This window comes from Lacihabitans lacunae, assembly GCF_042649125.1.
Classification (GTDB): domain Bacteria; phylum Bacteroidota; class Bacteroidia; order Cytophagales; family Spirosomataceae; genus Leadbetterella; species Leadbetterella lacunae.
In genome coordinates, this window is the sequence record NZ_JBHRYQ010000001.1 from 4843351 (window position 1) to 4901021 (window position 57671).

Below are 57671 nucleotides of genomic sequence, written 5' to 3' on the forward strand. Positions count from 1 at the left end.
TAGATACGCATGCCAAAGCACTCGCTGGTGCTAATATAAACGCAACCGCCCCGACTGGTTACACGCCAATAGTATTTGACCCAACTGCAAACGACGATTATTACATAGAAATATATAGAAGTTCAAACGCAGGAGCTACTTCCTCAAACGGAAACTTCAATATTCCATTTTTTGACTTTCAAGTTGCTACCGCCGCTGGTTCCAGAATTAACGGTAGAGTATATGCAGAAAAATGGAGTTTTAGAGCCACTTCACCTACCACAAACTGGAGAGGTGATTTTACCGATTACATTGACCCTACTTTATATACATTTACAGCTGATCAGACCGTAGTAAAAGTTCAATTTACAGATTTTCAGCCATTGGCATTTGTTCCGGCTTTTAACAGCTATGGCGTTAATTCAGACGAAACAGATTGGTTTATTGGAAGAAGGTCAGTTACATCTGGTGCCTCTTCTCCCACACTAGTAGGTGGTTTCAAAACTTTTTTAAACCAACCAGACGGTACTCAATATCCGCCTGCGGCATTAGCAACCGCTCCAACTATTAACGGTAAAATCACTGGATGCCCGGGAGGATATCTAATTCCATATTTTTCTAATGTAAATGGAGACGTAAGGTTTCTTTTAGATTTAAATGGTGTTGCTGGATTTCAGGCAGGAACTGCCGACGTTATTTTAGAACAAAAAGACGTAGTTGCTGGAAATAATTTTATGCCTTGGGATGGAAAAAATGGATTGGGAGTAGCTTTAGCTGCAAACTCAACCATGAACTCTACAATCTCGATGCTAAGAGGTAGAATAAATATGCCCGTTTATGATGCTGAAGTAAATTCAAAAGGTTTTCAAATTTCTGCGGTTTCACCTGCATCAGTTTCGGTTGTGAAAATGTATTGGGACGACAGTCACTTGACAAATATTACAGGAAACGGTACCAATTTAAATAACACCACAGGACCAGGTATAGACAATAGTATAAATGGACAGGCTTCTCCGGGTCATGCTTGGAATGGAGCATATGGTACTACATTAATTACACCGCCTGCTACCGCCACTACAGATGGCAATGCCACCACAGACGCGAGTGATGACTTCGGTAACTTGAGAACAATAAATACTTGGTTTTGGGGATTAGAAGAGCAATCAGGAAGCCTAAATATTAGATTGCCTTATTGTTTATCTATATCAGGTACAGTTTATCAAGATGGCAATGCCCTTAAAGACAATCTCATAAATGGAGTAGGAAGTAATGCTGGCGGTTTGTATGCATATTTAGTAGACAGTACAAACAAAGTAGTGGCCATTGATACAGTAACTGTAGATGGTTTTTATGGATTTAATAAATTTGATTCTGGAAATTATAAAGTTAGAATCAGCAATCTACCTGGTCAAATTGGCAATACTCCTCCTGCTACCGTACTCCCTGCAGGTTTTAACCTTACTGGCGAAGGCATCGCAAGCGGAGGTGATGGAGTAATTGACGGTGAAACAGCAGTTAAATTGGTCGCTTCAGACATAAGTGGGGTTTTGTTTGGAATAAATAAAGCACCAGAGTCAAATCCAGCTTCTGTCACTTTGCCAAACCCATTTGGTACTAATCAGGTAACGGTACCGACTGTTTCAGGATCAGACTCCGAAGATGGTGCTCTTGGTGCTAATAATCGCATCACGATTAAAGTGTTACCTGTCAATGCAATCTTGTATTATGACGGCGTGGCGGTTATAGAAAAAGATACTATTTTTAATTATGACCCTGCTTTATTGACTTTGGACCCTTCGTTTGAAAACGCTGGAACGGTTACTTTTCAGTATGCTTTTGTAGACAATGCCATTGTGGAAGATCCAACACCTGCTACCGTAACTGTAAACTTTGTGGCTAGTCCACCAGTAGCAACAGACGACGAAAAACTAAATAATATTGGAGGTTCTACTGTAACGTTGAATATTATAGGCAATGATAAAATAGCAGATGCGAAAGCACCTTTGGCCTCAGAAGTGAAAGTAGATTTAAATAGTACGCTTACAGGAGTTCAAGATAGTTTAGTGGTGTCTGGTGAGGGGGTTTGGGTATATGATAGCCTTACTGGAAATGTTACATTTAAACCTGCTGTAGAAATAACAAATAACCCAACGGATATTTCATATATTATTATTGAAAAACTAACTGGACTAAGCGATACCGCAAAAATTAATATTGAATACATTCCGCCAGTAGCAAATAACGATGAGCAGTTGGCCATTTTACCTGGAGACACGGTTAGTGTTAATATTCTAGCAAATGATAAGCTTTCTGACAATTCTACTGCAACGCCAAGTGCAGTAATAGTAGATTTAAATCCGTCTCTATCTGGAGTTCAAGATACGCTTAAAGTTGTGGGCGAAGGAGTTTGGACATACAATTCAGCTACAGGTGTACTTACATTTACGCCAGAACCCGGCTTTACAACAGACCCAACAGATATTACGTATCAAATAACAGAGAAGTTAACGGGTTTAAAAGATTTGGGTGTATTGAATATAGAGTATCAGAGATTTCCTCCTATAGCTATAAAAGACGAAAACCTAGGCAACGCTCCTGGCAATAAAGCTACACTTAATATTTTGAACAATGATATGCTTTCAGATAGCAGTGCGGCGATATTGAGCAAAGTTCGTGTAGATGTAAATATTGCTTTAGCGGGTGAGCAAACGACATATTCGGTTCCTAACCAAGGGGTTTGGGCATATGATAGCTTAAGTGGAAAATTAACGTTTACGCCTGAAATTGGTTTTACTACCGATCCAAGTGATATTATTTATAGTTTAGTTGAAAAATCAACAGGACTAAGCGATACCACAATCGTTAGAGTAGGGTATAACGAAGTGAATCCTTATGCTAAATACGACCAAAGTTTAGCAAATACTCCTGGAAAAACTGTAGAGTTAAATTTGCTTACAAACGATTTGCTTTCTGACAGTAGTGCAGTTTTACCTGCCAAAGTCCGCGTAGACTTAAATGAGAATATTGCAGGCGTTCAAACCACTTTGATAGTACCTAATGAGGGGGTTTGGAAATATGACAGCTTAAGTGGAAATGTAACATTTACACCTGAAGCAGGATTTACTACTGATCCTACCATTATTTCGTATACGCTAATGGAAAAACTAACGGGATTAAGCGATAATGCCTTAATTACAATTCAATATTTAGAAAGACCTCCATATGCAAAAAATGACGAAAGCCTAGGAAATACTTCAGGTGATTTAGTTGTTCTAAATTTACTAACAAACGATAAGTTATCTGATAGTACTGCGGCTCAAGCCAGTAAAGTTATGGTAGACTTAAATCCTAGTATTGCGGGTGTTCAAATCACTTATGTGGTAGCGGGTCAGGGCATTTGGTCGTACGACAGTGTTACTGGAAATGCATCATTTATGCCTGAGGTTACTTTTACTCTAAACCCAACAGACATACCGTATGTGTTAATAGAAAAATTAACAGGGCTGAACGATACTGCAATGATTAATGTAGAATATATGCCTCCTGCTGCTAATAATGACCAAAACTTGGGTAATACCCCAGGGCAAGCAGTAAGTGTAAATATTTTGGCAAATGATAAATTATCTGATAATTCGCCTGTTTCGCCAAGTACTGTTACAGTAGATTTAAACCCAGCACTTCCGGGTGTGCAAGACACTTTGATAGTGAGTGGAGAAGGTATATGGACCTATGTAGACACCACAGGTGTCCTTACTTTTACTCCATATCCAGGCTTTACTGCCAATCCTACAGATATTACATACGTTTTGACGGATAAATCTAACGGGCTTAGCGATGAAGGGTTGCTAAATGTAGAGTACCTACAGTATCCCCCAATTGCCATAAAAGATGAAAACCTAGGAAATACGCCAGGTAAGAAAGTTTCATTGAATGTTTTGGCAAACGATATGCTTTCTGATAGCAGTGTGGCCACTCCAAGCAAAGTTCAGGTAGATTTAAACCTTACAATGGCAGGAACTCAAAATTCTTTGACAGTAATTAATCAAGGAGTTTGGGGGTATGACAGCTTAAGCGGAATATTATTATTTACTCCCGAAGCTGGCTTTACTACAGACCCGAGTGTTATCATTTATAACCTAATTGCCAAGTCCAATGGCTTGAGCGATACCACCATTGTAAAAGTAACTTATAATGAAATTCCTCCTTTTGCAAAAAATGACGAGAGTTTAGCCAATAAGCCAGGCAAAACGGTGGTTCTAAATATTGTCTCAAATGACAAATTATCTGACAGTACCGTTGCAGTAGCCTCAAAAGTTAGAGTGGATTTAAATCCTAGTTTGGCGGGTGTGCAAACTGTACTCTCAGTAACAAACCAAGGTGTTTGGTCGTACGATAGCTTAAGTGGTAACGTTACTTTTGCTCCTGAGACCGGTTTCACTACAGACCCTACAGATATTTCTTATGCTTTAATAGAAAAAATTACAGGCTTTAGCAGTTCTGCTTTAATAAATGCAGAATACACAGAATTGCCACCGTATGCTAAAAACGGCGAAAGTTTAAGCAATAAGCCCGGCGATACGGTGATTTTGAATATCATTTCAAATGATAAACTTTCTGACAGTTCGGCTATCGTTTTAAGTAAAATAAAAATAGATCTAAACCCAAGCCTTTCGGGTATTCAGAATAGTTTGACTGTAGCAAATGAAGGTATCTGGACTTACGACAGTCTAAGCGGAAATGTATCGTTTATTCCTTCAATCGGTTTTACCACTGACCCAACGGATATTCCGTATCTTTTAATAGAAAAAATAACGGGACTTTCGGCTCAAGCATTAATTAACGTAGAATACACGGAAGTGCCGCCAAAGGCTAAAAACGACGAAAGCTTGGCAAATAAGCCAGGTAATACAGTAGTGTTAAATATACTAACAAATGATAAATTATCGGATAGTACTGCTGCATTGCCAAGTAGAGTACGTGTAGATTTAAATACTAGTATGGCCGGTGTTCAAACCATGCTAACTTTAGCAAATCAAGGCGTATGGTCATACGACAGTTTAAGTGGAAATGTTTCATTCATGCCTGCGGCTGGTTTTACAACTGACCCAACGGATATCACGTATAATTTAATCGAGAAATCGACTGGGTTGAGTTCTTCGGCACGAATCAATGTAGAATATACCGAAGTGGCACCAAAGGCCTTTAATGATTCTAAACTTGCAAACGCTGTGGGTACTGTCGCAACATTAAATATCCTGACAAACGACAAGCTTTCAGACAGTACGGCTGTTGTGGCTAGTAAAGTTAGGGTAGATTTAAATACTACTTTAAGTGGCGTTCAGACTTCACTAGCTGTTGCCAATCAAGGTGTGTGGGCGTATGATAGTTTAACGGGTAACGTTTCATTTACGCCAGCCATTAATTTCACCACTGACCCAACGGATATTACGTATAGTTTAATTGAAAAATTAACGGGACTTAGTTCAAATGCAATTATTCATGTTGACTATTTTGAAAAAGCTCCAATAGCAAATAATGATTCAAAGTTAGATAATGACAAAGGTACTACGGTAACCCTTTCAATACTTGCAAATGATACCTTGAGCAATAAACAAGTAGCATCTAGAAATATTGTAACTGTAGATCTAAATCCAACTTTAGCAGGAAATCAAAATACGCTAACCGTAAATAACCAAGGAGTATATAGCTATAGCACCAGCACAGGTTTGGTTACATTTACGCCAAGTACTAGTTTGGCAGGAAATCCAACGCCAATCAAATATGTTTTGATTGAAAACTCAAACATGCTATCTGATACGGCCTTAATTACGGTTACTTACAAATTACAAATGATTGCGAATGAAGACCAAAGTAATTCAAATACTCCAGGGCAATCCGCTCAGTTAAATATTGTGTCAAACGATACCCTGAGCAATGGCGTAAAGGCGACTCCAGGTGATGTAATAATAGATTTAGATCCAAACACAGTAGGAGTAGAGGATACACTAAAAGTACCTTATCAAGGAACTTGGATTTATAATCCAGTAACAGGAGTTCTAACATTTAAACCTGAAAATGGATTTTCGGGCAATCCGGATCCAATCCAATATTTGATAACTGAAATAGGAACGGGAGCTAATTCTCAAGCATCGGTTACGGTATTGTACATTCCGGTTCCGCCTGTGGCAGTAAATGATGCCAAATTAGGTAATTTGCCTCAAACGCCGGTTTCATTAAATATTGTTAAAAACGATGTTTTGGCAGATGGCACTTTGGCAAATGAGACCCTAGTTTATGTAGATTTAGATTTAACAAAAGCAGGAAACCAAGATTCGTTTAAAGTAAATAAAGTAGGGGTCTATTTGTATAACTCAAATACAGGCATGGTTACTTTTAAACCAGATACTGCTTTGAAAACAAATCCAGCTCCTATTCAATATATTTTAATCGAAAAAAGTACATTCTTAACTGATACGGCTACCATCACACTTACGTTTGCTGAGCCTGTAGTAGCTACTAATGACCAATCTGTAGGAAACACTTTAGGTACACCTGTCTCAATCAATATCATTCAAAATGATTCGCTTTCAAACGATTCAAAAGCTACTCCTAGTAGTGTTATCATTGACTTGAACCCAAATACGCCTGCAGTAGAAGATACCCTAAAGGTACCGGGTCAAGGTACATGGGTTTATGTTCCTGCCTCAGGAGTTTTAACATTCACTCCTGAAGTTGGTTTCACGAGCGACCCAACACCTATAACGTATTTAATCACGGATAAAACAACGTTTGCCCAAGGCACAGCCACCATTACGGTTGATTATGTACAAGCAAATCCAGTTGCAAACTCAGACCAAAGTCTTAATAATTTACCTATGACAAATGTCATTTTGGATATTTTATTAAATGACAAACTAAGTGATAATTCGCAAGCGGTATTTGGCAAAGTAGATGTAGACCTTAACCTTGCAAGTGCAGGAGTGCAGCATAGTCTTACTGTAATTGGAGAGGGAACGTACATTTATAATCCGGCAAACGGAAGAGTGACGTTTTCGCCAACAAGTGGTTATTACAAACAACCGTCAGACAAAATTTACAGCTTGATAGAAACAGGAACGGGACAAAGTGATACTGCTAAAATAAAAATTACCTATACGTACACAAGCTTACTTGAATTAACCAAAACTGCGGTTTTATTCGGAAAAGGATATGTAGGCGATACCATAGAATATACATTTTCGGTAGTGAATAAAGGAAATGTGCCAGTGTCAAACCTAAGTATTACGGACACTTTGGTAGCTAAAACTCCATTGGTGCTTACGCCTTCTGTATTACAACCTGCAGGAATAGGCACAGCAAAAGCACTTTATATTTTAAAACTACAAGATGTACTAAGAGGCACAGTAACCAATACGGCCACTGTAAACGGCCAAGATCCAAACAGTTTAGTAGTGAGCGACGTTTCAGACAATGGAAATGTTTCGCAGCCAGGCAATAGTGACCCTACTATTTTATATCTGCCGCAAAGCTATGAAGTTGACTTGAAGTTAACGCAAAACGTGGATGGCAATTGCAAAAGACAAATAGGAGATACTATCACTTATACTTTGGTAGTGCAAAGAGAAGATACCTTGAACTTACAGGTTACGGCTACAATAAAAGATAGTTTGGGAGTTAACCTAAGGTTTATTTCGGCAAACGCCACTAGCGGTACTTATAATTCTACCACTAAAATGTGGAGTGGTTTGTCACTTGGCAAGAATGGCAAAGACACCTTGGTTATCAAAGCTTTAGTGCTGACAAGTATCGGCGGTACTAACTGCAACGTGGCTTGGGTGCAGTCGTCTAATTACAACGATGTAGACTCTACACCTGGAGATCAAGACCCTACCGAAGACGATTACTCGAAAGCGTGTATAAGTGTTCCGATTCAAATTTGTGCCGAGAGAAACGAATCAGCCCTTTTAGCTGCCGAAACTGGTCACACGAGTTACCAGTGGTACAAAGACGGTCAAATAATTCAAGGAGCCACAAGTGTTACGTACAGTGCCATTGCGGCGGGGCAATACACAATTACTGTAGACGGCAATACGTGTAATGGAAATAACTGTTGCCCTATTTATGTGGAGGAGAATTGTGTTTGTCCACCAAAAATATGTATTCCTATCACCATCAAAAAGATTCAAAAATAATTATTAAATACATACATTTAGACTAGTTCCTTATTGGGCTAGTCTTTTTTTTGTTTAGGCAAAAAACAAATGCAGTTTTAGCGGTATAGAAATTCAATTTTCTTTCCATTTACTGGACATCCTTTTTCTCTTTTGGAAAAAAAAGTGTGGTCTGATTTCTTATAATTTTATTTAAGGAAAAAATAAACGATAATTTCTTGATTTTTTTAGTGTAGTATCCAAACTTGGAAAAACTGATTTATTTCCTATTTTTGTTTCCCAAAAAGTAAAAAATAACAACAATTAAGCCCTAACGCCCCTGTGCCAAAGTTTAAATTTGATTTTTAACTCAAAAATAATAGGCTAATCAACGTAAAAGACAGAAAATCTATTAAAAGAGGTAGTTTTGTTATAAGATATTATATATCAGAAAGTTAATAAAATGAGCCTTTGCAGATTCTGAAGTTTTCGAAAAAATAGTTGGTTCTAAATATTTTTTGAAAAAAAATACAAAATTATTTTTTCCCACCTTGGCATTTTATTTGAGGCTTTTGTTTTAAACAAAACAAAATATGATGCATCAAACCCGAGTATTTGTTCCTGCTGAATATATAGAGCAAGTAATGGAAGTAAGTAAAGGCGTATTTAATAACGAAGAGGAAGTAGGATTTTTAAAGTCGTGTCTTTATTATCTTAAAGAGGGTTTAAATGCCGACCAAGCTATTGATATGGCAATGATAGATTATCTGATTGACCTTTAAGTTTCAATCAGATAATCTTCTTTTTTTATCTTACAATAAATTCTTTCTTCTTAAGATCGATTCCAAAAGCTTTTGGTCATTCTCAGAGGTAAATACATTGTTAGCAAAATGTAAAAACTGACCTCTGCCGATATGTAAAAAATATCCCGTCTCGTCTTTCTCTGCAGACAATATAGTATCCCATTTAACTATTCCGCCCTCTTTGGCGTTTATTTTCACTAATATTTGTCTACTGTCAATCTCATAAGCAAACTTGTCAAACATCTGTTTGTTTTGCTCCATTTGTGTGGCAGCATAAAATTGAATATACCAAAACGCAACAAATAAGCCACCCCCAATTACAGCAGTGATCAGAATCCACCAGTTTTTGTAGGTACCTGTAAAGTGTAACACAAGACCCAATATAGCCACTGCCGCAGGTATAAGTAACCATTTCCAGCTAGTTTTCATTTGGTTTTTAAAGGCCTTATTGATATATAATTTTTTATCTAGGGCAAACTTTTTTGTTTTTACAATCATCAACTTATTTTTTTGTGGTGCAAAAATAAAAAAAAAGGCTCGGATGATATCCGAACCTCTTAAAAATATCTAAAAAAATAAAGATTATCCTTTCTTTAGCTGTAAAGTGTTAATCAAATATTGGTTGTTTTTGGTTTTTTTGATCAACATGTACACATAGTAGTCGCTGTTTTTGCTTCTATAGTTACCAATACTATATTTAAGCTCTGAGCTACTATTACCTTGATACACGTAGCTAAACGATAGTGGAGGGTTTTTTCTGAAAAATGAATTCAAAATGTTTTTTGCTTGATTGCTTGGCAATTTTTGAAATTCTATTTTTTCTCCATCTATTATAAGTTCTATTTCACTATCTAAACAGCTGCTAAGTAAATCAGAGTTGCCACCTTTAAATGAGGTGCTTATTATTTTTGAGACCTCCGTTAATCCTAATTTCTCCGTATTGTTATTTTTATAGGTAGCACTACTAAATGTTAAAAATAAAACAATGCTAATTAAATGTTTCATAATTCTGATTGTATCCGTTTTGTTATATATTTGTTCCTGACATGGTCAATAATGTAAATACAGAAACTATGCCAACTCTGTGATTGACAAAAATCAATTTTATAAATTTAAGAATGACAGCAGATAGAACTCAGCATTTGGACGAAACCAAAACCAATCAGAAAATAAAAAGGCTCGCATATCAGATATATGAGAATAATTTCGAAGAAAAAGAAATCATATTGGCAGGGATAGACGGTCAAGGCTATGTTTTTGCCACACTATTAGAAAAATATTTAAATGAAATATCTGAAATAAAAATAAGTATCGCCAAGCTCAAATTTGATAAAATGTCAAATTTCCAACCCGATATAGAAGTGATAAGCGAGGTGGATACTTTTAAAAATAAAACGGTGATATTAATAGACGATGTATTGAATACCGGAAAAACACTTGCTTTCTGTTTAAGACCTTTTTTGAGTATTCCATTACAGAAACTTCAGGTAGCGGTGCTGGTCGACAGGAGCCATCCAAAATATCCGATATCGGCAGATTATGTAGGGTATAGTCTCTCTACTACTTTGACTGAGCATGTGCAGGTGGTGTTATCTGGAGATGAGCCCAAAGGCGTATATTTATTCTAAGAAATTTGGAGTTAAAATATTTCAAATGCCCTAGAATTAATTTTTTACGCCCTATATTTACATAATTTCAATTTATTAGCGTGGAACAGGTTATTTCATTTTTTAATTATATCATGAATTCGCAGGAAATCATCCAAACTGGTGGTTTGCTGGCTATTATCCTGATAGTATACATCGAAAATGGACTGTTCTTTGGTTTCTTTCTTCCTGGTGACTACTTACTGTTTCTTTCCGGCGTATTTTGTTCTACTAAACTTTTAGACGTCAGTTTAGTTAGCCTTTTCTCTGGTATTTTTTTAGCAGCGGTCTTAGGAACCTATACGGGTTATATTTCCGGAAGATTTTTCGGAGATAAAATTGAAAACAAAAAAGACTCCCTGTTTTTTAAACAAAAATACATTTCTAAAACCCAGAAGTATTTTGAAAAATACGGAAGCAGAACACTCATAATTGCCCGTTTTTTGCCAATAGTCAGGACTTTCGCTCCAATAATGGCAGGCCTAGTAAAGATGAACTTCTTTAGATTTTCGCTCTATAATTTTATTGGAGGCTTCATTTGGGTATTTGTATTAGTTGGTGGAGGTTATATTTTAGGAATCAACTACCCTGGACTTATTCACTACGTACACTACATAATCTTCTTCTTTTTGGCAGTAACCACCTTTACTGTTTTGAGAGGTTACTTTTCTGCCAAAAAAGAGATGGAGGAGGTTTAAGATTTAACCTTAAAGTCTCCTCTCGAAAAATATTTTTCTATAAAGCAATACATCAAGATAAAGAAATATCTACTACCCATTTCTTTAATTTTCAATTTCGATTCCCCGTACTTTCTATTTGTCCACGAGTTTGGTACCACTGTGTAGCTAAAGCCCCTTATGATGGCCTTTAATGGCAATTCGATGGTAAGATTAAAATGAGGAGCTAAAATAGGTTGTACGCCTTTTATGACTTCTTTTTTATAAAGTTTAAATGCATTGGTGGTATCATTGTAGCTAATATTCATCACAAAACGAATGATTCTGTTTGCTACACGGTTTATCACTTTTTTCATGGGTGGGTAGTCAATTACCTGACCGCCTTTTGCCCAACGACTACCAAATACACAATCTACCTTTTCGGTTAGCATGGTGTTGTAGTACTTAATTAAATCTTCAGGAGAATCAGACAAGTCGGCCATCATAACGGCTACGCAGTCGCCCGTAAATCTATCCAAACCGTATCTTATGGCATAACCAAAGCCATTTGGGCCAGGGTTTGTAACATAGGTTAAGTGAGGGTTATCTTTTTTTAATTCGATTAATCGCTGCTCTGTTTTATCTTTTGAATTATCATTTACTACCAACAATTCATAAGGGATATCTGTTTTTGACAAAGCTTCGGTTAGGGTACTCACAGTTTCTCCAATAGATTCCTCCTCGTTGTAGGCAGGCATTACAATACTTAGTTTCATGCTAATTAGCTTAATAGTTTTTTTACGCTTTCTTCATTATTTTTAAGCCATTCAAACACATCAGATAATATCTCTTTCGGACCTATTTGAGGTTTCCAACCGCAGTGGTTCGTTATTTTGGTGTTGTCAGTTATATATATCGGAATATCCGCCGACCTGTTTTCTGCTACTTGGCTGATTTCTATTTTATTACCCGTGACTTCTTCACAAATAGCGGTAAGTTCTTGTAGCGAAACGGAGATTTCTTTTCCGCCCCCTACATTAAATATTTGACCTGAAAAGTGGTCGATGTCAAGTAGTTCTAGTTTTATAAGTTCGTAGAGGTCCGTAATGTGCAAAATATCTCGTACTTGTTTGCCTTCACCTCCAAATCCTATGTAGCTAAGGTTGTTTTTCCAATAATGTTTTGCAAGCCAAAGCACTACTACGCCTTGGTCTATTTTCCCCATTTGCCAAGGTCCGGTGATAACCCCACAACGGTTTATTACAGCCTTCAAGCCATAAAACTCAACATATTCTTGTATCAAAAGCTCTGAAGCAAGTTTGCTGGTTCCATAAAAAGACCGAGCCCCGTTAAGGTCAAAGTTTTCGGCTATGCCGTTAGGTCCTACACCCGGAAGTGTCTGGGTTTCGTCTATTTCAAAACGAGTTGCACTTTCGGTGTAGCTTATTTTGTTGAGATTATGAATCGGGTAGATTCTACTTGTAGATAAAAATATAAACTTGGCTTTGTTTTTTAGAGCAAAGTTTAAGCAGTTTATAGTTCCAACGAGGTTTGAGTTTAGGACATAGTCAGGCGTAGAGTTTATTCCTGCAAGCACAGAAGGTTCTGCTGCTGCTTCTAACAAAATGTCAATTTCGCCAACTTCGTCAAAGTCCTCTTTGTTTCTGATGTCACCATGCACAAAGGCTATCCCTAGTTCTTTTAGTCTTGGCAAATTTAACTCAGAGCCTCTTCTTTTGAGGTTATCTAAAACAACTATTTCTAATGCAGGATAATCAGTTTTTAGCTTTATAGCTAGGTTTGAGCCTACAAAACCACATCCACCTGTTACTAATACTCTTCCGTTCATGTGTTTTTATTATCGATTAATCTAAAGTTTTCACCATCAAATTCTCCATAAGAATAAAATCTTATCCAGTCTCCAAGGTTATAATATTTACTATTTTCAGTTACATTAAAATCAAATTTCTGATGCCTGTGGCCAAATACATAAAAGTCGAAATGACTTTCTTTTTCTTTCTCTTTGCAAAAAGAAAGCAGTATTTCCTTTTCTTCTGATACAAAGGCGTTTCCGTCTTCTTCTTTGTCGTTTTGTTTCCATGAGTGGCTCGCCCATTTGTTACCAAGCCACATACCAAGGTTAGAGTGAAGCACCCTCCCAAACATAAATCTGCAGATTGGATTTTTGAAAACAACTTTCAAAAACTTGTAACTGTAATCTCCAGGCCCAAGTCCATCCCCATGACCAATAAAAAAACGTTTGTTGTTTATATCAAATTGTTGAGGTTCATGATATGTCTCAGTTCCTATTTCATTGTTAAAATAGTCCTCCATCCACATGTCGTGGTTTCCCGAGAAAATTATAATTCTAATGCCTGAATCGCTTAGTTCAGCAAGTTTACCCAGAAAACGCACATAGCCTTTGGGAACCGTTTGCTTGTATTCATGCCAAAAATCAAATAGATCTCCCACCAAAAACAGAATCTGTGCATCTGCCTTGATTTGGTCAAGCCATTTGCATATTCTTTTTTCTCTTTCTAGGCTTTTCTTGTGCGTAGGTGCACCTAAATGAAAATCAGAAGCGAAGTATATTTTCTTATTGGGTTTTAAATTGATTTTCTCCAAACGTCAATTTTTTTATCAAAATTAATATTCATTTCTGTCATATTGCCCATTTTTATGTTTTTTAATCTTTTTTTACGAATTCAATGCTGTTTTTTTTCAAAGATTAGTGTTTTAAAGTATATTTACACTTTAACATTTTTAAAAGTATTTCCTCATGCCAACACCCAATAGAGTTTTAATAGCTGAAGATAGTTCCGTTATTCAGAATCTTGTAAAGAAGATTTTAGAATTCCAAAATTTCGAAATTACTGCCGTTAAAAACGGGGAGCAAGTAATTCAGTTGTTAAATAAAGAAGACTTTGATATTATTTTATTAGATATCAATATGCCTATCATGGATGGCATGGAGTGCGTTAAAGCCATTCGTGAGCTTGACGACACCGCTAAAGCCAAAGTGCCTGTAGTAGCCATTACAGGAAATGCCCGCAACTACTCAGAAGAAGAGTTTAAGGATGCAGGTTTTAATGATGTTTTGATGAAGCCTTTGAATTTTGACAAATTGGTAATTGTGGTTAAAGCCCTTACCGAAAAATAAAATGAAAATCACATTTTTAGGCACGGGTACTTCTTCGGGAGTACCTGTTCTTACCTGTAAGTGTGCTGTATGTTCTTCACTCGACTTTAGAGACAAGAGACTTCGAGTGTCTATTTTACTACAAGAAGGAAATAAGAATATTATTTTCGACACCGGGCCTGACTTCCGTCAGCAAGCCCTTAGAGAAAGTATTTCTCACCTAGACGCTGTTATTTTTACGCATGAACACAAAGATCACACCGGTGGTCTTGATGACATTCGGCCATATAATTATCTAAGTGGTCTGAAAAATCTACCGATTTATGCTCATAATCGTGTTTTGAATCAACTCAAACAAGAGTATTACTACGCATTTCAAGAAAATCCATATCCGGGTGTGCCTATCATTGAATGTAACGAAGTTGTAAACGAACCGTTTGAGGCAGTAGGTATTAAGGTTCAGCCAATAGATGTGCTGCACCATAAACTACAAGTATTTGGTTACAGAATTGGTGATTTTACTTATATAACAGACGCTAACAAGATATCGGATACCGAACTAGCGAAAGCTAAAGGCTCCAAAGTCTTTGTTTTGAATGCCTTACAAAATTCCCCTCATATCTCTCATTTTAGTTTGCAAGAAGCCATCGAGATAGCGAATCATGTTGGTGCTCCAGAAACCTATTTTACGCATATTAGCCATAAGCTAGGCTTGCATAGAGAAATAGACGAGAAGCTACCTGAAGGCATCAAACTAGCATATGATGGCCTAAAAATAGAAGTATAATAATATGGAAGAGAAAATAGTACTTCCTCCCAAATATTACCATACTAACTTCGAGTATTTACTGACTTTTGTAAAAGAAAAATATCACCATTTGCTTAATACTTCCGAGTGGAGTTTTTTAAGGAAATATTATACACTTCCCGAAGACGCTCAGTGCCTTTTTATTCGATTTACGAATAGGAAAGGCCTTTTTTTTAGATCAGACAATTTAAAATACGAGGAACTTCAAGATATACCTTCACAACTCAAAACCCTTTTAAAAGCAGGTTTTTTATCAAAACCTGACCCTTTAGAGCATCTGCATTTAACAAAAGACCTGCTCGATGTATTGACCAAAGCGGAGTTGTTAAAGTTTTTTTCGCTCAATTCTATGAAGTCCGAAAAGAAAGAGGTTATAGTTTCTTATTTACTCGCCGAATTCGATTATTCAGAGCTAATCAAAATAATAAATGAGGCCACGGAAATAGTAAAAATGAACTTCGAAATGGAGGTGTCATTTTTAAGGTTTTTATTTTTTGGAAATAGAGCCATGGATATGACCGAGTTTGTCCTTAGAGATATGGGCCTGGTGCAGTACTATCAACAACAAGAAGACGACCTCGTGGCGAGATTTGAAACTAGAAAAGATGCAGACGACAAGTGGATGGTGTCCGATCAGTTTTTGATTTTTGATGAACTTTCAAAGTCTGTAGAAACTCAGGAGGTTTTGGAATGGTACATGACGCTTTTTGATACTATAAAAGACCTAAGTCCAATTGCCAAACCTTCTTTTGATAAGTTGGCTCTACGAGTAGCTCGGTTTTTCGAAAGGGCCAAACAACCGGGTTATGCCATAGAAGTCTATAAAACTACGCCTATAGCACCTGCAAGAGAGCGTTTGACGCGTTGCCTTGCAAAGTTGGGAAATATAGAGGAGGCTAAAACTTGGTGTGAACTTATGATTGAACAGCCCCAGAATAACGACGAGCAGTACTTTGCGGAATATTTCATTGGCAACTTAGGCACCAAAAAGTCCAAGAAACAAACTACTACCTGGCTGCAAAACTCCAAAGAAATAGTGATATCCAAAATTTACAAAAATCAAGTGGAGTTAGGTGCAATTGATTATTTTTTCGAAAATGAATTTGAAGCGGCTTTCTCTGAAAACTATCCGTGGCGGTCTATTTTTGGGCTTTGGCTTTGGGATATTATTTTTGATCCTACTTTGGTTAGTTTTCACCATCCTTTTCAGCGAAGGCCCTCAGATTTATATTTGCCAGATTTTTATGAGAAAAGGCATGAGCAAGTAGAGGCCAAGCTTATGGAGTTTTCTGATTCTGACGAGCTTCTGGAGTACTTGTGGCTTAATTTCACAAAGCATCTAGATACTGCCAATCCATTTGTGGTTTGGCTAGAAGAGATTTGGACATTAGTGCGTATAATAGTTATACGTATAGACTTAGAGAGTTTAAGGTCGATCGTCAGAAAAATGGCAGAAAATTTAGTTGAAAACTCACGAGGCTTTCCTGACTTGTTGGTTTGGTCTGAGAGCCATTACGAACTAGTCGAAATAAAAGGTCCAAATGACAACCTAAGCCATCAGCAGTTGTTTTGGTTACGATATTTTGAGGAAATAGGAGTGAAGGCAAGTGTTCTTCGAGTTAAATATCAGAAAGACGAATAATGGCGGTTGGCATGTTCGCAAACGTTTGTAGTTTTTAACAAGGTATTAACAACACATTATATGGAAAAAAAACAATTTTAGATTATCTTTACTTCTGTAATTTAAGATTTGTTCAATTAGAATACCTCAAAGAAAATGAAAAAAACGATTTTGTCTCTTGCTTTTGTATTTGCTACAATAGCTGCCGCTAAAGCTCAAACTAAGATTCCACCCAATATTCAAAAACTTTTGCAGAAAAACACATGTTTGGCTTGTCACAATCCTGACAATAAACTTGTAGGGCCTGCTTACAAAGAGGTAATGGCTAAAAAGAAGTATAAGCCAGAGCAAATTGTGGAATTGATATATAAGCCGAAGCCGTCTAACTGGGCCGGATACCCTCCAATGGCTCCAATGAGCCAAGTTCCTAAAGACGAAGCAATGCAGATTGCAAAGTGGATGGTTACATTAAAATAACTAGAATTGTCTCCAAATAAAAAGAGCGATTTGTAATTTACAAATCGCTCTTTTTGCGTTTAGCGTGTATTGAATTAGATAATTTCTATCTCTTCAGCTACAACGTTTACAGTGATCTCGTGTTTCACTTCTTTATGAAGATCTACTAGAGCTTTGTACTCTCCAACGAATTTGATATCTTCAACAGCAATTTTCTTTCTGTCAACCTCAATTCCTTTAGCAGCAAGTACATCAGAAATTTGGATAGATGTAACTCTACCAAAAATTCTTCCTGACTCACCAACTTTCATTGCGATAACAATTGGCTCAGTACCGATTTGGTCGGCAATTGCTTGAGCGTCAGCTTGAATTTTTTCAGCTTTGTGAGCCGCTTGCTTCAAGTTTTCTGACATTATTTTTTTGTTTGATTCCGTAGCTAAAACTGCGTAGCCTTGTGGAATCAAATAATTGCGGCCATATCCTGGCTTAACAGTTAGGACATCGTTTTTGTATCCTAAACCCGCAATGTCTGTTTTTAATATTATTTCCATTTCTGATTTTTAAATTAAGTGTTGTTTATAAGAATAACCTTATGCAAACATCTGTTTGATTATTTCAAACCGTCAGCTACATATGGTAATAAAGCAAGGTGACGAGCACGCTTGATAGCTGTAGCCACTTTTCTTTGAAACTTAAGGCTGTTACCTGTAAGTCTTCTTGGTAAAATTTTACCTTGCTCGTTCAAAAACTTCAAAAGGAAGTTTGGATCTTTATAATCAACGTATTTAATACCTAATTTTTTGAATCTACAGTATTTTTTACGATTGGAATCTTTTCTTTCTACCGGTTCGTTTACTAATGACATATCTTAAATGATTTTAAAGTTATTATTCCGCAGATGCGGTTTCTTTTGATTTACCTGCTCCACTTTTTCTACGACTTGCATATGCTAAAGCATCTTTGTCTAGGCGGGTGGTTAAAAATCTCATGATACGTTCGTCACGTTTAAACTCGGTCTCTAAAATAGCTACCAATGTAGGAGAACTTTTAAATTGAAATAACTGATAGTAGCCCGTATTTTTGTGCTGTATAGTATAAGCTAGCTTACGAAGGCCCCAAGACTCTTCATTTACTATCTCAGCACCATTTTCAGTTAATACTGATTTAAATTTGTCAACAGCGTCCTTTATCTGGGCTTCAGATAAAACGGGAGTTAAAATGAACACTGTTTCGTACTGGTTTTGAAACATTTGACTAAAAATAAGTGTTAAAAAATATTCTTTTTTCCGAAAATCGGACTGCAAAATTAGTCTTTTATACTTGAAAATCAAATAACTAGTACAATATTTTAAGAAAATCTTTTTCTATATACCTTTACATCATGCGTTTTTAAGTTTCAAATGTAAAAATTGACATAAAAAATTGGATTTTTGATACATTGTTGGTCTGACTAATCATAATATCACTCAAAATTCTATTTGAGATAAGCGATAAATTTTACCTTTGTTGCTCAATTTTTCATGCCGAATAAAAATCTTTCAAATCAATGAAAACAATAGATTCTTTTGATTTCTCAAACAAAAAAGCACTTGTACGTGTAGATTTTAATGTTCCTCTTAATGAGAGACACGAAATTACAGATGATACCCGTATCAATGCCACTATACCTACCATTAAAAAAATCCTTGCTGATGGAGGTTCGTGTATTCTAATGTCACATTTGGGAAGACCGAAAGATGGTCCCACTGAAAAATATTCGTTAAAACATCTAGTTGCTCCAATTTCTTTGATTTTGGGAGTGCCAGTTAAATTTGCCGATGACTGTATTGGGCAATCTGCAATTGATCAAGCAGCTGCATTACAGCCGGGAGAGGTTTTGTTATTAGAAAATTTAAGATTCTATAAAGAAGAAGAAAAAGGAGATGTAGAATTTGCTAAAAAACTTGCTTCTTTAGGTGATGTTTGGGTAAATGACGCATTTGGAACTGCTCACAGAGCACATGCTTCAACTGCAATAATAGGTCAGTTTTTTACAGATAAAATCTGTGGAAAAGTGATGCAAGCAGAAATAGACAATGCTCAATACATATTAGAAAACGCCGAGAAGCCATTTACGGCTATTATGGGCGGAGCAAAAATCTCTGATAAAATTTTGATCATTGAGCGTTTGTTAGATAAAGTTGATAACCTTATTATAGGTGGAGGAATGACATATACGTTTTCAAAAGCATTGGGAGGTAATATCGGGAAGTCGCTTTTGGAAGCGGATAAGCAAGATTTAGCTCTAGAGATTTTAGAAAAAGCTAAAGCAAAAGGCGTGAACATCATCATGCCACTTGATAATGTTATTGCAGACGACTTCAGTAATGACGCAAACAGACAAGTAGTAGAGAAAGGCCAAATTCCGGATGGATGGGAAGGTCTTGATATCGGACCGAAATCTATCGAACTATTTAAAGAAGTGATTAAAAACTCTAAAACCATTCTTTGGAACGGACCAATGGGTGTATTTGAATTCCCTAATTTCGCTGCAGGTACAACTGCAATTGCCGAAGCTGTGGTGAAAGCCACCGAAGAAAATAATGCATTCTCATTGATAGGCGGTGGAGATTCAGCGTCTGCAATTAACAATGCAGGTATGGGCGACAGAGTTTCTTATGTTTCTACTGGTGGTGGTGCTTTGTTAGAATATATGGAAGGAAAAGTATTACCAGGTGTAGCTGCTTTAGATTAAAAAATATTTTATTTATATTATAAAAAAGGACTTCTGGTTTGAAGTCCTTTTTTGCTTTTTTAGATAGTTTAAAAAACGCAATTTTTTCTAAGAAAAAAAGTTTTGATGGCCTACCCACAAATGTTTATTAACTTTGTGTTTTAAAAATGCTGACTTTCAAAAGTCTAAATGGTTTTTTTTGCAGCATATCATATTTATATATACTTCAGCAATGACTTCAAATTTTATAGACTACGTAAAAATAAATTTAACATCTGGAAATGGAGGTAGAGGCTTTACTCACTTCAGGAGAGAGAAATTTGTTGATAAAGGTGGTCCAGACGGTGGAGACGGTGGTAGAGGTGGTCATATTATCGTAAGAGGTAATAAGCAACTTTGGACCCTGTTACACCTAAAATACAAAAAACACATAAAGGCATCGCACGGAGTTTCTGGTGGAAAAAGTAAATCATCGGGTGCACAAGGTGAAGATATTATCATTGAAGTTCCTTTGGGTACTATTGCTCGAAATCCTGAAACTGGCGAAGTGATGACCGAAATAATTGAGGATGGGCAAGAGGTAATTCTTATTCCAGGCGGAATGGGAGGCCTTGGTAATCACCATTTTAAAAATTCTACCAACCAAGCTCCTGATTATTCACAACCGGGTATACCAGGCACAGAGGCGTGGGTTATTTTCGAATTAAAAATATTAGCAGACGTAGGTTTGGTAGGGCTTCCTAATGCTGGAAAATCTACACTTTTGTCTACTATTTCAGCCGCAAAACCTGAAATAGCAGATTATCCGTTTACTACTTTAGTTCCTAATTTAGGGGTGGTTCCCTATCGTGATTTTCAGTCATTTGTTATGGCCGATATTCCCGGAATCATTGAGGGTGCATCTGAAGGTAAAGGTTTGGGATTGAGATTTTTAAGGCATATTGAGCGTAATTCTAACTTGTTATTTTTAGTAGATTCTTCGGAAGAAAAACCAATGAAAGTTTACAAAACTTTGGTTAATGAATTGAAGAAATTTAACCCTGAATTATTAGATAAAACTAGAATTCTCGGATTTTCAAAATGTGAACTTTTGTCTGAAAAAGACAGAAAGAAAATCATTAAAAGTATCCCTGCTGGTCTGCCTTTTGTATTTTTCTCATCTTTAACAAATGAGGGCATTGCCGAGTTAAAGGATATAATTTGGAGTAATTTGAATTATGACAGCAGTCACGAGTTTTAATTAGATTTATTATTTTTTTTAGTTTTTCTTGTACGGAAAGTATTTCAAATTGGAGGTTTTTTAAATAACTTCTTTTATTTTGAAACTACCTACTTTGATGCTAATTTTGCAACCATATTAAGAATTTTTATAATGAAAAACCTTCCACAAGATTATTTGCCATTGTTATTTCAAATTGGAGTAGCGTTGGGTTTTGTGTCACTTATTATTTGGGCTACAAGTGTTTTAGGACCTAGAGTGAAAAGTAAGAGAAAGGAAGATCCTTTCGAGTGTGGTATTGAAAGCGAGGGCGATGCACGTTCTCCAATTTCAGTAAAATACTTTTTAGTTGCTATCTTATTCGTTTTGTTTGATGTTGAGATAGTCTTTATGTACCCTTGGGCGGTTAACTTTAAATCGCTTGGTTGGTTTGGTTTTGGTGAAATGTTAACCTTTGTGGCCTTTCTAATGGCCGGGTTTTATTACATCATTAAAAAAGGTGTCCTTAATTGGGATGAAGATTGAAACATTTGACTTTTTGATTAGTTAGTTCTAAAGAAAATTTAAAGATAATATGAGTGAAGTAAAAATGGTAGAAGCACCAGAAGGATTTGAAGGTTCAGGTTTTTTTGCTACCTCACTAGATAAAGTTATGGGGATAGCCCGTAGTCACTCTTTATGGCCTTTGCCTTTTGCAACTTCATGTTGCGGCATTGAGTTCATGGCTACTATGGCATCTCATTATGACATCTCAAGATTTGGTTCTGAAAGACCGAGTTTCTCCCCAAGACAAGCAGACATTTTAATGGTAATGGGAACCATAGCAAAAAAAATGGGTCCTATTGTAAGGCAAGTTTATGCCCAAATGGCCGAGCCAAAATGGGTTATGGCTGTAGGTGCATGTGCCTCATCTGGTGGTATTTTTGACACCTATTCAGTACTTCAAGGAATCGATAGAGTAATTCCTGTTGACGTATATGTACCAGGGTGTCCGCCTAGACCAGAGCAAATTTTAGATGGCTTGATGCAAATCCAAGAATTAGCTAAAAGTGAATCGCTTAGAAGAAGGGATTCGGATGAATATAAAGCATTGTTAGATTCTTATAAAATACTATAAGACCAAAATGATAAACAACCAAAATATAGTTGAAGAAATAGTAGGCCATTTCGGCGAAAAGGTTTTCGAATTCGAAGAGCCTTTTGGTCTTTTGACTTTCACTACCCAAGGAGAAAATCTTCTCGAAATTGTTTCTTACCTAAAAGAACATCCTAGTTTTAAATTTACTTTCTTAACGGATATTACTGCAATTCATTTGCCGGACAACTCCGGTAAAGAGTTCTGTTCGGTTGTCCATTTGCATAGCTGGGAAAACAATATCCGTGTAAGAATTAAAGTGTTTATGCCTAAAGAAGACCTATCGGTTCCTTCACTTACAAGTTTGTTTGCTGCAGCCAACTGGCTTGAGCGAGAAGCATATGACTTCTTTGGTGTTAATTATGTAGGACACCCTAATTTAATTAGAATCCTAAATATTGACGAGATGGATTATTTCCCAATGAGAAAGGAATATCCACTTGAAGATGCTACTAGAGAAGACAAGATTGACGCATTATTTGGTAGATAAATAAGAGAATAAATGACAGAGAATAAAATCATAACTCCGAAAGATACCAACGACGCCTTGGCACTAAACATGCCGATGGTTGAGGACAAACAATATACTACATTAAACCTTGGACCTACTCACCCTGCTACACACGGAATTTTCCAGAATGTGTTACAAATGGATGGTGAGAAAATTGTTTCAGGTGTACAAACGGTAGGTTACATTCACAGAGCTTTCGAAAAAATAGCCGAAAGAAGACCTTTCTATCAAATTACTACGCTTACCGACCGTCTTAACTATTGCTCGTCTCCAATTAATAATTTTGGATGGCACATGACGGTAGAAAAGCTTTTGGGTATAAAAGTTCCTAGCAGAGCCGAATACATCAGAGTTATCATGATGGAATTGGCTCGAATTAGTGACCACTTAATTTGTAATTCTATTTTGGGTGTGGATACGGGAGCTTATTCAGGATTTTTATACGTTTTTCAAGAGAGAGAAAAAATCTATGAAATCTATGAAGAAGTTTGCGGAGCAAGATTAACTACCAATATGGGTAGAATAGGCGGAATGGAAAGAGACCTTTCTCCATCAGCCATTGCTAAAATCAGAGACTTGGCATTTAACTCTATGCCTAAAGTCCAAAAAGAGTTTGAAGAGCTCTTTAATAGAAATAAAATTTTTAGAGATAGAACAATAAACGTAGGACCTATTACTAAAGAAAGGGCTATGGAATATGGCTTTACAGGGCCAAACCTTAGAGCTACTGGTATAGATTATGACGTTAGAGTAATGGAACCATATTCTGCTTATGCTGATTTCGATTTTGAGATACCAGTGGGGCACAATGGCGATACTTACGACCGTTTTATGGTTAGAAATGGAGAGATATGGGAAAGTTTGAAGATAATTCAACAAGCTATAGAAAATCTACCTGCTGGTCCATATTACGCAGACGAAGATCACTATTACCTTCCTCCCAAAAAAGAAGTTTACCGAAACATGGAAGCCCTAATCTATCACTTTAAGATTGTGATGGGTGAAATAGACGCTCCAGTTGGAGAGGTTTACCATGCAGTAGAAGGTGGAAACGGCGAATTAGGTTTTTATTTAATAAGTGATGGAGGTAGAGCTCCATTTAGATTACACTTCAGAAGGCCAAGTTTTATCTACTATCAAGCATATCCAGAAATGTGTAAAGGATTAACTATATCTGATGCAGTAGCTATCATGAGTAGTTTGAATGTAATAGCCGGTGAACTTGACGCTTAATTATTAAGAATATTTCAAAAAAAGATGTCTGAAAAAATATCATTTACAGAAGATAGATTAGCTAAAGCAAAAGAAATAATAGCTCGTTACCCTGCAGGAAAACAAAAATCTGCTTTGCTTCCATTGCTTCATTTGGCTCAAGAGCAGTTTGGGTGGGTTAGTGCTGCCACTATGGATTACGTAGCAAGTTTGCTTGATATAGCTCCAATTGAAGTTTACGAGGTTGCTACGTTTTATACAATGTTTCACCTTGAGCCAGTAGGTAAGCATGTAATAGAATATTGCCGTACTGGTCCTTGCTGTACAATGGGTGGTGAAGAAGTATATGACCACCTGAAAAACAAATTAGGAGTTAAGGCAAACGAAACCACATCAGATGGAATGTTTACCTTAAAAGAAGTAGAGTGTCTAGCTGCTTGCGGTTGGGGACCATGTTTCCAAATTCGTGAAAAGTTTTTCATGCATTTAGACAATCAAAAAGTAGATGAAATAATCGACGAACTGAGTAAATAAAATGGCAACAAAAATATTAACCGAACATTTAGATAAGCCAGGAATCGAAACTTTTGAAGTTTATCGAAAGCATGGTGGTTATGCGGCTGTAGAAAAAGCCCTCAAGAAAATGTCTCCGGACGAAATAGTTGAGGAAGTAAAAAAATCAGGAGTTAGAGGTAGAGGAGGAGCAGGTTTCCCTATGGGAATGAAATGGAGCTTTTTAGCCAAACCTGAAGGTGTGCCAAGATATTTGGTTTGTAATGCTGACGAATCAGAGCCGGGTACTTTCAAAGATCATTATTTAATGAAAAGTATTCCTCATCTTTTGATTGAGGGAATGATCGTTTCGAGTTTCGCACTTGGGGCAAACACCTCATTTATATATGTAAGAGGTGAGTTAATGTATGTAATTAGAATCCTAGAAAAAGCGATTGAAGAAGCTAAAAATGCTGGTTTTCTAGGTAAAAATATTTTAGGTACGGGTTATGACCTCGAAATAGTGGTTCAGCCAGGTGGTGGTGCTTATATCTGCGGAGAAGAAACCGCTTTGCTTGAATCTTTAGAAGGCAAAAGAGGAAATCCAAGAAACAAGCCTCCTTTTCCAGCAGTGAAAGGATTATACCAAAGCCCAACTGTGGTAAACAATGTGGAATCTATCGCAAATACACCATGGATTGTCAACAACGGTGGTGATGAATATGCCAAGATTGGTATAGGTAGAAGTACGGGGACAAAATTGATATCTGCTTCTGGACATATTAACAAACCAGGGGTTTATGAAATTGACCTTGGTTTACCAGTAGATGAATTTTTGAACTCAGACCAATATTTAGGAGGAATTAGAAAAGGACATTATCTGAAGGCAGTAGTAGCCGGAGGATCATCTGTTCCAATTTTACCCGCCGATTTATTCCTCAAAACTGCCAATGGCGAAGACAGACTGATGTCTTACGAATCGCTTTCTGACGGTGGTTTTGCTTCAGGAACAATGTTAGGATCAGGTGGATTCATTGCCATGGACGAAACTACTTGTATTGTTAGAAACACATGGAATTTTTCTCGTTTTTATCACCATGAATCATGCGGACAGTGTTCGCCTTGTAGAGAAGGAACCGGATGGATGGAAAAAGTGCTACACAGAATTGAGCACGGACATGGAAACATGAGAGACATAGATTTGTTGGTAGATGTTGCTAAAAAAATAGAAGGGAACACTATTTGTCCACTTGGCGATGCAGCTGCATGGCCAGTAGCTAGTGCTATTCGTCACTTTAGAGACGAGTTTGAGTGGCATGTTAAAAACCCATCAGCTGCTACAAAAGCAGGTGCTGTATATATGAAAGAAGAAATTATTGCTTAAAATAATAAAAGGTAGAGTCAAATAAATGGATACTCCTCAGTTAATAAAAGTTACGATAGACGGCCAAGAAGTAAATGTGCCCGCTGGCACAAGTATTATGGAAGCTGCTCGTCAGATTGGGCCTGATGTGGCACCTCCTGCAATGTGTTATTACAAACCATTGAAGGGTTCTGGTGGCAAATGTAGGGCTTGTTTGGTGAAAGTTACCCAAGGTTCAGAAAAAGATCCAAGACCTATGCCTAAGTTGGTAGCATCGTGTATTACGATGGCACAAGACGGCATGAAGGTTGAAAATTTCACAAGTCCAGATGTGGTAGAAGCACGTAAAGGTGTGGTAGAGTTTTTGTTATTAAACCATCCGCTTGATTGCCCTGTTTGTGATCAAGCCGGAGAATGTCACTTACAAGACTTTGCGTTTGAACACGGAACAGAGGCTACGAGATTTGAGGAAGACCGAAGAACTTATGAACCAGAAAATATTGGAGATAAGATTCAGCTTCACATGAACCGTTGTGTGCTTTGTTACAGATGTGTTTACACAGCCGATCAAATCACCAATGAGCGTGTACATGGCGTGATGAACAGAGGAGATCATGCTCAAATCAGTACATATATTTCTAAAGCCATAGATAACGATTTCTCTGGAAACATGATAGATGTATGTCCGGTAGGAGCCTTGACAGACAAAACCTACAGGTTTAAAAGCAGAGTTTGGTTTTCAAAACCAGTAGATGCTCATTGTGCCTGCGAAAAATGTTCGGGTAAAGTAAATCTTTGGTATAAAGGAGACGAGGTAATCAGAGTAACGGCCAGAAAAAACATTTGGGGCGAAGTAGAAGAGTTTATTTGCAATACATGTAGATTTGAGCGTAAAAATACGTCTGATTGGGTTATAGAAGGACCGACGAAGGTTAGTCGTGCTTCTGTTATTTCGGCGAATAAATATAGAGCTAATGAAATCGCAAAACCAAAATTTGCCCTAGAGTACGCAAAAGAAAATTTCAAAAAGATAGATGACAGCCGTCCTTATGAGCATAATTTAGCTGAGGTTAAAGAGTCAGAAGATTATAAAAAGTTAATGGAGAAGAATGACGCTTTCTTTTCTAAAAATAAGAGTCTTAAATAAATATGGAATCAGTATTATTAATTAAAGGAGGCATTATCCTCGGAATATTTTTACTTAGCATGGGCGTTGCAGCCTATGAAACATATTTTGAAAGGGTGATTGCAGCGTATATTCAAGATAGAGTTGGTCCGGACAGAGCGGGTCCATTTGGTCTTTTGCAACCGCTAGCAGATGGGGCCAAGTTGTTTTTGAAGGAAGATTTTATTCCTACTTTGGCAGATAAATGGTTATTTATTATTGGACCAGCTATTGCCATGTTTACCGCTTTGCTTTCAAGTGCTGTTATCCCTTTTGGAGACACACTTATTATTGCAGGGCAAAAAGTAGATTTTCAAGGAGTTGATGTAAACATAGGTATCCTTTGGGTTTTTGGGGTCGTTTCTTTGGGCGTTTACGGTATTTTGATTGGAGGCTGGGCTTCTAATAATAAATACTCGCTTTACGGAGCTATTCGTGCCGCATCTCAAAATATTTCATACGAGCTTGCAATGGGTCTTTCATTGTTGGCGATTATCGTAATGACAGGTTCACTTTCGGTAAAAAGCATGGTTTTGTCTCAACATGGGCTTGACTGGAATATTTTCTATCAGCCGATGGGTTTTTTATTGTTTTTTACTTGTTCGTTAGCAGAGTGTAACCGTACGCCATTTGATTTGCCAGAATCTGAAAACGAACTAGTAGCCGGATATCACACAGAGTATGGTTCAATGAAGTTTGGTTTATTTATGTTTGCAGAATATGTTAACATGTTTATCTCTTCAACCGTAATAGCGAGTTTATATTTGGGTGGTTTTAATTACCCAGGAATGGATTATGTTTACAGCTTTTTAACTGCAAATACAGGAGAAGTGATGGGTCATAATTTGGCTGCTGCAGTTGGCTTTTTAGCTTTCTTCGCTAAAATTTGTTTCTTTATTTTTACATTTATGTGGATCAGATGGACGGTGCCGAGATTTAAATATGACCAATTAATGAATGTGGCTTGGAAAGGAATGTTTCCTTTAGCTATGATAAATTTAGTGATAGTTTCAGCTGCTGAGCTTTCAGGAAGCCCACTTCTGTATAACTGGGTAGGATTAGCCATTTTAGCGGTAATTTACTTCTTTGTTTATCCAATGTTTAAAAAGAAAAGACTTCCTTCTACCAATTAAAAGACTAAGATATGCAATTAACAGACAGATCTAAAAAAACTGATAAATCAGAACTTAGCCTACTTGAAAACACTTATTTTCCGGGTGTGTTTAAAGGTATGGGGATTACATTAAAACACTTTTTTTCTAAAAAAGCGACTATAAGGTATCCAGAAGAAAAGAGATATTTAGGGCCTGTATTTAGAGGCCACCATATATTAAAACGTGACGACAAAGGCAGAGAGCGTTGTACTGCTTGTGGTCTTTGTGCAGTTGCTTGCCCTGCTGAGGCCATTTCGATGGTAGCTGCAGAAAGAGTTAAAGGCGAAGAGCATTTATACAGAGAAGAAAAATATGCGGCGGCTTATGAAGTAAATATGCTTCGTTGTATTTTCTGTGGGTTATGTGAAGAGGCTTGTCCAAAAGAAGCCATTTATCTTCGTCACGATAAATTTGTTCCTGTGTTTACTTCAAGAGACCAAGTTATTTATGGTAAAGACCAATTGGTAGAAGATATGGACAATAGATATGAAAGAGATGCTTGGACCAAAGAGGACATGGCTAAACTTTGGTTAGAAAATAAATAATATAGTTTTATGCAATATTTAGAGATTCTTAAAAACATTACGGCTACACAATGGACCTTCTTTGTGTTGTCAATTTTTACACTTTTTGGAGCATTAGGTACTATTCTTTCTAAAAAGCCGGTACATAGTATTCTGTATTTAATTTTGACATTCTTTACACTCTCAGGGCACTACTTGATGTTAAATGCTCAGTTTTTGGCTGTGGTAAATATCATTGTATATGCAGGTGCTATCATGGTATTATTCATCTTTGTGGTTATGTTTTTAAACCTTAGAGAAGAAGAAAACGAAATGGCCAAGAACTCAGTAATGATTTCTAGTTTTGTAACAGGTGGCTTATTGTTGTTTATTTTGGTTAGTGTAATAAAAAAAGCTGAGGTTGAGCGAGTGAATTATAATAACTTTGACCCCAAAACTGGCTTAATTGAAACACTAGGAATGGTTCTTTATAAAAACTATTTACTACCATTCGAATTGGTTTCAGTATTGTTTCTAGTTGCTATGGCAGGAGCAGTTTTATTAGGAAAAAGAGAAAAAGGCGAAAGACATTTTTAATATTAGCCTAATCGTAAGATATTTTAAAAGAGCTTTTATAAGCTCTTTTTTTTTGTTTATGGTAATAGCTTTTTTAAGTCAATTTTTAAATTGACACCACTTATTTTTAATTCAAATGAATTTAAAATAAGATAGTTTAACAAAATGCTTGCTTCCTCGGTCGAAAATCCATTTTGATGAATGTTAGATATACAGTTTCTTTTTTCGTCAGTAAAACCAGCCCTTGCTTCGTAAGTAGTATATATGCCCATACTTACGGGTGATGATAGTCCAGGTCTTTCCCCAATAAAAAGAGCCGTAAATTTAGAATGAAATAGTTCTGATAGCTCATCTCCAATAGCTACCCTTCCTTGTTCCACAACAGCTATGGCTATGCTATACGTATTGATTAATTTCGGTATCGCTAATTTTAAAACATCAAAGGCATTTTGGTTCACAGCCTCGGCCGAGAGTCCATCTGTTAATACAAATAAGATATCAAATTGATTTTTACCTTGGTGTATTTGGTCGGCATCAAGACACCTGCCTAAATCAGGTCTTTTTAAATATTCTTTTCTATCTTTTACTTTACTTTTAAAACTATAAAAAGGCACTCCTAAAGCCTCCGTTTGTTTCTTTAATAGTTCGGAGTCTAAAGTTGTTTCTATTGCATCTTTGGCTTGTGCATGTGCTAATTTTAAAGCTAATACTTCACTAAGAGGCATTCCAATGCCAACTGAGCCTAATGCAACTCTGGCATTAGTATGTTCCTTTAGTTTTTGCCATTGATTTTGCTTTTCTATATTCATAATCCTTTTAGTAAAGTGTGACTTTCTAATGCGTCTAGTTTGTTTCCTATTTTATCGAAAATGCCCATTTTAGTTAGCCACTCTTCAAATTCTGGGGCTGGTTTTTTATTTAAAACTTTTCTTAAATAAAGGGCATCATGAAAAGATGTAGACTGATAGTTAAGCATGATATCGTCTGCTCCTGGTACGCCCATGAAAAAATTACAACCAGCCACACCCAATAAAGTCATTAGGTTGTCCATGTCGTCTTGGTCTGCCTCAGCGTGGTTGGTGTAGCAAACGTCTACGCCCATGGGTAAACCCATTAATTTACCGCAAAAATGATCTTCAAGTCCTGCTCGTGTTATTTGTTTACCGTCATATAAATATTCGGGTCCGATAAAGCCTACAACTGAATTTACTAAAAATGGATCAAAATGTCTAGCCACTGCATATGCTCTAACTTCCATGGTTTGTTGGTCTACTCCATGATGAGCGTTAGCCGAAAGTGCTGACCCTTGGCCTGTTTCAAAATACATAACTTGGTTACCAACTGTTCCTCTTTTTAACTCTTTTGCAGCTTCGTTAGCCTCCTTTAATATACCTAAGTGTATGCCAAAAGACCCATTTGCTTTTTCAGAACCTGCAATAGATTGGAAAACCAAGTCTATCGGTGCTTTATTTATTATTTCTAATGCTGTAGTGACATGGCATAATACACAGTTTTGGGTTGGTATTTCATACTTTAGTCGTAAGTCTTCTAGTAGGTTTAGTAGTTTTGAGGTTATTTCAGGACTATCTGTTGCTGGATTTATTCCAATTACGGCATCTCCACAACCATATAATAATCCATCGAGCGTGCTTGCTAGTATTCCCTTAAGGTTATCAGTCGGATGATTGGGTTGTAGGCGAATGGAAACTCTTCCTTTTTGACCAATAGTATTTCTAAATTTAGTGATTACTTCTATTTTTGAAGCAACAGAAATTAGGTCTTGGTTTCGCATAAGTTTCGATACCGCCGCCACCATTTCAGGTGTTAATGCCATTTTTAGTTCTGAGATTCGCTCATTTGTAGCTTCATGGCTTAATAGCCAATCTCGAAATTGACCAACAGAGTATTGGTTTATTTTACTGAAACTGTTCGAATCGTGGTTGTCTATTATTAAGCGAGTTACTTCATCATTTTCATATGGAATAATTGGGTTTTCTATAAAATCAGTCAAAGGGACCTCACTTAAGGCATATTGTGCTGCAATACGTTCGGCATTTGAGTTGGCCCCAAGTTTTGCTAGTTCATCTCCTGAGCGTAGGGGAGTGGCTTTTGCCAATAGTGTTTTTAAATCTTTGAACTTATAAAAATTACTTCCAATATTAAAACTATATCCCATTGGTTTTTTTATTGTTTAGAATAACATAGACGATACCAAATATAATAAAAATAAAGAAAGACCTGGTCTGCAATTTGGCAAATGACCAAATACATAAAATGGAAATAAAGGCAGTTGAAAATGTAAATACGGTCGATATTGTATAGTTGAAATCTGAATGATAATAGTGATTGGGAGTCTTTTTTGCTAGGCTTTTTAACTTATTTTCTCTTAAGAAAAATAGAGAAATACTTACTGCTAGATACATGCAAACTGCTCCGAATACAGATATTTCAATAAGTAAATTTGTTTGACTTAGCCAGATTGCCGCTACGCTTATCAAAAAAACAATTAGAGAGGAAAGAAATCTCTTTGAGGTTTTCTGTATGTTGAATTCAGGGAGTAATTGCTCAAGTTGAGTAGTGGCCGCCAAAGTTATGCCCTGTAATGAGGCGATTAAGCCAAATAAGCCTATGAATGTAAAAATGGTTACCATTACATTTTCTTTACCTAATATTAAGGCCATAGAAGCAGGCATGGGGTGATTGTCTTCTAATATGCTTAGGTTTTCTTTGTTGCTCCAGTTTATTCCTCCAGCAGCTAAAAGTAAAACCAAAATTGCTAAAACTAGCAAGGTGAAAAAAGCGAAGTAGTATCCGCGGCCTAGAGTTTTTCTGAGTTTGTTTTGGGGTAAATTTTTGGTCATTAATGAAATGCCTTCAATGGCCAAAAACAACCAAATGGCATACGGCAATGCAGCTAAGAAGTTTTCAAAGTTTAAGCCTCCAAAAGGGACATGACTTAAGTTTTGTGTATTAAAAGATGCTGCAATAGTTCCTTGGTAGATTAGTAACTCTAAAATTGCGAGTATGGTAAGCGTAATCAGGAATTTGACTCCAATGTGTAAATCAAATAAATTAATGATAAAAAAAAGCACCAAAAAACCTGTAGAAATATATGGGCTAATGGAAAGGTCTTCTAAAAGAAATCCGAGGTATTCACCTAGTGAGCTGGCTATAGCGGGGGTAGCAAACAAAAACTCAAGCAGAATAGCAACGGCAATAAAAGCACCAGCTTTCTCACCAAATGCTTTTTTGACATAGTCTTGTGGGCCGTTTGCTTGTGGATACACACATGCTAATTCAAGCAGAGTTTGAACCAAGCCAAAATACAAAATTGCTGCAATAAAAACTGGCACAAAGAACCAAATGGGACCTGTAATAGCCCAGCCAAAATTCCATCCGAAAGATTCGCCAGAAATAACCATTCCTACACCAATGGCCCAAATGCTGAATGTGCTTAAAGGTTTATTTGTATTTTGACTTTCTTGAATTTTCATTTTGATATTTAAACTTATATTTAAGATATAGATAATCTGGATTTTACCGAAATATCAAATCTTTATTACAAGTGATTTCTTTTTATAATTTATAGATTTCTTTATTTAGTAATGTATTCTGTTATGCTTTTGCTATGGTAAGAAGCTATGCAATTGCTTTTTTTGATTTTGTGAACAAAATATTTTTTTGTTCGAGGGTAAATATTTGATTTTAGGCTAATTTGCAAATGTTTACATTTATAATATACTTTTTTTGAGAAAATACTATGGCTTTAATATTACCAGTTTTAGAAAAATCTCCTGTTTATGGCGAAAATTGTTGGTTTGCACCTAATGCCACTTTGGTCGGGAATATTACCATGGGTGACGATTGCACAGTTTGGTTTAATGCCGTGGTTAGAGGAGATGTAAACGCCATAGAAATGGGCAATAAAGTAAATATTCAAGACGGTGCTGTGATACATTGTACTTATCAAAAAACAAAAACAATTATTGGGGATTCTGTCAGCATAGCTCACAATGCTATTGTGCATGGGTGTGTGATAGAAGACGAAGTGCTAATTGGTATGGGTGCTATTGTGATGGATGGGGCCGTGATAGGCAAAAACTCTATAATAGGTGCAGGAGCTGTAGTGACCCAAAATACTAAGGTGCCTCCTGGAACAGTTTGGGTCGGCAATCCAGCAAAACAAATAAAAGAAGTTACTCCCGAGCTTGGAGAAGTTTTTTTGAGAACAGCAAACAATTATATTAAATATGCGGAATGGTTTAAAGAACCCAAAGCGGAATGATTAATTTCCCCCTGCTCTAAATATATTGTCTCTCGAACCTTTTTCGGTGGGTACGTAGGTGCCTTTTTTCCAACTTTTATCTGTAAACGAACCATTTTTCACAGACTTGATAAAACTAGACCAAGCCGCTATGTTGGTCAGCGGATTCATGGTGGTTTGTTTCTGTGCCTGCAAATGCATCAATTGCTGGTCCATGGAGTATCTATAATTTCCCATACTTCCCATTGCCTGATTAGCTGCGGCCATTTTTATATTTTCTGAGCTGTAGTTTTTCTCCAATATATCTCGCTCTTTTTGATCGGGCAATTCCATCTCTAAAAAGGCAGTTTTAAACTCTTCTTCGGTTCTAAAAGGATATACTTTTACCTCTTTTAGTAGTTTTGCGTCCATGCTTAATTCTACTACTGCAGAATAGTTTAATCCCACTGATTTAGGAATAATGTGAAATTGTTTTTTGAAACCCAAATATGAAAACAAGATAGAATCTCCGGGAAATACATCTAAAATGAAATATCCCCTCCCGTTTGTAAACACACCTCTGCCTGCTTTGTCATTGATTACATAAGCACCTGCTAAAGGTTCGTCATTGGTACCGTCTATTACAAAGCCAGAGAACGTAATGTATTTTTTTTCACCTTGGGCAAATGAATCCAAACTTTGCCCCATTAAAAATAGACAAAAAATAACGGTAAAATATCTTATTAAAAGTTTCAAAACAGTCCGTGATATAATTTTAAAAAAGTAACAATAAAGGGCATAGAAAGTAAAAGACCGTCAAATCTGTCTAAAAAACCACCGTGGCCAGGAATTATACTTCCCGAATCTTTGATGGCAATGCTTCTCTTAAATAATGATTCTACAAGGTCACCTAGGGTTCCTGTAATAACAATTATTAAGGCAATTGCGATCCAATGGTTTAAAGTTAGAGTTTCTGTAATCTTAGAAAATAAAAACGCTGCAATCAAAGCGAATATTGCACCCCCAAAAAAGCCCTCCCATGTTTTTTTTGGAGAAACTCTTTCAAATAATTTTCTTTTTCCTAAAAACCTCCCAGAAAAATAAGCACCCGAATCATTTACCCATAAAATTATCAATATTCCGAATGCCAAATAGGGGTTAAAACCCCCTTTGTCCATTACGCTTTCTATCAATAAAGCAAAAGGCAAAATTACATATATGATGCCTAGAAAGGTATATCCGAGGTTTTCAAATGGTTTTACGTCATTCTTTTTATATAACTTAATAAAGAACGTTAATGTTAGCATTGGCACTATCCAATAGTAATTATCAAAGTCAATTTTTTCGGTTTCTATAAAAAAAGTCAATGTTAATATTACGGCCCCACAAACTGTTCCGTATATAGTTAGTGGAAAATTTCCATTGAGGCCCAATAGTTTGTAAAATTCATAAATAGTAAGTACGCCGATGGTTGTGTATAAAATCCAAAATGAATATGGACTAAAAATAGTACAATACACGATCAGGGGGGCACCTATTAATGCCGCCACTATTCTTTGAGTTAAGTTTGAGCGGTCAGTCAGTTTCTTTATCATCTAGGACGAAATTATCTATGGTGATTTTTGCTATTTCTACTTGGTCTTTGTTTACGAGCAACTCCGCATAGCCCAAAAATGGATACAAATGGTCTATTTTGTCTATTACTATGCTTTCTATTCCTTTTTCAGCTAATTCGTTTTTTAAAACATTAGCTCTGAAAATATTTTTTCCTTTATATACCGAAGTCCAGTTGCTCATTTTTTCCAATTTAAGGTTTTCAAAATATGAATACAGTCTTTTTTTATATAATTAACTATGGGAGTTAGGGAGTCGTTTAGCGTAGCCTTGTTGAGGTACATGGCTCCACGAAGGTAATTTTGAGTTGTATCTGTGATATAAAATTGCAAATGACTCGGTACTTCTCCCTCTAATTCCATAACAACGGCCTTCTTACCATTTGGTAGTGACACTATTTGCTCGGTTTGAGAGGTAGCTCTAACTTGGTGCTTAGATGCCAATTTATACGCATCAGCCACATGGGCATCTAGTTTTTTCAGGTCGCCGTTTAGGGGTTTGTATGTAAACTGAATTTTTGCATTGAGCGTAGGGTAGTTTACTATTATCCAATAGGGCTCTGCATTTGTTGATTTGTCTGGCATTATTTCGGCCAACTTAGAATACTCAAATGTATACGGATAATTCCCTTCCAAAGTCTGATATTGTGCTACGGGTATGTCTATTCTGTTGTATCCTTTCGGTTTTGGTACATATCCAGAACCACTTTTAGATGAACAGGCCGTAAAAAGGAATGCAGTAAGTATAATAAAATATATTCTTGATTTCATATTGTCCGATAAGGCTGATTACAAATATAGCGTATTTTATGAAATGAATGTTTCACTTATCATGCCAATTTGGATTTTAGGGGTTTTGGTTAAAAAAGCATAGTAAATTCTCTGGAAATTATATCAAATATAGTGACTGAGAATAGAAATGGATAAATTTTGCATTATTTCTAATTATACATCTTTTGGTAATATTCTTCCGCCATCCGGTTTGAATCAAAGAACGGCACGATGTCATTCATCGATTGCAATACTTTTTTATTCCATTTCTCTTTTTGTTCATAATACATTGGCAAAATTTCAAATTCTAGCTTGTCCAATATGTTTTTCATATCTGCTTGGTCTCTCGCCAAGTCGTTTTGAGATTTTGTTATTGGGCTTATAAAACTATTTGACTCGTTGGCGAATTCACAAATCCACCCATCAAAGGTAGATAAATTTAAAGCTCCGTTCATAGCGGCGGTCATGCCTGAGGTACCCGAGGCTTCTCTTGTAACCACCGGATTGTTAAGCCAAATGTCTGCTCCGTCTTTTAATTTTTTAGAAAGAGCTAGCTCATAACCAGTTAGTATGGCCATGTTCGGGTGTAAATAGCTTAAGTTATGTAAAGCATTAAAGGTGTCGATTGCACCTTGATCAAAAGGATAAGGTTTTCCTGCCCATATGATTTGTAAAGGATACTTTGAGTTGTTTAATATTCTATTAAAGCGTTCTATGTCTCTAGTAATAAGGTCAGGGCGTTTGTATCCGGCAAATCTTCTCGCCCAAACTATGGTTAAAACTTCAGGGTCAAACAGTTTGCCAACTTGGTCGGCTACTTCTTTAAATAATATAGTTTTTAGGGCTTTTTTTCTGGAATTAATGGTTACGGAGTCTTTATTTAACCGTGCAGCTTCTAATGCATGATCTACCCAATATGCTTTGTTTTGAGCGTTGGTAATATGTGTTATTTGGCAAATTTTAGAATATTTACTCCACATTTTTCTACTAACCTCACCGTGTAGTTTTGAAACCGCATTGGCTTTTTTAGCCACATGCAGTGCTGCTAATGAATGGTTGAAAACATTGCCTTCTACCAAGCCCACCGATATAACTTCAGGCAAGGTTAATTCACCAAAAAAACCGAGGTTCAGCAAGAAGTTTAGCTCATGCTTTTCATTACCTGCCTCTTCAGGTGTGTGGGTTGTGAAAACTATTTTTTTTCTGAGTTCTTCTAAGTTTTTATTTTTTTTATACAGGTAAAAAGCCGCCGAAACTGCATGAGCTTCATTGAAATGATATACTTCTGGTTCTTTATTATTTATTTCCAAAAACTTTGCACCGCCTATTCCCAATAACATGCATTGAGCTACTTTTATAGTGGCTTCTTTGTCGTATAAATGGTACGAAATGGAGCGGGCCCAAGCGTCATTGCCATCGGTATCGGTAGTTAGGAAATAAATAGGAGCGGTGTTAAATACCTGTGAGGGAAGCAAATAAACGGCTACCCAAACCTGTTTCTTATCTATTTCTATTTGAAATCTAACTGTGGTGTCTTCCAAAAAACTATACATGTGTTCCCTAAACATCACCTCGTGGCTGTTGTCAGCTTTTCGGGTTTGATCGTAATAGCCGTATTTCCACAATATGCCAACCCCAATTAGGTTTTGATTAAGAGCATTGGCACTTCGCATGTGTGAGCCGGCCAAATATCCTAAGCCACCCGAATAGGTTTTTAAAGCTTGGTCGATTCCAAATTCCATCGAAAAGTAAGCAACTGAAGTAGAGAAGTCTTGAGCAGACATTAAAAAGATTAGTTTTTTGGTGAAAAGTAGCTGCAATATAAGTTTTAATAAAGTAGCTCGAAAATCTAATTGAGAAAGAAATTTTTAATCTGGCTTATAAGACCGTATCTATTTCACTCAGGTTTGTTGTAAATTGCAACATGAATTATTTATCAGCAGAAAACTTAGGTAGAAACCTAGGTGAAAGATGGCTTTTTAAGAACTTGTCTTTCGGGATTCTTCAAGGCGAAAAAGTAGCCTTAATAGGAACAAATGGATGTGGGAAGTCATCATTGATGGACGTGGTAGCAGGTTTAGTAAAACCCGATGAAGGTGTTTTGAGTGTTAGAAAAGAAATTAGGGTAGGGTATTTAAACCAAAATCCTGATTTTTCGAGAACACAAACTGTTTTAGAAACCATTTTTGCGTCTGACAATGAAGTTACTTCTGCCATAAAAAACTACGAGAAAGCCGTAGAAACAGATGACCTTGAGGGTATTTTGAAATATACAGACGAAATCACACATTTAGATGCCTGGGATTTTGAATCAAAGGTTAAAGTGATTTTAGGGAAGTTAGGAATCCACGATTTTGAAAAACTAATGGGAGAGCTCTCAGGAGGGCAGCAGAAACGTGTATCATTAGCTCGTGTCCTAATCGATGACCCTGATTTGTTGATTCTCGATGAGCCTACCAATCACCTTGACCTTGCCACTATTGAATGGTTGGAGAGTTACCTTTCTTCAAGTAATACTACGTTGTTTTTGGTTACTCACGATCGATATTTCCTTGATAAAGTATGTAACCGTATAATGGAATTGGTAGATTCAAAAATCTATCGTTATGTAGGTAACTATGCATATTTTTTAGAGAAAAAAGCAGAGCGAGCTGAAATAGAAGCCGTTACGCTTGAAAAAGACAAGAGTTTGCTTAAGAAAGAACTGGAATGGATGCGTAGGCAGCCAAAAGCTAGAACCCATAAAGCCACGTATAGAGAAAACGCTTTTTACGATTTAAAAGAACGTACCTCTAACCAAAAGAAAGAAGAAAAGCTTGAACTTTCGATGAAATCGGAGCGTATTGGTAATAAAATTATCGAAATCCAACATGTCTCTAAGTCTTATAATGATAAAATGCTCATCAAAGAGTTTGATTATACATTTAAGAAAGGAGATAGAATCGGTATAGTTGGTAAAAACGGAATGGGTAAATCAACTTTGCTTGGCTTAATAAATGGCGAAATCAAGCCCGATATAGGTAAAGTAGTAAAAGGTGATACCATTAAAATTGGGTATTACAAACAAGACGGTTTGGTTTTTAACCCAGACGAAAAAGTAATAGAAAACGTAAGAGAAGTTGCCGAATTTATTAAAATGGCAGATGGGAGAGAAATCAGCATATCAGCTTTTTTAACGTTGTTTTTATTTCCTCCAGCAACCCAGTATAGCCCAATAGCTAAACTTTCGGGTGGTGAGAAACGCAGGCTACAGCTTTTGAAGGTTTTGGTAGAAAATCCCAATTTCTTAATTCTCGATGAGCCTACCAATGATTTAGACATAGCAACACTAAATGTTTTAGAAGATTTCTTAATGAGTTATGGTGGGTGTTTGCTTGTGGTTTCTCACGATAGATATTTCTTAGATAGAATCGTGGATCATACGTTTGCCTTTGAAGGGGATGGCGTAATCAAAGATTTTCCTGGAAACTACACAGATTATAGACTTTGGGTAGATGAGCAAGCTTCAGCAAACAAAAAGACCAAAGGTCAAAAAGAAGCTGTGGTAGAGCCTGAGGTGATTATAGAAACACCAAAAGAGGCGAAAAGAAAGCTTAGCTTCAAAGAGTTGAAAGAGTTTGAAATATTAGAAAAAGAAGTGGCAGAACTTGAGGCTAAGAAGGTTAAGTTAACCGAACAGCTTTCGAGCGGAGATACTGCTTTTGACGAGATTGCCGAAATTTCTAAAAAACTAGAAGATATAATTGCAGACCTTGAAATGAAAGAACTTAGATGGCTAGAATTGAGTGAGTTTGTTTAAAAACAAAAATAGTTATTATGAAAAAGGGAGGCGTCGCCTCCCTTTTTTATTTATTTGTTCTTGCTCTAAGCATAAAGTCTACAAGCACTAAAGCCGACATAGCATCTACAATAGGTACCGCTCGAGGTAACACACAAGGGTCGTGTCTTCCCTTGCCCGATACCGTAACTTTCTCACCTGCTTCGTTTACGCTGTCTTGGTCTTTCATGATGGTGGCTACGGGTTTAAATGCCACTTTGAAGTATATATCTTCTCCGTTTGATATTCCGCCCTGTATTCCACCCGAATTATTAGTTTTTGTTTTTACCACACCGTTTTCGTCTATAAAGAAATCGTCGTTATGTGCGGAGCCTCTCATTTTTACACCTTCAAATCCGCTTCCATATTCAAATCCTTTCACAGCATTTATACTTAACATTGATTTCCCAAGTTCAGCATGCAGTCTGTCAAAAACTGGCTCTCCCCAGCCTGCAGGTACATTTTTTAGTACTCCCGTTATTATACCGCCTATAGAGTCACCTTGTTTTCTGACTTCGTCTATGTAATTAAACATTTTATCTGCCATTTCAGCATCAGGGCACCTAACGGCATTACTGTCTATCAAGTTCAGATCTAAGTCTTGATATTTTTTTTCTAAAGTCATTTCACCCACCTGAGAAACATACGAATATATTTCAACGCCCAAACTCTTTAAAACAAGTTTGGCCACGGCACCTGCCGCTACTCGGGCTGCGGTTTCACGAGCAGACGACCTTCCGCCGCCTCTGTAGTCTCTAACTCCATATTTCACATGGTAGGTAAAGTCTGCATGAGAAGGTCTAAATTTGTCGGCAATATGGCCGTAATCTTTACTTCTTTGGTCTTCGTTAAATATCACCAGGGCGATAGGTGTGCCGGTGGTAAAATCTTCAAAAACTCCCGAAAGCACCTCGAAGCTATCCGCTTCTTTCCTTTGGGTGGTTATTCTCGATTGTCCTGGCTTTCTTCTGTCAAGTTCGTTTTGGATAAATTCTGAATCAAATTTTACTCCAGCCGGACATCCGTCTATTACTACACCCACAGCACGTCCGTGTGATTCTCCGAAAGTAGATATTTTAAATATTTTTCCGTAAGTACTACTCATTAATTTCTTTTTTTGAGGATATATAAAAACAAAACAAACAATACCACAACAAGGATATTGCCGAGGTTTTTCGAAATTTTCTTCAAATTTACCGTCTTTTTGTCTGTTTTTAAATTTTCTATGTTATAATAAATATCGTTTACTACTTTATTTTGTGTTTTGAGAGATTCTCCTAACACCTTTACTTGTTTTTTTGCAAAAAGTGTATCGTAGTTTTTTTTGGTGGTATTAAAATAAATCAAACTAAAATAGGGTCCTAAAGAAAAACTTCCAGTGTCTTTGGGTACTATTTTGTAATTAAAGTCTTTTACACCGCTCACTGCACCTTTGTTTTGATTCGCCTTTATGTTATTCAAGAAAAAATCAAACTGATTGGTATTTGAAACCTCTCCTAAGTTTACGGTACTAAAATTCCCTTCGCCTATAACTCGAATGTTGTATTCAAATGAGTTACCAGTGTATTGGTCTTGATTTTTAAGTTTTTCTTCAATTCTAAAAACGCCTACCGGAAGTTTTTCTTTGAGTGGGTGAGGAGGAAGCTCTTTTACTTTTATGGTTTTACTTCTTGATGTCAATTGTTCGGCTTCCCATTCTCCATTTTTTAGTTTTTTCATTACCAACTTTAGCTCAGGGAGTTTTAGGTCCGTATTATTTAAGGGATAAAAAACGGTTTCGAAAAGCTTATAATACGTATAAGGAGAACCATTTATAGATAACTCTTTTCCTAGGATGTTCGAAATCTGCAATCTGCTTTCTAAACAATCTTTTGGTTTTATTTTCTTAGCGAATTCTTCAACTTGATTTCCTAAATCTTCTGAAAACTGCCAATCTGCGGTTGTGTTTTTTGACAAATAAAAGCCTAAACTTACTTTTATGCCTTCCCCAACATATACTTCTTGTTTGTTTGTTTCTAGCAAAAACTCAGCTTTTTCAACTTCTTTGATTATGTCATTTCCAACCTTTATTTTTTTCTGTTCTACTTTTAGTTCTTTTTGATTTACTAAAATCTCGAAAGCATAAATAGTGAATACCCCGTTTTTTTCGGGTTTATAAAGTTGTGTAATTTGATGTTGGGGTATCCTTTTACCATCTACTCTAATTTTGCTATGCTTAATTTGTCGAGTAGTTTTTTTGAAACCGTTTATTACGGGAAACTCACCTACATCATATTTGTCTGTATTCTGTATTTGTACGACTATTTCAAGGTCATCATCAATTGATTTTAGGTCATCCGAAATAGTGATCTTTACTTGACCATTTTGTGAAAATGCAAGTATTGACGCCGAAAGGAGTAATATGAGTAAAAAGCTTATTTTTTTAAACATCCTGCAAAAATACTAATCCTTATGCATTTTTTCTTTATTTTCGAATAATGATTTACCATCCAATTCGAATGAAAATATCTATTACTTTCTGTTTGCTTTTTTCTTTTAAAATTCTTTTTGCTCAAAATCTTATAAGCTCAAGCCAATTGCCAAATAAAGCTTCTATTCGAGCCTTACAAGCATTGTCTTCCCAAGAAATTTGGTTATCCGGTAGCAAAGGTTCTATTTATAGATCTTTAGATGGAGGGCTTTCTTTTCAAAATCTTTGTCCGGAAGCTTATGCCGCGTATGATTTTAGAGGCATCTACGTTTTTAATTCAAAAAAAATAATAGCTATGAGTGCCGGTTTGGCAGAAGAGGGCAAAGCATTTTTGTTAGTTTCAACTGATAGTGGCATAACCTGGCAAAAAACTTTTTACTTATCTGACAAAGGCGTTTTCTTTGATTCTATAAAATTCATTAATGCTAAAGAAGGTTTTGTTTTGGGTGATGCTATTGATGCTAAACCATTTCTTTTAAAAACTAAAGATGGTGGTAAAACCTGGAATAGAATTGATGATTTACCTGACATTTTAAAAGGAGAAGCATCTTTTGCGGCAAGTAATTCATGTATTTCCACCTATAAAAAATGTGTTTGGTTTAATACCCAAAACAGGGTTTTTATTTCAAAAAACAAGGGTAAGTCTTGGGAAGTAAGAGATACGCCATTTGAAAGTGGGAGTAGTGTTGGTATTTTTGGCACTCATTTTTTTAATGACAAAGATGGTGTGGCAGTTGGAGGTGATTATTTACCATCTGAAAATCAAAATTTGTTAATTTCTACCACTACAGATGGTGGTAGAACTTGGACAGAAAACTACAAAGGGCTGGGGCTTATTGAGTCAGTAGACCGCGTTTTCGAGGGTGAGTTAATCCTCGCAAGTTTACAAGGGTTGTTAGTTTTTAGAAATAATCAAATTACGAGTCTAAGTAAAATACCCCTTCATGTTATTGATTGTGTTTCCAATAAGTGTTTCGTTTCTGGCGGAAATGGGCATGTAGCGGTGTATGACTTTATAAAAAAATAGCCTCAGAGTTATCTAAGGCTATTTTCTAATATCTAAAGGTAGTTTATGCCATGCTAGTGTCGATGGCGTTACTTATGTTTTCAAAAATATCGTTAATCTTACCGATTCCGTTAATTTTCACAACCTTATCTTGGTTTTGATAATAAGGTAAAACGTGAATAGTCTTTGAGAAATACTCGTCTATTCGCTTAATCAGCTTAGAAGCGTCGTCATCTGCTCTTCCGCTTATTTTTTGTCTCTCTGCAATCCTTTCAGTTATTACTTCTTGATTTACATCTAGTTGTAATACTAAATCTATCTTATAGCCTTTACCTTTTAAAAACGCATCTAATGCTTCTGCTTGAGGTACCGTCCTAGGAAAACCATCAAATATGAATCCTTTAGCATCTGGATTTCGACTAACTTCATCTTCCAGCATTTCTATAGTTACCGAATCAGGTACCAATAAGCCATCTGCTAAAATTTGTTTGACTTTTTGACCAAGTTCAGTATCATTCGAAATGTGCATTCTAAACATATCTCCTGTTGAAATATGTGCTAGTTGGTATTTCTCAATTATTTTTTCGGATTGAGTTCCTTTTCCGGCACCTGGAGGGCCAAAAATCACAAGATTAAACATATTGATTTAAAGTAGGTTTACATTGAGGCAAATATAGAGCAGAAAGTTTAGTTTTAAAACAAAAAATAAAGCCCGATTGAAAATCGGGCTTTATTTAAATCAATTATCTTAAAATTAAGGTGTTTCCTTTATTAAACCTGCACTTGTTTTTATTGCTAATAACTGTGCTTTGGCTTTTTCGTTTTCAGGATCAAATTTCAATAATTCTTCAATTAAAGCAATCGCCTTGTTTACGTCTTTATTTATTAAAAACTCTTTACCTGCAAGATATGTATATGCTTCAGATACGTTTCTGTTGTTTTTCTTTTCAGCTTTAGCTGCATCATCTAAAAGAGAAAGGTATTTCTCATATATAGGAGCTACAGAGTAATTTGCTGAGAAGGTTGAATCTCCAGAATTTTTGTACGTTTTAACTCTAGCACTTAAAGCATAGCCGTCTGGCCATAATCCTTTGTACTCAGCCAATGCTTTGTCTATATACTCATCTGCTTTATTCCAATTTTGAGCAGCACTGTAATATGTTCCTACTGTAGCATAGTCTGCTGCGTTCGCATCTTTTTTAGCAAGTGTTGCTTTCTCAGAGTATTTTGCTGCATTAGCATAGTCTCTACGAGCTACAAATGTCGAGAATAGATCTTGGTAGTAGTTGAAAGTAGTATCTCCTAACTGAACCGCTTTTTCGATATTTAAAATACCTAGTGAGTCAGTCATCTTTTTAGCATCACCTTCACCTGGCATAATCATGTATGATCTGCCAATGTATCCATAGTCTAATGCTGGGTTTTCGTCAGCTGGTACTTTCTCGATGAATTTCCTTAATTCAGTAATTGCCTCCTCAGGTTTTTTCTCTTCAAAGTTTATGATACCCTGCATACGGTATACGTATGGGTCAGAGCTACATGCTTTTATTTCTTCTACCATTTTCTTTACGCTATCAAAATCTTTTGCCACGAAAGCAAGTTTAGCGTAACGAAGTTTAGCTTTACAATCTCCATCTGAATTGTCAAGGTATTTTCTAGCCGCTTTTGCAGACTCGCCATATTTACCCATTGTTTGTAAAAACGAACTTTGATATTTATAAATTGGAGCGTGAGTTGGGTCAGCTGCAATTCCTTTATCTATTACTTCACTAGCTTCTTTATAGTTACGGCCTTGTAACCATACTCGTGCCATTTTCTCATAGATTTTACCTAGTTTGCTTCCGCCAATTCTTTCTGCATTTTGAAGAGCGTTCATCGCATCTCCTCCTTCGTTTTTAATAAGGTAAGCATCCGATTTTGCCATGTAATACTCAGGATTATCTTTTACTTTAGATTTTTCTAAAGCTAAATCGATATTCATTATTGCCTCTGCAGGGTCAGTAGCATTAGGGAACATAGTATAAGCCTCACCAATTCTAAAAAGTACATCTGTATTTTTAGATTTAGTTGATTTTTTTACTTCATCAAAGATAGCCTTAGCTCCAGCGAAGTCTTTGTTGGCTAATTTAACCATACCTAAACCTACTTGGCAAAGTGCATCTCCTCTTTTTTCAGTAGCGTCACCAGCTTGAAAAGCTTCCTCAGCTAATTTCAAACTTTGAGGTGTAACTCCTTCTGGACTCTTTAAGATCGAATAACCTTTGTAAAATAGAGTCGTAGCGTTTGGACTAGTTTCTGCCAAATGATTAAAAGCTTTTGTGGCAGCAGTGTATCTTTCAGCATCAAGGTGCTTTATTGCCTCTTCAATGGTTTGGGCCTTTGTAGTAAATGATATTAGGCCTGTTATTCCTAATATCAAGGCAAAATTTTTCATCTTTTTCATCATTTTCTCTCTACAAGTAATAAGGTTATACGTTTGAATTGATTTAATTAAAAGGTGCAATTTAACTGTTTTTGTTTGATTGAAAAAGTCAATTCTTCAATAATATTTTGCACTTTACCATTAGACGCAGCTCTTTGCTTGAAGATTACTAACAAAATGTTAACAATTCTAAAGCCCTCCAACTAATTATTCACCAATGGGCTTGGTGTTCAATATAAATTCCTTCGGAATAATATAGAAAGGTACTAGTTCCATTTTTTCTGTGACTAACTGGCCTATTTTCGAACAACTAAACCTGATAAAACCATTTTCTACTCCCCAATCTTTTTTCATACTGTGTAAGAAAATAAATCTTTCTAAAGGGTAGTTTCTGGCTTTTAAGTTTTTAAATGTCGGTTTATAAGCATTACTGTCTTTATTAACGGCCACACCCAGAACCTTAATTCGGTTTTTACGGTCCATTGATGCCTTGTCATTTACATCACTTATCCAGTTATAACCAATAAAGCCAATAAGATTTGGGTTTTTCTCTACGCTTTCTATCACATTTAAATTTCCATCGGCAGAAAAAATATTGTCAGTATTAATTTCTTTGATGTTTAGCTTATCCATTAAAATGCTCAAATTACTTGAGTTTGCTCTATCAAAAACTAATTTCTTCTTCGAGTTTTTGTCAGTTAAGTAGGTTTTGATTTGCTCAAGGGTTAGTGTGCTATCGCTTGAGTTTTTGTTTACGATTAATACCACAGCGTCTATTGCCATTCTAGTCTCAATGTATCTGATTTCTCTTGACTTTAAAACTTTCATTTCATTTTCATTAAAAGCTCTAGTGGTTACCGCTATGGTTACAGAATCCTTAAACAAATCATTAATAGCTTTTTGCTCTGAGGTATAGGTTGGGATAAATTTAGCTTTCGGATAATGTGTTATATAAGCCGCTATTTGAGCCTCCATTATAGGCTTTAAAGATTCGTCTACTGCGATGTTTACTGTTCCTTCATATATTGAAGGTTCGCTTTGAGTTGAGGTGTTACATGCCGCAACACTAATTAGGGTAAAAAGGTATATGATGTATTTTGTCATTTTTTTTATATTTATAAGGATTTAACCTAATCAATATATTTTTGGTTCAACTCAATTAACGCTTCTGTGATAATAATCACCCAACACATTTAGGTGAAATTTGGCGAATTTTTAGTGTTGGGTGAAGTGCTTTTATTCTAATTTAAATAGTATTGGTAGCGAGTAATAAACCTTAACTGCTTTGCCGTTTTGTTTGCCTGGATTCCATTTGGACATTTTCTTTATTACTCTATACGATTCCTCATCGCATCCAAAGCCTATGCCTTTTAGGAGCTTTAAGTTTGAAATAGTCCCATCTTCATTTACCACGAAGTTCACCACCACTCTGCCACTTGTGTTCGATTTTTGAGCAGCTGAAGGATAGTTAATATTCGCGTTTAAAAATTTATACAGTTCTGTTAGCCCACCCGGAAAATCAGGCATTTGTTCTACTGCCGTAAAAGGCTTGTCGTCCATCGGTTGGTCAATGTTAATGATTTTGGTTTCGATTGGGGCAGGGGGTATTGCAAAAACGGATGTCACCTCTTCACCTTTAATCGTTTTGTCCGAAATTATCGCTTTCTCCATTTCTTCGGGTCCAGGAGGTGGGGTTTCGTTTATAACGGACTCATCTATTTTGGCCTCTGGGGGCAAAAACTTGATTTGATTCTGAGGCTCAGGCTCTTCAAGTTTTGCTGGTGGGGGTGTTATTATCTCTTTTGGCTTTTCTGGTGTTTTTGGTTCAGGTGTTAAGTCAATTGTTGTCCCTTCGTCAATATCTAAAGCTTTTACTTTTCCATATTTTAAATAAGTAAACGCTCCACCAAATAACAGTATGAATATACCCAAGCCTGTAAGTAAGGCTTTTTTTAAGTATAAAGAATACTCCTCACGTAGTTTGTAAGCCCCGTATTCTTTATTACGGTTTTCGAAAATGATTTCATTTAATGCTCCCATTTTAGTATAAGTTTAAATTGTTTATTCAAGGCGATGCCATTAAAGCGATGCCTTTTGTTTTATAAATAAGGAGTCCCGGGAAACTTTACTAAACTTAAAACTAATTTTTTAGTTATCAAAATATTTTAAACTAAATTTTTAGTTAATGTAAATATTTATAATTTCAAGAAGGCTTGAGTTAGTCTTACAGGTATTTAAACTAAATGTATTTCGAAAAGGAGATTATTATTCTGAGATAAAAAGAAGTAATGTCAGGTAGTTCTTTGAAAACTAAGGAATGGGAGTGGATAGCGTTTTTGGTTGTTGCTTTTGTGGATGAAAAGGATAAAAAAAAGGAATGTCTTACGACACTCCTTTTTTTATTATTTGGATGGCTCTGTAAACTCTAAATAAACCATAGGCTATCAGAATTATTCCTAAGATCCATGCTATTTCGCTGTCAAGCTTTGTTAGAAACCACTCTAGTTTGATTACATAGAAACCGCATACTGCGTATACGATTCCAATTGCGAGCATTAGAGCATCCCTAAGTTTGCTTATTAGAGTTTCAAAATCCATTAGTCTAATTTGTATACTACAGGCATGTTATAAAATACCCTTACGTTTTTACCATTTTGACGACCTGGATTCCATTTTGGCATTGATTTGATGACTCTGATCGCTTCTTCGTCACAACCAAATCCGATACCTTTTAGAACCTCTACTTTACCAATTGAACCGTCTTTCTCTACAACGAACTTAACAAATACTCTACCCGATACGTTGGCTCTTTGAGCGGCAGCTGGATATTTGATGTTTTGTCCAAGGTATTTGTACATCTCTGAAGTTCCGCCCGGAAACTCTGGGTTTTGCTCCACGGCTGTAAAGATTTCCTCTTCTTTTGGTTTTTCGATAGCCACTATTTTAACTTCCTCTGGTGGGGGAGGTGGAATAAATGCATCCACTACTTCTACACCTTTTACAGTTTTATTAGATATTACCGCCTTTTCGATTTTCTCTGCAGGTGGTGGTGGCTCCTCTATTACTACCTCTTCATCCTTTTTAGGCTCAGGAGGTAAGAATTTAATTTGTGCTACCTCTGGTGGTGGTTCCACTGGTGGTGGCGGTGGTGGTGGCGGCAAGTCAGGAAGTTCCTCAGGTGGAGCTTCTTGAATTTTCGACAAATCAATCTCTACTTCCGTCAAATTGTCTTTTGGAAGATTTGGAAGTATATAATTTTGATATGTATAAGCACCACCAAAAAGAAGTAAAAAGATACTTCCACCTATAAGTAGAGCTCTGTTTATGTAGCTCTTATAGTTTTTCCTTAGATAGTATGCACCGTATTCTTTGTTACGGTTCTCAAATACCATGTCATCTAAGGTCACTTTTTCTGGTTTGTTACTCATGATAATAATGTTTAACCTTAGTTTTAATTTCCTCCTTTCGGAGTTTTTATTTTTTCTTCATAAGCTGCAATTTCTTGCGGCTGAAGATCTACGATTGCATAAAGTCTATTACCAGTTATTTCCATTTCATCCAAAATATCTACTGTGTTTTTGAAAGTAGCTTTGTCTGTTGGTTTTATAATGATCGTAAACTTTGAAGAATCAAGTGCTGCCAATTTCTTAGCGTTAATGTCCGCTCTGATTCCAGTTGCTGAGTAATCTGTTTCTTTTAAATCAGCTGCTGTTACATCGCTTACACCTTTTTGATACCAGAAAATTCTGTCATCTTCTCCCATTACAATTGAAATGGTATTTGATTCTTTTATTTCACTGGTTTCTTGCTCCTTTTTATCGTCGTCTTTTTCGGGCATGTTTAGCTTCATCATGTTAGGCTTGCTAAACGTGGTGGTAAACATAAAGAAGGTAATAAGAAGGAAGCCCAAATCCACCATGGGTGTCATATCTGGTTTTCCGCCGCCTTTTTTCGACCTTACTTTTCCGCCTTTACCACCGCTGTCCTTTTCTTGTATTTCTGCCATTGCTTAGTTTTTGGTTAGGGGCGATTACTCACCTTTGGTAATAAGTTTAAACTTGTAAAGTTTTGCTTTACCCAACTCATCAAACAGAATTTTCACGGCAGGGTAGTTAGTTTTAACGTCACCTCTAATAGCCAAGCTTCCCGAAGGATTTGACTCCATATAAGTTTTTACCCACTCTACTAATTCTGTATTAACTGAATCACAAGGGATTCCTTTTACTTTAACTCTTTCTCTATCTCCTGGGCTTAGGCCTAGGTAAGATTTAAGTCCATCTTTAGATACACCAATCTCGGCAATTTTCGAGAATTCGTTCATTTCACCAGTTGAAAGGCCAATGTTCTCTTTTGTGTTAAGAGCATTGATAAATGCCATTCTTTCTTGAGCGTCAGTAATACCGAAGTAGTACTGGCCTACGCCATCGATTGAAATTGTACCTATATTTTTTTCTTCAACGATAAATTTCGATACCGAAGAAGGAGTTTGGATGGTTACTGTCTCTTGACTCTTGAACTGTGTAGTCATGATAAAGAAAGTAAGTAACAAGAACGCCACATCACACATGGCGGTCATATCCATCGCCGGTCCGTGTCTTTTTGGTTTTACTGCTGCCATCTATTTTCTAAAGTTTTAAGATTAACGATTGAATACATAGGAATTAGTTATGAGATGCAAAATTTTGCTGAAGGCTCATACCAATTTCGTCAATTTTGTATGTTAGCGTATCGATAGATGCAGTAAAGTAGTTGTATACCATGATGGCGATAGCTGAAGTACCAATACCAAGACCTGTGTTAATTAGGGCCTCAGCAATACCTTTTGCAAGAGCAGATGCATCTGGAGCACCACCACCTTCACCTAGTGCAAAGAATGATTTGATCATACCAAGTACAGTTCCAAGTAGGGCTACTAACGTAGATACCGAAGCTAATGTAGAAAGGATAGTAAGGTTTTTCTCAAGCATTGGAAGCTCTAATGAAGTTGCCTCTTCGATTTCTTTCTGTAAAGCAGCAAGTTTTTGCTCTTTGTTCAAAGCCGAATCTCCTTGTAGTTGAGAATATTTCTCTAATGCAGTTCTAGTTACATTACCTACAGTTCCTTTTTGTTTTTCACACTCTTTCATTGCATCAGCAATGTTGTTTTGATCTAAAAGTGTTCTGATTTTTTTAACAAAACCATCAAGATCTCCCGATCCACTTGCTTTTCCTAGCGTGATAAAACGCTCAATAGAAAAAACTAATACTGTCAACATAAACGTGATCAAGAATGGTACAATGATACCTCCTGAGTAAATGATACCCAAAAAGTTTTTAGGTTGGTGCATTGTTTCAGGATCTTCAAAGTTGCTTGGTTGACCTAGAATAAATTGATAAATACAAAATGCTACTACCATGATAATTGGAATAACAATTGCAGGATTTACTCCTGTCGATTTTTTTGCCGCCTTAGCTGCAGGTGCTTTAGTCTTTTTTTCCATTTGATTAGAAAATTTTTAGGGTTTTTGAAAAATGATTAAATTTTAGTAAATTTTTGAATTAAATCAAGATTTTAGAAACAATGTTAATTTTTTTTACATCAATTCTATGGCAATTCTAATTAAAAACATTTAAAGTTAAAATTATTTCAAGCATATTTTTCTGAAAAATAATCCACCTAAGACACCATAAAAAGGGTTTTATCTATGTTATGTCAGCTTTTTCTTTGGGTGAAGGGCTTAAAATGAATAACTTATTGCTTTTGTTCTTCTTTTTGTCATTAAAAGCAAATTATAATTTGCCTTTACTTAAAATTGAAATTTTTTATTGCTTATTACTATCTACGACTATTTTTTTAGTTCTGTTACCTAAATCCCAAATTGTATAAAATATAACTTTTACAATTTTGTTGTACTTTGGGAACATAATTTTTTCAACATCATCGGTTGGTTTATGGTAATCTTCGTGTACGCCGGTAAAGTAGAAAACAACAGGTATATTATTTTTTGCAAAATTGTAATGGTCTGAACGGTAATAAAATCTGTTAGGATCTTTCGGGTCATTAAACTCATAATCCAACTCTAAGTTCATCGATTTCTTGTTTGCTTCTTCGCTTATTTGGTGTAATTCTGAAGACAATTTGTCTGATCCAATCACATAAACATAGTTTTCATTATTCGCGTGTTTTTTGTCTATTCGGCCAATCATGTCGATGTTTATGTCGCACATAATTTTATTTAATGGAACAATTGGGTCCACATCCGTAAAATACCGAGAACCCAAAAGTCCTTTTTCTTCGCCAGTGACTAATAAAAACAAAATGCTTCTTTTTGGTCCGTTCCCATCTGCTTTGGCTTTTGCAAAAGCTTCAGCTAATTCTAATACCGCTGTGGTGCCCGAGCCGTCATCATCTGCACCGTTGTATATCTGGCCTTTGTCATCTATGCCTACATGGTCATAATGTGCCGAAACCACTATTACTTCATCTTTTTGGTCGGTTCCTTCCATGAAACCCATGATATTTGAAGTTTCTACGAGATCTTCGCCACGTTCTGATTTTATTTTTATAGAAGTTTTCTTTTTAGACTTCAAGGTTTTTAAAGAAAGCGACTCTTTGTATTTAGTCAGGTTTTTAAGTTTGGTGTCAAGCATTTGAACCGCCATTTCCTCTGATATAACAAACGTAGGCATAGGGGTAGCCTCATTTCCTTTCTCAGATTGCTTTAGAGCCATTCTATTAAATCTCGACAAAACGGCTTTTCTTTCTGCCCCTAAAGTTTTAAACTTTTCGGCTTCTGCTGCTGAGACTTCAAAAACAAAAGACGCACCCATCAATTCTGCAATTTTTGCTTTTTGCTTAGTTCCGTTTGTGCCTGTCCAGTCAGAAGCGGTAAGTTTCAGCTTATTGGTAGGGTCATTTGGGCTTCCTTCTAAAAATATTACGGCTTTGTCTTTTACTTTTAAACCTTTGTAATCATTGTAGTTTTCGTTTTTTATTCCATAACCTACAAAAACAGTCTCAATGGCTTTTTCTTCGGGTATATTTACCAAACCAACCGGGTAGTAATCTTTAAAAAAAACCTTCTTTTTGCCATTAATAATCACATAAGATTCTTTCCACCCTGATTTGTAAAGGTTGAAATATTGCTGATAACCCAATGAACCGTCTTTTTGAGGGGCTATTGGCTTTAGGTCAAGTGCTTTGAAATGGCTTTCAATGTACTGTCCCACTTTTTTTTGACCCTTAGAGCCCGTGTCTCTACCTTCCATTTCGTCTGAAGAAATGTAGGTGAGGTGGCGTTTGAGGTCGTCTTCTTTTAGTGTTTCTGCATATTTTTCTACTTGGGCTTGTGAGTTAAAGCCGTTGAGGACCAATAGTGCAAAAACCGAGAGGCTTAGTTGTTTCATAAAAATTAGTTTGTTTTAACAAATTAGCTTAAAACATTTTGTTTTAACAAGTGATTATAATTCGTATTTTTGCAACTCATTTGAAATCAACGAAACTGAATGAAAGTTAATCTTACTACTAATGAAAAGTTTGAGCAGAGACACCACGGTAAAAGCTCACAAGAAATTTCGGATATGTGTGCTACAATCGGTGTAGAAAGCATAGACCAATTAATCGACGAAACTGTTCCTGCCAATATTAGACTAGACGCTCCGCTTTTATTGCCGTTGGCTTTGAGTGAAACTGAGCTTTTGGCTAAAATGAAAGCAATGGGGCAGCAAAATAAATCCTATAAGACCTTTATCGGTACAGGATATTATGACACGGTTGTTCCCAATGTGATCCTTAGAAACATTTTGGAAAATCCGGCTTGGTATACGGCTTATACGCCTTATCAAGCTGAAATAGCTCAAGGAAGACTCGAAATGCTTCTAAATTTCCAAACTATTGTGATTGACCTTACAGGAATGGAAATAGCTAATGCTTCGCTTTTAGACGAAGCCACTGCTGCAGCTGAAGCTATGTCTATGTTTTTTAGCATCAGAAAAGGAGCGAAGAAAAACGCTAACGTGTTTTTCGTTTCGGAGCTTTGTCATCCACAAGTTATTGATGTAATCAAAGGAAGAGCAAATCCGCTTGAGATAGAAGTGGTGGTGGGCGATCATGCTACTTTTGATTTTGTGAATACACCAGTTTTTGGTGCTATGGTTCAGAATCCAAATACATTGGGTGAAATAATCGATTTCTCGGATTTAGCAGAAACTTTACATGCAAATGACATTAAGCTGTGTATCGGAGTAGATTTACTTTCTCTTACCTTATATAAAACGCCAGCCTCTATGGGTGCTGACGTTGTTATCGGTACATCACAAAGATTGGGTGTGCCTATGGGCTTTGGTGGTCCTCATGCTGCGTTTTTTGCAACTAAAGATGAGTTTAAAAGACAGATTCCAGGAAGGATCATCGGTCAGTCGATTGATGCTGAAGGTAATAGAGCACTAAGGATGGCTTTGCAAACCAGAGAACAGCACATAAGAAGAGAGAAGGCAACTTCAAATATATGTACGGCCCAGGTTTTACTTTCGGTAATGTCGGCAGCATATTGTATATATCACGGACCAGAAGGTTTAAAGCAAATAGCCACCAAAATAAACGGCTTAACGCAATATTTTGCAAATGCTATTCAAGGTCTTGATTTTAGAGTTTTGACCCAAAATTATTTTGATACCATAACTTTAGATGTTTTAGATAACACTAAAATTAAAGAAATAGCAGAGGCTAAAGGTGTTAATTTAAGATATCATGGCACTGAAGACGTAAGTATTTCTTTTGACCAAACTAAAACTCTAGAAGATGTAGGTCTCTTATTAGAGATTTTTGCTGAAGCAAGGGGAGAGGATTTGGTAATGAATCTTAAACATGAAGTTGAGGTAGAAATAAATCCAGAATTAAAAAGGGTAAGTTCGTTTATGGAGCATGCTGTTTTTAATAGTTATCATACTGAGCACGAGATGCTTCGTTATTTGAAGTCATTAGAAAGTAAGGATCTGTCGTTGGTTCATTCTATGATTTCCTTAGGAAGCTGCACCATGAAATTAAACGCTACGGCTGAAATGATTCCAGTTACGTGGCCTGAGTTTGGTGCTTTGCATCCGTTTGCTCCAGCAAGTCAGATAAAAGGATACGCCCAAATGTTTGAAGACTTAGAGCTGTGGCTTTCTGAAATCACGGGTTTTGATCAAGTGTCTTTACAACCTAACTCAGGTGCACAAGGTGAGCTTGCAGGTTTGATGGTTATCAAAGCATATCACGACAACAATGGCGATACGCACAGAAATATAGCACTTATTCCTTCGTCAGCCCACGGTACCAATCCTGCTTCTGCTGTTATGGCCGGTATGAAAGTGGTAGTAGTAAAATGTGACGAAAGAGGAAATATAGATGTGGCTGACTTAAAAGCTAAAGCTGAGTTGCACGTAAATGACTTATCTTGTTTAATGGTTACGTATCCGTCTACCCACGGAGTTTTCGAAGAAACCATCATCGAGATTTGTGATATCATTCATGCCAATGGCGGTAGAGTGTATATGGATGGAGCAAATATGAATGCCCAAGTAGGCTTAACTTCTCCTGGTAAAATCGGAGCTGACGTGTGTCACCTTAACTTACACAAGACTTTCTGTATCCCTCACGGAGGCGGTGGCCCTGGTATGGGACCAATCGGAGTAGTGAAAGACCTTGCACCATTTTTGCCTGGTAATGCTGTGGTGAAAACCGGGGGAGAACAAGCCATTCACGGTATTTCGGCTGCACCATGGGGCAGTGCGAGTATATTGCCAATTTCGTATGCATACATAGCTATGATGGGAACTGAAGGACTAGAAAATGCAACTAAACTTGCGATTTTTAACGCCAACTACATCAAAGCAAGATTAGAGAAGCACTTCAATATATTATATACGGGTAAAACTGGAAGATGTGCACACGAAATGATTGTGGATTGCCGTCCGTTTAAAATGTCTGCGGGAGTAGAGGTAGAAGACATAGCAAAACGTTTGATGGATTATGGATTTCATGCTCCTACGGTTTCATTCCCAGTGGCGGGTACGCTTATGATAGAGCCAACCGAGTCTGAGTCAAAAGCAGAATTAGATAAGTTTTGTGATGCTCTGATAGCAATTAGAGAAGAAATAACAGAAATAGAAAATGGTATTTATCCGAAAGAAGACAACGTATTGGTAAATGCACCGCATACTATGCGAGTAGTGTTAACTGACAGTTGGGAGAAACCATACAGCAGAGAAAAAGCAGCGTTTCCTTTTGAAGGATTGAAATTTAATAAGTTTTGGCCATCGGTGAGTAGAATTGACTCAGCCTTTGGCGACCGTAACCTAATATGTGCTTGCGAGCCTGTTGAGGCTTACACTTAAACCAAACTTTGGATGTTGGATAAGATTTCTGCAAAAAATAAAATGAACAAATTAGGACAACTTGCTTGTCCTTTTTTGTTTTTTATGGATTACAAAACCGAGCAGTGTTACGTATCCGAACTTTCGAATATCAAAGAGGAAGACATTCGATTTCAGGTAAAGGATGCATATATTCAATTACAAAATTTCGCGGAAAAAGAATTAATTGTAAAATCTGCGATTATTCCGCATCCCGTGGATTTTGAAATCTACAAATCTGCATTTGATCGTGTTAAAAACGAGCTTTTGTTGGGCAATAGTTTCCTGACCAACCTAACCGTCGAAACGCCGATTACTTTAAATATGGGCTTAGAAGAAGTTATTTTTCATGCAAAAGCTAAATATAAACTTTGGGTAAAAGATCAGTTTGTGTGTTTTTCTCCCGAAAGCTTTGCATCGGTAAATCCTGAGGGAGTTATTTCTTCTTTCCCAATGAAGGGAACACTCACCGCCAAAGAATTTGAGGCAGGTTCTACTGAACTATTGGCACCCAAAGAATATCACGAACACACCACCATAGTAGATTTGATACGAAATGATTTGAGTAAAATCTGCGATAAAGTATGGGTGGAGCGTTTTAGATATTTAGATTTTATAAAAAAACAAAACGGCGAAGGCTTGTATCAGGTTAGTTCTGAGGTGAGTGGGCAACTGCCAACCGATTGGAAATCAAACATGGGCGACTGGTTTATGGAATTGTTACCCGCGGGTTCTATCACAGGAGCACCCAAAGCCAAGACCGTTGAAATAATAGCCGCTGCAGAAAAAAGCACATATAAGAATGGCGAAAGAGGGTTTTATACCGGTGTTTTTGGTATTTTTGATGGAGAAAGCTTTACTTCCTCGGTTATGATTCGTTTTATTGAAAATCAAAAACAAGGCTTGGTTTACAAAAGTGGCGGCGGAATAACCCACCAAAGTGTGGCTGAAAAAGAATACCAAGAATTAATTCACAAAATATATGTCCCAGTTTTTTGAAAGTATAAAATGGCAAGACGGTGAGTTTTATTTGCTGGACTTGCATCAGAAACGGGTAGACAGAACTATGCAGAAGCACTTCCCTAATGCCGAAAAAATAGACCTAAAGTCAGTACTGAATGTGCCCAATGGCATAAAGACGGGTTTGTTTAAAGTTAAGGTAATATATGATTATGAGTTAATTAGCGTTAGTTTTGATGCCTATAAAGTTAAAAAGCATAAACAAGTAAAACTAGTAGAAAACGATACCATCAGTTATGCATTTAAGTCTACCAATAGAGCTGATTTAGAAAAACCAATGCACGGAAATGTAGATTTTGACGATGTTATTTTTGTGAAAAATGGACTTTTGAGCGATGCTTCTTACAGCAATATCGTTTTTTTTGATAATCAAAAATGGTATACGCCTATGGAATGCTTGTTTGAGGGAGTAAAAAGAAAATCACTTTTAAATAGTGGAAAAATTGAGGAAAAGAGCATTAAGGTAGATGATTTAAAGCTTTTTTCTAAAATAGCCTTTGTTAATGCCATGCGAGATTTTGAATATGTGTATGATTTTGAACTAAACGGAAATCAACTCTATCTAAAAGAATCCTCATGCGATATTTAATAATAATTTCCTTTCTGTTTTTTATTTCTTGTCAAAAGAAAGCCA

At 36.4% G+C, this 57671-nt stretch carries 55 protein-coding genes (2 of these 55 only partly in view); 27 read left to right on the plus strand and 28 right to left on the minus strand.

Annotated features, from left to right (window positions below; genetic code table 11):
• Together ACFOOI_RS20505 and ACFOOI_RS20510 are read left to right on the plus strand one after the other, a co-directional pair.
• A protein-coding gene (locus ACFOOI_RS20505; protein WP_379839964.1) for a DUF7507 domain-containing protein crosses the window boundary here: on the plus strand, window positions 1-8171 show its 3' portion. Its footprint begins 370 nt before the window's first position; 8171 of the gene's 8541 nt are visible here — the last part of the coding sequence; its start codon lies off the left edge, out of view; the stop codon is at window positions 8169-8171.
• A gap of 551 nt (window positions 8172-8722) precedes the next feature.
• On the plus strand, window positions 8723-8911 hold the full coding sequence (locus ACFOOI_RS20510) for a hypothetical protein (RefSeq protein WP_379839965.1): 189 nt from the start codon (window positions 8723-8725) through the stop codon (window positions 8909-8911).
• Window positions 8912-8941: 30 nt separating this feature from the next.
• Here ACFOOI_RS20510 and ACFOOI_RS20515 read toward each other — a convergent pair whose 3' ends face one another.
• Entirely contained in the window at window positions 8942-9361 is a 420-nt protein-coding gene (locus ACFOOI_RS20515) for a YcxB family protein (RefSeq protein ID WP_379839966.1), read from the minus strand.
• A 153-nt stretch (window positions 9362-9514) separates the two neighbouring features.
• Window positions 9515-9937 carry a DUF4783 domain-containing protein gene (locus tag ACFOOI_RS20520; protein ID WP_379839967.1) on the minus strand — a complete coding sequence of 141 codons (423 nt, stop codon included), beginning with the start codon at window positions 9935-9937 and terminating at the stop codon, window positions 9515-9517.
• A 113-nt stretch (window positions 9938-10050) separates the two neighbouring features.
• Between ACFOOI_RS20520 and ACFOOI_RS20525 the strand changes: the two genes are divergently transcribed.
• A complete protein-coding gene (locus ACFOOI_RS20525) occupies window positions 10051-10560 on the plus strand; it encodes a phosphoribosyltransferase family protein (RefSeq protein WP_379839968.1) in 510 nt (169 codons plus the stop codon).
• An 80-nt stretch (window positions 10561-10640) separates the two neighbouring features.
• The gene (locus ACFOOI_RS20530; RefSeq protein WP_379839969.1) at window positions 10641-11276 is read left to right on the plus strand and encodes a DedA family protein; all 636 of its coding nucleotides are present in this window, start codon (window positions 10641-10643) and stop codon (window positions 11274-11276) included.
• Here ACFOOI_RS20530 and ACFOOI_RS20535 read toward each other — a convergent pair.
• The 3 genes from ACFOOI_RS20535 to ACFOOI_RS20545 are packed head-to-tail and all read right to left on the minus strand — an operon-like array spanning window position 11273 to window position 13859.
• Window positions 11273-12010 (minus strand): glycosyltransferase family 2 protein, encoded by a 738-nt coding sequence (locus ACFOOI_RS20535; RefSeq protein ID WP_379839970.1) that lies wholly within the window; start codon window positions 12008-12010, stop codon window positions 11273-11275. The genes ACFOOI_RS20530 and ACFOOI_RS20535 overlap by 4 nt on opposite strands.
• Before the next feature lie 5 nt (window positions 12011-12015).
• The gene (locus tag ACFOOI_RS20540) at window positions 12016-13083 is read right to left on the minus strand and encodes an NAD-dependent epimerase/dehydratase family protein (protein WP_379839971.1); all 1068 of its coding nucleotides are present in this window, start codon (window positions 13081-13083) and stop codon (window positions 12016-12018) included.
• Window positions 13080-13859: a UDP-2,3-diacylglucosamine diphosphatase gene (locus ACFOOI_RS20545; RefSeq protein ID WP_379839972.1), complete on the minus strand. Its 780-nt coding sequence runs from the start codon at window positions 13857-13859 to the stop codon at window positions 13080-13082. The genes ACFOOI_RS20540 and ACFOOI_RS20545 overlap by 4 nt, the downstream gene beginning before the upstream one ends.
• 154 nt (window positions 13860-14013) lie before the next feature.
• Between ACFOOI_RS20545 and ACFOOI_RS20550 the strand changes: the two genes are divergently transcribed.
• From ACFOOI_RS20550 to ACFOOI_RS20565, 4 genes are all read left to right on the plus strand, one after another.
• Window positions 14014-14394: a response regulator gene (locus tag ACFOOI_RS20550; RefSeq protein ID WP_379839973.1), complete on the plus strand. Its 381-nt coding sequence runs from the start codon at window positions 14014-14016 to the stop codon at window positions 14392-14394.
• A gap of 1 nt (window position 14395) precedes the next feature.
• Window positions 14396-15160, plus strand: a complete 765-nt coding sequence (locus ACFOOI_RS20555) for an MBL fold metallo-hydrolase (protein WP_379839974.1) — start codon at window positions 14396-14398, stop codon at window positions 15158-15160.
• Window positions 15161-15164: 4 nt separating this feature from the next.
• Window positions 15165-16823, plus strand: coding sequence for a VRR-NUC domain-containing protein (locus ACFOOI_RS20560; RefSeq protein WP_379839975.1), 1659 nt, complete (start codon window positions 15165-15167; stop codon window positions 16821-16823).
• Between the two features lie 135 nt (window positions 16824-16958).
• Window positions 16959-17279, plus strand: coding sequence for a c-type cytochrome (locus tag ACFOOI_RS20565; protein WP_379839976.1), 321 nt, complete (start codon window positions 16959-16961; stop codon window positions 17277-17279).
• Between the two features lie 74 nt (window positions 17280-17353).
• Here ACFOOI_RS20565 and rplI read toward each other — a convergent pair whose 3' ends face one another.
• From rplI to rpsF, 3 genes are read right to left on the minus strand one after another with little or no spacing between them, the layout of a single operon-like run.
• On the minus strand, window positions 17354-17809 hold the full coding sequence (gene rplI / locus ACFOOI_RS20570; protein ID WP_379839977.1) for a 50S ribosomal protein L9: 456 nt from the start codon (window positions 17807-17809) through the stop codon (window positions 17354-17356).
• 59 nt (window positions 17810-17868) lie between these two features.
• Window positions 17869-18123 (minus strand): 30S ribosomal protein S18, encoded by a 255-nt coding sequence (gene rpsR, locus ACFOOI_RS20575; RefSeq protein WP_379839978.1) that lies wholly within the window; start codon window positions 18121-18123, stop codon window positions 17869-17871.
• A gap of 22 nt (window positions 18124-18145) precedes the next feature.
• Window positions 18146-18508, minus strand: a complete 363-nt coding sequence (gene rpsF / locus ACFOOI_RS20580; RefSeq protein ID WP_379839979.1) for a 30S ribosomal protein S6 — start codon at window positions 18506-18508, stop codon at window positions 18146-18148.
• A 296-nt stretch (window positions 18509-18804) separates the two neighbouring features.
• Between rpsF and ACFOOI_RS20585 the strand changes: the two genes are divergently transcribed.
• The 12 genes from ACFOOI_RS20585 (at window position 18805) to ACFOOI_RS20640 (ending at window position 29322) form a co-directional block, all read left to right on the plus strand.
• A complete protein-coding gene (locus ACFOOI_RS20585; protein ID WP_379839980.1) occupies window positions 18805-19992 on the plus strand; it encodes a phosphoglycerate kinase in 1188 nt (395 codons plus the stop codon).
• A gap of 211 nt (window positions 19993-20203) precedes the next feature.
• The gene (gene obgE, locus ACFOOI_RS20590; protein WP_379839981.1) at window positions 20204-21211 is read left to right on the plus strand and encodes a GTPase ObgE; all 1008 of its coding nucleotides are present in this window, start codon (window positions 20204-20206) and stop codon (window positions 21209-21211) included.
• A gap of 132 nt (window positions 21212-21343) precedes the next feature.
• Window positions 21344-21715: an NADH-quinone oxidoreductase subunit A gene (locus ACFOOI_RS20595; RefSeq protein WP_379839982.1), complete on the plus strand. Its 372-nt coding sequence runs from the start codon at window positions 21344-21346 to the stop codon at window positions 21713-21715.
• A 49-nt stretch (window positions 21716-21764) separates the two neighbouring features.
• On the plus strand, window positions 21765-22307 hold the full coding sequence (locus ACFOOI_RS20600) for an NADH-quinone oxidoreductase subunit B (RefSeq protein ID WP_379839983.1): 543 nt from the start codon (window positions 21765-21767) through the stop codon (window positions 22305-22307).
• Between the two features lie 7 nt (window positions 22308-22314).
• Window positions 22315-22815 carry an NADH-quinone oxidoreductase subunit C gene (locus tag ACFOOI_RS20605; protein ID WP_379839984.1) on the plus strand — a complete coding sequence of 167 codons (501 nt, stop codon included), beginning with the start codon at window positions 22315-22317 and terminating at the stop codon, window positions 22813-22815.
• A gap of 69 nt (window positions 22816-22884) precedes the next feature.
• Window positions 22885-24069: an NADH dehydrogenase (quinone) subunit D gene (gene nuoD, locus ACFOOI_RS20610; RefSeq protein WP_379840233.1), complete on the plus strand. Its 1185-nt coding sequence runs from the start codon at window positions 22885-22887 to the stop codon at window positions 24067-24069.
• A gap of 24 nt (window positions 24070-24093) precedes the next feature.
• Complete coding sequence (locus ACFOOI_RS20615) at window positions 24094-24582, plus strand: NADH-quinone oxidoreductase subunit NuoE family protein (RefSeq protein WP_379839985.1); 489 nt, start codon at window positions 24094-24096, stop codon at window positions 24580-24582.
• A 1-nt stretch (window position 24583) separates the two neighbouring features.
• Entirely contained in the window at window positions 24584-25924 is a 1341-nt protein-coding gene (gene nuoF / locus ACFOOI_RS20620; RefSeq protein ID WP_379839986.1) for an NADH-quinone oxidoreductase subunit NuoF, read from the plus strand.
• 25 nt (window positions 25925-25949) lie between these two features.
• Window positions 25950-27050 (plus strand): 2Fe-2S iron-sulfur cluster-binding protein, encoded by a 1101-nt coding sequence (locus ACFOOI_RS20625; protein ID WP_379839987.1) that lies wholly within the window; start codon window positions 25950-25952, stop codon window positions 27048-27050.
• 2 nt (window positions 27051-27052) lie between these two features.
• On the plus strand, window positions 27053-28201 hold the full coding sequence (nuoH, locus tag ACFOOI_RS20630; RefSeq protein WP_379839988.1) for an NADH-quinone oxidoreductase subunit NuoH: 1149 nt from the start codon (window positions 27053-27055) through the stop codon (window positions 28199-28201).
• A gap of 11 nt (window positions 28202-28212) precedes the next feature.
• On the plus strand, window positions 28213-28767 hold the full coding sequence (locus ACFOOI_RS20635; protein WP_379839989.1) for a NuoI/complex I 23 kDa subunit family protein: 555 nt from the start codon (window positions 28213-28215) through the stop codon (window positions 28765-28767).
• Between the two features lie 9 nt (window positions 28768-28776).
• Complete coding sequence (locus ACFOOI_RS20640) at window positions 28777-29322, plus strand: NADH-quinone oxidoreductase subunit J family protein (RefSeq protein WP_379839990.1); 546 nt, start codon at window positions 28777-28779, stop codon at window positions 29320-29322.
• A 56-nt stretch (window positions 29323-29378) separates the two neighbouring features.
• Here ACFOOI_RS20640 and eutC read toward each other — a convergent pair whose 3' ends face one another.
• From eutC to ACFOOI_RS20655, 3 genes are read right to left on the minus strand one after another with little or no spacing between them, the layout of a single operon-like run.
• Complete coding sequence (eutC, locus tag ACFOOI_RS20645) at window positions 29379-30110, minus strand: ethanolamine ammonia-lyase subunit EutC (RefSeq protein ID WP_379839991.1); 732 nt, start codon at window positions 30108-30110, stop codon at window positions 29379-29381.
• Window positions 30107-31477 (minus strand): ethanolamine ammonia-lyase subunit EutB, encoded by a 1371-nt coding sequence (locus ACFOOI_RS20650; RefSeq protein ID WP_379839992.1) that lies wholly within the window; start codon window positions 31475-31477, stop codon window positions 30107-30109. The genes eutC and ACFOOI_RS20650 overlap by 4 nt, the downstream gene beginning before the upstream one ends.
• Window positions 31467-32795: an amino acid permease gene (locus ACFOOI_RS20655; protein WP_379839993.1), complete on the minus strand. Its 1329-nt coding sequence runs from the start codon at window positions 32793-32795 to the stop codon at window positions 31467-31469. Before ACFOOI_RS20655 ends, ACFOOI_RS20650 begins: the two co-directional genes overlap by 11 nt.
• A gap of 266 nt (window positions 32796-33061) precedes the next feature.
• Here ACFOOI_RS20655 and ACFOOI_RS20660 point away from each other — a divergent pair, with 266 nt between their 5' ends.
• Complete coding sequence (locus ACFOOI_RS20660) at window positions 33062-33586, plus strand: gamma carbonic anhydrase family protein (RefSeq protein WP_379839994.1); 525 nt, start codon at window positions 33062-33064, stop codon at window positions 33584-33586.
• Here ACFOOI_RS20660 and ACFOOI_RS20665 read toward each other — a convergent pair whose 3' ends face one another.
• From ACFOOI_RS20665 to glgP, 5 genes are all read right to left on the minus strand, one after another.
• Complete coding sequence (locus ACFOOI_RS20665) at window positions 33587-34240, minus strand: carboxypeptidase-like regulatory domain-containing protein (protein ID WP_379839995.1); 654 nt, start codon at window positions 34238-34240, stop codon at window positions 33587-33589.
• 56 nt (window positions 34241-34296) lie between these two features.
• Window positions 34297-35139, minus strand: coding sequence for a phosphatidate cytidylyltransferase (locus ACFOOI_RS20670; protein WP_379839996.1), 843 nt, complete (start codon window positions 35137-35139; stop codon window positions 34297-34299).
• Complete coding sequence (locus ACFOOI_RS20675; protein ID WP_379839997.1) at window positions 35120-35341, minus strand: hypothetical protein; 222 nt, start codon at window positions 35339-35341, stop codon at window positions 35120-35122. The genes ACFOOI_RS20670 and ACFOOI_RS20675 overlap by 20 nt, the downstream gene beginning before the upstream one ends.
• Window positions 35338-35928, minus strand: a complete 591-nt coding sequence (gldD, locus tag ACFOOI_RS20680; RefSeq protein WP_379839998.1) for a gliding motility lipoprotein GldD — start codon at window positions 35926-35928, stop codon at window positions 35338-35340. The genes ACFOOI_RS20675 and gldD overlap by 4 nt, the downstream gene beginning before the upstream one ends.
• 170 nt (window positions 35929-36098) lie before the next feature.
• A complete protein-coding gene (gene glgP / locus ACFOOI_RS20685; RefSeq protein WP_379839999.1) occupies window positions 36099-37712 on the minus strand; it encodes an alpha-glucan family phosphorylase in 1614 nt (537 codons plus the stop codon).
• Between the two features lie 140 nt (window positions 37713-37852).
• On the opposite strand from glgP, the gene ACFOOI_RS20690 reads away from it, so the two are divergent.
• Window positions 37853-39727: an ABC-F family ATP-binding cassette domain-containing protein gene (locus tag ACFOOI_RS20690; RefSeq protein WP_379840000.1), complete on the plus strand. Its 1875-nt coding sequence runs from the start codon at window positions 37853-37855 to the stop codon at window positions 39725-39727.
• Window positions 39728-39773: 46 nt separating this feature from the next.
• On the opposite strand, the gene aroC is transcribed toward ACFOOI_RS20690, so the two are convergent.
• Together aroC and ACFOOI_RS20700 are read right to left on the minus strand one after the other, a co-directional pair.
• The gene (aroC, locus tag ACFOOI_RS20695) at window positions 39774-40850 is read right to left on the minus strand and encodes a chorismate synthase (protein ID WP_379840001.1); all 1077 of its coding nucleotides are present in this window, start codon (window positions 40848-40850) and stop codon (window positions 39774-39776) included.
• Entirely contained in the window at window positions 40850-42175 is a 1326-nt protein-coding gene (locus ACFOOI_RS20700) for a hypothetical protein (protein WP_379840002.1), read from the minus strand. Before ACFOOI_RS20700 ends, aroC begins: the two co-directional genes overlap by 1 nt.
• Before the next feature lie 146 nt (window positions 42176-42321).
• On the opposite strand from ACFOOI_RS20700, the gene ACFOOI_RS20705 reads away from it, so the two are divergent.
• The gene (locus ACFOOI_RS20705; protein WP_379840003.1) at window positions 42322-43242 is read left to right on the plus strand and encodes a WD40/YVTN/BNR-like repeat-containing protein; all 921 of its coding nucleotides are present in this window, start codon (window positions 42322-42324) and stop codon (window positions 43240-43242) included.
• 43 nt (window positions 43243-43285) lie between these two features.
• Here ACFOOI_RS20705 and ACFOOI_RS20710 read toward each other — a convergent pair whose 3' ends face one another.
• The 10 genes from ACFOOI_RS20710 to ACFOOI_RS20755 form a co-directional block, all read right to left on the minus strand.
• Window positions 43286-43861 carry an adenylate kinase gene (locus ACFOOI_RS20710; protein WP_379840004.1) on the minus strand — a complete coding sequence of 192 codons (576 nt, stop codon included), beginning with the start codon at window positions 43859-43861 and terminating at the stop codon, window positions 43286-43288.
• A 114-nt stretch (window positions 43862-43975) separates the two neighbouring features.
• Window positions 43976-45655, minus strand: a complete 1680-nt coding sequence (locus ACFOOI_RS20715) for a hypothetical protein (protein WP_379840005.1) — start codon at window positions 45653-45655, stop codon at window positions 43976-43978.
• A 195-nt stretch (window positions 45656-45850) separates the two neighbouring features.
• Window positions 45851-46747 carry a PstS family phosphate ABC transporter substrate-binding protein gene (locus tag ACFOOI_RS20720; protein ID WP_379840006.1) on the minus strand — a complete coding sequence of 299 codons (897 nt, stop codon included), beginning with the start codon at window positions 46745-46747 and terminating at the stop codon, window positions 45851-45853.
• A 132-nt stretch (window positions 46748-46879) separates the two neighbouring features.
• A complete protein-coding gene (locus tag ACFOOI_RS20725; RefSeq protein WP_379840007.1) occupies window positions 46880-47683 on the minus strand; it encodes an energy transducer TonB in 804 nt (267 codons plus the stop codon).
• Window positions 47684-48025: 342 nt separating this feature from the next.
• Window positions 48026-48241 carry a hypothetical protein gene (locus ACFOOI_RS20730; RefSeq protein WP_379840008.1) on the minus strand — a complete coding sequence of 72 codons (216 nt, stop codon included), beginning with the start codon at window positions 48239-48241 and terminating at the stop codon, window positions 48026-48028.
• The gene (locus ACFOOI_RS20735) at window positions 48241-49071 is read right to left on the minus strand and encodes an energy transducer TonB (protein ID WP_379840009.1); all 831 of its coding nucleotides are present in this window, start codon (window positions 49069-49071) and stop codon (window positions 48241-48243) included. The genes ACFOOI_RS20730 and ACFOOI_RS20735 overlap by 1 nt, the downstream gene beginning before the upstream one ends.
• 23 nt (window positions 49072-49094) lie before the next feature.
• On the minus strand, window positions 49095-49649 hold the full coding sequence (locus ACFOOI_RS20740; RefSeq protein WP_379840010.1) for an ExbD/TolR family protein: 555 nt from the start codon (window positions 49647-49649) through the stop codon (window positions 49095-49097).
• Between the two features lie 24 nt (window positions 49650-49673).
• A complete protein-coding gene (locus tag ACFOOI_RS20745) occupies window positions 49674-50261 on the minus strand; it encodes an ExbD/TolR family protein (RefSeq protein ID WP_379840011.1) in 588 nt (195 codons plus the stop codon).
• Window positions 50262-50304: 43 nt separating this feature from the next.
• Window positions 50305-51123, minus strand: coding sequence for a MotA/TolQ/ExbB proton channel family protein (locus ACFOOI_RS20750; protein ID WP_379840012.1), 819 nt, complete (start codon window positions 51121-51123; stop codon window positions 50305-50307).
• Window positions 51124-51445: 322 nt separating this feature from the next.
• Window positions 51446-53029 (minus strand): M28 family peptidase, encoded by a 1584-nt coding sequence (locus ACFOOI_RS20755; RefSeq protein WP_379840013.1) that lies wholly within the window; start codon window positions 53027-53029, stop codon window positions 51446-51448.
• Window positions 53030-53128: 99 nt separating this feature from the next.
• On the opposite strand from ACFOOI_RS20755, the gene gcvP reads away from it, so the two are divergent.
• The 4 genes in view from gcvP to ACFOOI_RS20775 are tightly spaced (at most 42 nt apart) and all read left to right on the plus strand, a layout consistent with a single transcriptional unit that may run on beyond the window.
• The gene (gcvP, locus tag ACFOOI_RS20760) at window positions 53129-55999 is read left to right on the plus strand and encodes an aminomethyl-transferring glycine dehydrogenase (protein WP_379840014.1); all 2871 of its coding nucleotides are present in this window, start codon (window positions 53129-53131) and stop codon (window positions 55997-55999) included.
• Between the two features lie 42 nt (window positions 56000-56041).
• A complete protein-coding gene (locus ACFOOI_RS20765; RefSeq protein ID WP_379840015.1) occupies window positions 56042-57016 on the plus strand; it encodes an aminodeoxychorismate synthase component I in 975 nt (324 codons plus the stop codon).
• On the plus strand, window positions 57000-57626 hold the full coding sequence (locus ACFOOI_RS20770) for an aminotransferase class IV (RefSeq protein ID WP_379840016.1): 627 nt from the start codon (window positions 57000-57002) through the stop codon (window positions 57624-57626). Before ACFOOI_RS20765 ends, ACFOOI_RS20770 begins: the two co-directional genes overlap by 17 nt.
• Window positions 57614-57671, plus strand: partial view of a hypothetical protein gene (locus tag ACFOOI_RS20775; protein WP_379840017.1) — the 5' end (the start) only. Its footprint extends 413 nt past the window's final position; the window shows 58 of its 471 coding nt (coding positions 1-58); it begins with the start codon at window positions 57614-57616; its stop codon lies off the right edge, out of view. The genes ACFOOI_RS20770 and ACFOOI_RS20775 overlap by 13 nt, the downstream gene beginning before the upstream one ends.

What these genes read in the sequence shown, in the direction of transcription:
- ACFOOI_RS20520 (WP_379839967.1), bottom strand. Translation starts at nt 9,937, where the DNA reads ATGAAACATTTAATTAGCATTGTTTTATTTTTAACATTTAGTAGTGCT.
- ACFOOI_RS20720 (WP_379840006.1), bottom strand. Translation starts at nt 46,747, where the DNA reads ATGACAAAATACATCATATACCTTTTTACCCTAATTAGTGTTGCGGCA.
- ACFOOI_RS20735 (WP_379840009.1), bottom strand. Translation starts at nt 49,071, where the DNA reads ATGAGTAACAAACCAGAAAAAGTGACCTTAGATGACATGGTATTTGAG.
- ACFOOI_RS20650 (WP_379839992.1), bottom strand. Translation starts at nt 31,477, where the DNA reads ATGGGATATAGTTTTAATATTGGAAGTAATTTTTATAAGTTCAAAGAT.
- ACFOOI_RS20625 (WP_379839987.1), top strand. Translation starts at nt 25,950, where the DNA reads ATGGATACTCCTCAGTTAATAAAAGTTACGATAGACGGCCAAGAAGTA.
- nuoD (WP_379840233.1), top strand. Translation starts at nt 22,885, where the DNA reads ATGCCGATGGTTGAGGACAAACAATATACTACATTAAACCTTGGACCT.
- glgP (WP_379839999.1), bottom strand. Translation starts at nt 37,712, where the DNA reads ATGTCTGCTCAAGACTTCTCTACTTCAGTTGCTTACTTTTCGATGGAA.
- ACFOOI_RS20600 (WP_379839983.1), top strand. Translation starts at nt 21,765, where the DNA reads ATGAGTGAAGTAAAAATGGTAGAAGCACCAGAAGGATTTGAAGGTTCA.
- ACFOOI_RS20635 (WP_379839989.1), top strand. Translation starts at nt 28,213, where the DNA reads ATGCAATTAACAGACAGATCTAAAAAAACTGATAAATCAGAACTTAGC.
- ACFOOI_RS20615 (WP_379839985.1), top strand. Translation starts at nt 24,094, where the DNA reads ATGTCTGAAAAAATATCATTTACAGAAGATAGATTAGCTAAAGCAAAA.
- nuoH (WP_379839988.1), top strand. Translation starts at nt 27,053, where the DNA reads ATGGAATCAGTATTATTAATTAAAGGAGGCATTATCCTCGGAATATTT.
- ACFOOI_RS20755 (WP_379840013.1), bottom strand. Translation starts at nt 53,029, where the DNA reads ATGAAACAACTAAGCCTCTCGGTTTTTGCACTATTGGTCCTCAACGGC.
- aroC (WP_379840001.1), bottom strand. Translation starts at nt 40,850, where the DNA reads ATGAGTAGTACTTACGGAAAAATATTTAAAATATCTACTTTCGGAGAA.
- ACFOOI_RS20765 (WP_379840015.1), top strand. Translation starts at nt 56,042, where the DNA reads ATGAACAAATTAGGACAACTTGCTTGTCCTTTTTTGTTTTTTATGGAT.
- ACFOOI_RS20595 (WP_379839982.1), top strand. Translation starts at nt 21,344, where the DNA reads ATGAAAAACCTTCCACAAGATTATTTGCCATTGTTATTTCAAATTGGA.
- ACFOOI_RS20710 (WP_379840004.1), bottom strand. Translation starts at nt 43,861, where the DNA reads ATGTTTAATCTTGTGATTTTTGGCCCTCCAGGTGCCGGAAAAGGAACT.
- ACFOOI_RS20770 (WP_379840016.1), top strand. Translation starts at nt 57,000, where the DNA reads ATGTCCCAGTTTTTTGAAAGTATAAAATGGCAAGACGGTGAGTTTTAT.
- ACFOOI_RS20640 (WP_379839990.1), top strand. Translation starts at nt 28,777, where the DNA reads ATGCAATATTTAGAGATTCTTAAAAACATTACGGCTACACAATGGACC.
- ACFOOI_RS20535 (WP_379839970.1), bottom strand. Translation starts at nt 12,010, where the DNA reads ATGAAACTAAGTATTGTAATGCCTGCCTACAACGAGGAGGAATCTATT.
- ACFOOI_RS20565 (WP_379839976.1), top strand. Translation starts at nt 16,959, where the DNA reads ATGAAAAAAACGATTTTGTCTCTTGCTTTTGTATTTGCTACAATAGCT.
- ACFOOI_RS20715 (WP_379840005.1), bottom strand. Translation starts at nt 45,655, where the DNA reads ATGAAAAATTTTGCCTTGATATTAGGAATAACAGGCCTAATATCATTT.
- ACFOOI_RS20515 (WP_379839966.1), bottom strand. Translation starts at nt 9,361, where the DNA reads ATGAAAACTAGCTGGAAATGGTTACTTATACCTGCGGCAGTGGCTATA.
- ACFOOI_RS20605 (WP_379839984.1), top strand. Translation starts at nt 22,315, where the DNA reads ATGATAAACAACCAAAATATAGTTGAAGAAATAGTAGGCCATTTCGGC.
- gldD (WP_379839998.1), bottom strand. Translation starts at nt 35,928, where the DNA reads ATGAAATCAAGAATATATTTTATTATACTTACTGCATTCCTTTTTACG.
- ACFOOI_RS20525 (WP_379839968.1), top strand. Translation starts at nt 10,051, where the DNA reads ATGACAGCAGATAGAACTCAGCATTTGGACGAAACCAAAACCAATCAG.
- ACFOOI_RS20670 (WP_379839996.1), bottom strand. Translation starts at nt 35,139, where the DNA reads ATGATAAAGAAACTGACTGACCGCTCAAACTTAACTCAAAGAATAGTG.
- ACFOOI_RS20660 (WP_379839994.1), top strand. Translation starts at nt 33,062, where the DNA reads ATGGCTTTAATATTACCAGTTTTAGAAAAATCTCCTGTTTATGGCGAA.
- ACFOOI_RS20740 (WP_379840010.1), bottom strand. Translation starts at nt 49,649, where the DNA reads ATGGCAGAAATACAAGAAAAGGACAGCGGTGGTAAAGGCGGAAAAGTA.
- ACFOOI_RS20555 (WP_379839974.1), top strand. Translation starts at nt 14,396, where the DNA reads ATGAAAATCACATTTTTAGGCACGGGTACTTCTTCGGGAGTACCTGTT.
- ACFOOI_RS20700 (WP_379840002.1), bottom strand. Translation starts at nt 42,175, where the DNA reads ATGTTTAAAAAAATAAGCTTTTTACTCATATTACTCCTTTCGGCGTCA.
- ACFOOI_RS20560 (WP_379839975.1), top strand. Translation starts at nt 15,165, where the DNA reads ATGGAAGAGAAAATAGTACTTCCTCCCAAATATTACCATACTAACTTC.
- gcvP (WP_379840014.1), top strand. Translation starts at nt 53,129, where the DNA reads ATGAAAGTTAATCTTACTACTAATGAAAAGTTTGAGCAGAGACACCAC.
- ACFOOI_RS20745 (WP_379840011.1), bottom strand. Translation starts at nt 50,261, where the DNA reads ATGGCAGCAGTAAAACCAAAAAGACACGGACCGGCGATGGATATGACC.
- rpsF (WP_379839979.1), bottom strand. Translation starts at nt 18,508, where the DNA reads ATGTTTCAAAACCAGTACGAAACAGTGTTCATTTTAACTCCCGTTTTA.
- ACFOOI_RS20550 (WP_379839973.1), top strand. Translation starts at nt 14,014, where the DNA reads ATGCCAACACCCAATAGAGTTTTAATAGCTGAAGATAGTTCCGTTATT.
- ACFOOI_RS20690 (WP_379840000.1), top strand. Translation starts at nt 37,853, where the DNA reads ATGAATTATTTATCAGCAGAAAACTTAGGTAGAAACCTAGGTGAAAGA.
- nuoF (WP_379839986.1), top strand. Translation starts at nt 24,584, where the DNA reads ATGGCAACAAAAATATTAACCGAACATTTAGATAAGCCAGGAATCGAA.
- ACFOOI_RS20540 (WP_379839971.1), bottom strand. Translation starts at nt 13,083, where the DNA reads ATGAACGGAAGAGTATTAGTAACAGGTGGATGTGGTTTTGTAGGCTCA.
- ACFOOI_RS20675 (WP_379839997.1), bottom strand. Translation starts at nt 35,341, where the DNA reads ATGAGCAACTGGACTTCGGTATATAAAGGAAAAAATATTTTCAGAGCT.
- ACFOOI_RS20750 (WP_379840012.1), bottom strand. Translation starts at nt 51,123, where the DNA reads ATGGAAAAAAAGACTAAAGCACCTGCAGCTAAGGCGGCAAAAAAATCG.
- ACFOOI_RS20510 (WP_379839965.1), top strand. Translation starts at nt 8,723, where the DNA reads ATGATGCATCAAACCCGAGTATTTGTTCCTGCTGAATATATAGAGCAA.
- ACFOOI_RS20655 (WP_379839993.1), bottom strand. Translation starts at nt 32,795, where the DNA reads ATGAAAATTCAAGAAAGTCAAAATACAAATAAACCTTTAAGCACATTC.
- obgE (WP_379839981.1), top strand. Translation starts at nt 20,204, where the DNA reads ATGACTTCAAATTTTATAGACTACGTAAAAATAAATTTAACATCTGGA.
- ACFOOI_RS20585 (WP_379839980.1), top strand. Translation starts at nt 18,805, where the DNA reads ATGAAAACAATAGATTCTTTTGATTTCTCAAACAAAAAAGCACTTGTA.
- rpsR (WP_379839978.1), bottom strand. Translation starts at nt 18,123, where the DNA reads ATGTCATTAGTAAACGAACCGGTAGAAAGAAAAGATTCCAATCGTAAA.
- ACFOOI_RS20725 (WP_379840007.1), bottom strand. Translation starts at nt 47,683, where the DNA reads ATGGGAGCATTAAATGAAATCATTTTCGAAAACCGTAATAAAGAATAC.
- ACFOOI_RS20730 (WP_379840008.1), bottom strand. Translation starts at nt 48,241, where the DNA reads ATGGATTTTGAAACTCTAATAAGCAAACTTAGGGATGCTCTAATGCTC.
- rplI (WP_379839977.1), bottom strand. Translation starts at nt 17,809, where the DNA reads ATGGAAATAATATTAAAAACAGACATTGCGGGTTTAGGATACAAAAAC.
- eutC (WP_379839991.1), bottom strand. Translation starts at nt 30,110, where the DNA reads ATGAATATAGAAAAGCAAAATCAATGGCAAAAACTAAAGGAACATACT.